Origin of the sequence: Amycolatopsis sp. NPDC004625 (assembly GCF_040609695.1) — a bacterium.
Classification (GTDB): Bacteria; Actinomycetota; Actinomycetes; order Mycobacteriales; family Pseudonocardiaceae; genus Amycolatopsis.
Genome location: NZ_JBEXKX010000039.1, coordinates 56,670 through 97,394 on the forward strand (window position 1 = coordinate 56,670; position 40,725 = coordinate 97,394).

The following is a 40,725-nucleotide window of genomic DNA, read 5'->3' on the forward strand; positions in this document are numbered from 1 at the left end:
GTCGCTAATTTACCACCCCCCCGGGCCCCCCCACCACCACCCCCCCCCCTCCCCCCCCGTTTTTTTTTTTTTATGCTTTAATAAACCCCGCCTTACCACTCACGACGAGCCAGGGGAGGCCGCGGCCGGGTGGATGGCCACGGTCGCGGCCTTCACCGACAGCGTCACCGCCGAGCCGGGCTCCAGCGCGAGCTCGGCGACGGCGGCCGGGGTGAGGTCGGCGGTCAGGCCGTGGGCCCAGCCGTCGCCCTCGGCCCGGAGGCGGATCACCGGCCCGTGCGGTTCCAGGGCCGCGACGACGGCGTCGGCGGTGTTGCGCGGGCTGCCGCGGTGCTCGCCGTCGTGCGGGTAGACGGCGACGGCGTTCGGCGGGAACACCGCCACCGCCGGCTCCCCCGGCACCACGTCGTCCGCCGGGAGACCGCTGACCACCGCGCCGGACGCCGTCCGCAGCCCTTCGGCGACGGCGGTCCCGGCGACGAGGTTGAGGCCGGCGATCCGCGCGGTGAACGCGGTCCGCGGAGCTGAAAGGACCTCCCGGGTCGGGCCGCGTTCGACGATGCGGCCGTCGTTCAGCACAGCGACGTGGTCGGCGAGCGCGAGCGCGTCCAGCGGGTCGTGGGTGACGAGCAGGGTCGTCGGCCCGGTCTTCAGCACCCGCCGCAGCAGGCCGCGGATCGCCGGCGCCGCGTCGACGTCGAGGGCGGCGAACGGCTCGTCGAGCAGCAGCAGGTCCGGTTCGGCGGCCAGCGCCCTGGCGATCGCGACGCGCTGGGCCTGCCCACCGGACAGCTGCCCCGGCCGCCGGCCGGCCAGCGGGACGGCGTCCACCTCGGCCAGCCAGTAGAAGGCGCGCTCGCGCGCGGCGCGGCGGCCGGCGCCGGTCGAGCGCGGCGAGAAGGCGACGTTGTCCGCCGCCGAAAGGTGCGGGAAGAGCAGCGCGTCCTGGGAGAGCAGCCCGATCCCGCGGCGGTGCGGCGGCACACCGGCCAGCGCGCGGCCGGCCACGGTGATCTCCGCCGACGCCGGCGTGATCAGCCCGGCGAGGCAGCCGAGCACCGTCGACTTGCCCGAGCCGTTCGGGCCGAGCAGCGCAAGCACGTGCCCGGACGGCACGTCGAGGTCGACGTCCAGGGAGAACGAGCCGCGCACGGCGCTGATCCGGGCGGTCAGGCTCACCGCAAGCCGCCTTCCCACGAGCGCGGCCGTGCGACGGCGATCACCACGACCGCCACCACGATGAGCAGCAGGGACAGCGCGACGGCGCTGTCGATGTCCACTTCGGCCTGCGTGTAGACCTCGAGCGGCAGGGTGCGGGTGACGTCTTCGAGGCTGCCGGCGAAGGTGATCGTCGCCCCGAATTCGCCGAGCGCCCGGGCGAAGCTCAGCACGACGCCGGAGCCGAGGGCGGGCAGCAACAGCGGGAGCGTGACCCGGCGGAAGACGGTCCACGGGCGCGCGCCGAGCGTCGCGGCGACCTGTTCGTAGCGGTCGCCGGACCCGCGCAGCGCGCCTTCGAGGCTGACGACGAGGAACGGCATCGCGACGAACGTCTGCGCGATGACCACCGCGGTCGTGGTGAACGGGACGGACTCCCCGGTCAGCGTCGTGATCAGCATGCCGAGGAAGCCCTTGCGGCCGAGCAGGTACAGCAGGGCGAGCCCGCCGACGACCGGTGGCAGCACCAGCGGCAGCAGCACGATCGAGCGCAGCAGCCGGACGCCCCGGAACCGGGCCCTGGCCAGCACGACGGCCAGCGGCACACCGAGCAGCACGCAGGTCACGGTGGACAGGGCCGCCGTGAGCAGCGACAGCCGCAGCGCGTGCCACGACGACGGCGTGGCGACCAGCGACGGCAGCCGCGTCAGGTCCGAGCGCACCAGCAGCCCGACGACCGGGAGGACGACGAGCGCCAGCGCGAGGGTGGCCGGGACGGCGAGCACCCACGGAACGCGCGAACGGCCGGCCGGGACGGATCCCGGCCGGCCGTCGGCGGACCGCTTACTGCGCAGGGCCGAACCCGACCTTGGTCAGCTCGTTCTTGCCCTCGGTGCCGAGGACGAATTCGTCGAACTGCTTGGCCAGGTCGCCCTGGCCGCCCTTGACCACGGCGATCGGGTAGCTGTTGATCGCCTGGGCCGCCTCGGGGAAGTCGACCTTGTCGACCTTGCCCGCGGCCGAGGTGGCGTCGGTGACGTAGACCAGGCCCGCGTCGGCGTCGCCGGAGGCGACCTTGTTCAGGACCTGCTTGACGTCGCTCTCCTCGCTCTTCGGCTTGAGCGTGACGCCGGTGGCCGTCTCGACCTTCTTCGTCGCCGAACCGCACGGCACCTGCGGGGCGCAGGTGATCACGGTCAGGCCCGCCTTGTTCAGGTCCGCGAAGGACTTGATGCCCTTGGGGTTGCCGGGCGCGACGGCGATGGCGAGCTTGTTGGTCGCGAAGACGGTCGGCTGGCCGTCGATCACGCCACCCTGGACCGCCTTGTCCATGTTGGCCTGGTCGGCCGAGGCGAAGACGTCGGCCTTCGCGCCGTTGGTCAGCTGCTGGACCAGGGTGGACGACCCCGCGAAGCTGAACTTCACGGTGGTGCCGGCGTGCTGGGCCTCGAACTGCTTGCCGAGCGCGGTGAACGACTCGGTGAGCGACGCGGCGGCGAACACGGTCAGCGTGCCGCCGCCCGCGTTGCCGGACCCCTTGGGCGCGGGCGCGGAGGCGGACGACCCGCCGGTCTGCGTGCTGGGCTCGTCCGAGCTGCTGCACGCGCCCGCGAACAGGGCGACGGCAGCCACGGCGAGAGCGAGCTTCTTCATCTACTTCCTTCCGGTGTCTCCACCACAACGGTGGTCGCCTTGACCACTGCAACCGCGAGCACCCCTGGGCGCAGGCCCAGCTCGCGGACGGCTTCCGTACTCATCAGGGACACCACGCGGTGCGCCCCGCACTGCAGTTCCACCTGCGCCATCACCTTGTCGGCGACGACCTCGGTGACCAGCCCGACGAACCTGTTGCGGGCGGACCGGCCGACCGCGGACGGGTCTTCGGGGGCGGCGGCCTGGGCCCGGGCGAACCCGGCGAGCTGGGCGCCGTCGACGACCTTGCGGCCGGCGGCGTCGTCGGTCGCGGTCAGCTGCCCCGCGCGCACCCACCTCCGGACGGTGTCGTCGCTGACCCCGAGCAGGCGCGCGGCCTCGGACAACCGAAATTGCGGCATGGCGCAGACATTATCTCCGCAGTTGAGGAAAAGCTACGCGGGGCGCGAATTGTCCATGACTTCGGCGCGCAACTCTTCGAGCATGACATTCTGATAACGCTCGATCACTTTTCGCTCGGCCGGGGAGAACTGCGCGAGCAGGTCGCGGAGGGTCCCGAAGGCAGACTCGAAGAGCGGCGCGAAGCGCTCCGCCGCCCCCGGCACCACCTCGACGAGGACCTTGCGGCGGTCGTGCGGGTCACGCACCCGGCGGACCAGCCCGACCTTCTCCAGCCGGTCGACGACCCCGGTGACGGCACCGGTCGACAGGCCCGTCAGCTCGGCGATCCGGCCCGCGGTCAACGGTCCGCCCGATTGGATGACCAGGTCGAACGTCTTGTGGTCGGTGCCGGACAGGCCCATCCGCTCGGCGATCCTGGCGTGCCGCAGGACGGTGAACGTGCTGCCCGCGCGGCCCAGTTCCGCGAACCGGAAGAGCTCCTCTTCCGTGACCGGGTAAGTCTTTTCCGTCACAAGCCCTCGTTAGTTCGGCGGCTGAACCACTCACTGCGCAAAGTATCCTAGAGAAGAAGCCGCTTCGCCCGTTCCGGAGCTACCCTGTGCGTAATGACGGCAGTGGATCTCGGGTTTCCTCGCGTCCCCGGCACACGAGGGTCATCTCGCGCGCCCCGGCCCGGGAACCCACACCTCATCGACACCTTCGGCCGGGTGGCCACCGATCTGCGGGTTTCCCTGACGGATCGGTGCAACCTGCGCTGCACCTACTGCATGCCCGCCGAGGGCCTCGACTGGATGCCCGGCGAGCAGGTGCTGACCGACGACGAGCTGGTCCGGCTGATGCGGATCGCCGTCGAGCAGCTCGGCGTCACCGACATCCGGCTCACCGGCGGGGAACCGCTGCTGCGGCCGGGCCTCGAAGACCTGGTCGCGCGGATCACGGCGCTGTCGCCGCGGCCGCGGTTGTCCATGACCACCAACGGGATCGGGCTGGCCCGGCGGGCCGAGGGTCTCGCCGGGGCGGGGCTGGACCGGATCAACGTGTCGCTCGACACGATCGACCCGGAGCTGTTCAAGACGATCACCCGGCGCGACCGGCTCTCGCACGTGCTCGCGGGCCTCGCGGCGGCGCGGGACGCCGGGATGGCGCCGGTGAAGGTCAACGCCGTGCTGATCCGCGGGCTCAACGAGACCGAAGCCGTGCCGCTGCTGAAGTTCTGCCTCGACGAGGGCTACCACCTGCGGTTCATCGAGCAGATGCCGCTGGACGCCCAGCACGGCTGGAACCGCGGCGAGATGATCACCGCGGCCGAGATCCTCTCGATGCTGAGCACGTCGTTCGAGCTGACGCCGCCCACGGAGTCGCGTGGCGGCGCGCCGGCCGAGCGCTGGCTGGTCGACGGCGGCCCCGGCGACGTCGGCGTGATCGCGTCGGTGACCCGGCCGTTCTGCTCGGCCTGCGAGCGCACGCGGCTGACCGCGGACGGCGCGGTGCGTTCCTGCCTGTTCAGCAACGACGAGACGGACCTCCGCTCCCTCGTGCGCGCGGGCGGGCGCGATGAGGAGGTGGCGGACGCCTGGCGGGCGACGATGTGGGGCAAGCTCGCCGGCCACGAGATCAACGACGCCGGGTTCGCGCAGCCGATCCGGCCGATGAGCGCGATCGGCGGTTGAGATGGGTCCGGTGACCATCGTGGTGCGGTACTTCGCGGCGGCCCGGGCGGCCGCGGGGCTGGAAGAGGAGAAGGTGCACCTGCCGGCGGGGGCCACGGTGGCCGACGCGGTGGCCGAGCTGCGCCGCCGGCACCCGGAGGACCTGCCGCGGGTCCTCGACGCGGTCAGCTACCTCCTCGACGGCATCGCGGTCCGCGACCCGAGCCGTTCCCTGACGGACGGCTCGGAGCTGGACGTCCTCCCCCCGTTCGCCGGCGGCTGACCCACCCGGCCACCTCGCGCCCCCGGACAGCCGACTCGCGTACCTGGCGGGTCGGCTCGCGTTCCTGGCGGGTCGGCTCGCGCACCTGGCGGGTCGGCTCGCGCACCTGGCGGGTCGGCTCGCGTACCCAGAGGGTCGGTTCGCGTACCTGGCGGGTCGGCTCGCGCACCTGGCGGGTCGGCTCGCGTACCCAGAGGGTCGGTTCGCGTACCTGGCGGGTCGGCTCGCGTACCTGGCGGGTCGGCTCGCGTACCTGGCGGGTCGGCTCGCTGCGGATGCCTTGCGGGCTGACTGGCTGGGTGCGTGGGGCCGTCCGGCGTAACGGCGTTCAGTTCGTCCTTGCTGTATCCCGGCGACCGCTCGGGTACGGCGGCCGACCGCTCGGCGACGTGCGTTCCGGGCCCTCGGCGTGGCTCCGCACCGATTCCGGGTGTTCGCGGGAAGCTGATTCCCGGCGGCCACCACCCGTCCGGTGACCTGTTTCACCTGGTCCGGCGGCCACTTCGGTGCCGGCGAGCGAGGACGGCCGCCGGCGGCGCTCCGGGCGTGGCCGCAAACCCCACGAACAGGTGGGGCTGCTGTGACTCCAGTGACATCTGGGGCAGGATTGTCAAGTCTGGCGCGGTGTGGGCGGTGGCCATAAGATGCGCGCTTCAATCGCGATCCGGACGTCACGAATGGTCCATTCGCTACGCGAAACACGTGATGCAAGCCTCACGATCCGTGTTTTATCTCGGGCAGGAAACGGGCAGATAACGGCCAGCTGACCTGCACAAACACCTGTATCGACCCGGGTTGCGTGTCGTTACTGTGACGTAGGTCACGCCCCGAATAATTTCCGATCACGGCCATCGTTACGTACCGTCGCTTTTCGGTTGGCCCCGACCGACCGCGCAAGACCGGGAATCCGTAGCGCCTAGCCCTGTCCGACGGATCCCCGGACCCATACCCCGAGCGAAAGCATTTCCGGACAGGGACGAGGGGACGAAGACGACGCGCCGTGCGTCGGACTCGCCTGCCGGCCTGAGACGGCCGGCGCCAGGACCCCGATCCTGACCCTCACCACCGGGTCGTAGGCGCTGGAAAACCGAGATGCATTCAAATGTCTTACCGAGGCAAGCACCGCAAGATGTCCGCTGCCACCCGCACCGTCGCTCGCGTCGCCATCGCGGGCATCGCGGTCGGCGCGCCCATCGCGATCGCCGCGACCCCCGCGTCGGCGACCAACTGGGACGCCATCGCGCAGTGTGAGAGCAGCGGCAACTGGAACACCAACACCGGCAACGGCTACTACGGCGGCCTGCAGTTCACGCAGAGCACGTGGAAGGCCTACGGCGGTTCCGGCAGCGCAGCGAACGCTTCCCGCGACGAGCAGATCGCCGTGGCCGAGCGCGTCCTGCAGGGCCAGGGCATCGGCGCGTGGCCGGTCTGTGGCAAGAAGGGCGGCAGTGGTTCGTCGGCCCCGAAGGCCACCCACAAGACCACCACGAAGCAGTCGACCCCGAAGAAGAGCACGACCGCCCCGAAGAAGGCGGCCCCGGTGACTCCGGCTCCGGCGGCGGCGACCGGCGTGGCGAGCTCCAACCCGGCCGGTGACTACACCGTCGTGGCGGGCGACACGCTGTCCAAGATCGCCAAGCAGTTCAACGTCCAGGGCGGCTACCAGAAGCTGCAGGACCTGAACGCGAAGTACATCCCGAACGCGGACCTGATCCTCGTCGGCCAGAAGATCGCCACCAAGTGACGATCACGCAGTGATGCGCGAGTCCGGCCTCGAGCCGTGACCTGAAAGGGCTCCCACCGCCGATCCCCCGGGCGGTGGGAGCCCTTCACGCTTTCCACGGCGGCCTCCGGACGTCCGAGGCCGCGTGCCGGGTCAGGGCGAGTTGACCCACTCGTCCGTGCCGTCGGTGAAGTGCTGGTGCTTCCACACCGGCAGCCGCGCCTTGACCTCGTCCACCAGCTCCGAGCACGCCGAGAACGCCTGGCCGCGGTGCTCCGCCGCCACGGCGCACGCCAAGGCCACGTCGCCGATCGTGAGCGCGCCCAGGCGGTGGCTCACCGCCACCGCGCGCACCCCCGTCCAACGCGCCGAAAGGTCCGCCACCACCTCCGCGATCACCTGGCTCGCGCTCGGGTGGCCCTCGTACGTCAGGTCGCGGACGCCCTTGCCGCCGTCGTGGTCACGGACCACCCCCGAGAAGGTCACCACCGCGCCCGCCGCGTCGTCCTCGACCAGGCGCGCGTGCTCCTCCACCGACAGCGGCTCCTCGGTCACCACCGCCCGCGCGACCCGCACCTGAGGCGCCGTGCTCGCGACCCGCGGGTGGTCGCCGCCCGCCAGCTGGTCCACCGCGTGCTCCAGGATGCCCTCCAGCACGCCCAGGCCGTCCCTGACGCCGCCGCTGGAGCCCGGGAGGTTCACCACCAGGGTCCGCCCCGCCACGCCCGCCACACCGCGCGACAGCACCGCCGTCGGCACCTTCGGCAGGCCCGCCGCGCGGATCGCGTCCGCCACGCCCGGCAGCTCGTGGTCGAGCGCCGCGCGGGTGACGTCCGGGGTGCGGTCGGTCGGCGAGATCCCGGTGCCGCCCGTGGTGAGCACCACCGCGACGCCGTCGGCCAGCGCCGCCCGCAGCGCCACGCCCACCGGGTCGCCGTCCTCGACCACGACCGGAGGCGGCACGTCGTAGCCGCGGTCCGCCAGCCAGGCGGTGATCACCGGGCCCGTCTTGTCCTCGTAGACGCCCTTCGCGGCGCGGTTGGACGCCACGATCACGCGCGCGCTGCGCTTCACGGCCGCTCCCACGTTCCGGTCTTGCCGCCGTCCTTGCGGAGCAGGCGGACCTCGTCCAGGGTCGCCGCCGGGTCGACGGCCTTGATCATGTCGTGCAGCGTCAGCCCGGCGACCGCCACCGCGGTCAGCGCCTCCATCTCGACGCCGGTGACGTCGGTGGTCTTCGCCGTCGCGCGGATGCCGACCTCGGCCTCGCCGAGGGTGAACTCGACCTTGACCCCGGAGAGGGCGATCTGGTGGCACAGCGGGATCAGCTCGGGCACCCGCTTGGCGCCCATGATCCCGGCGATCCGGGCGGTGGCGAGGGCGTCGCCCTTGGGCAGGCCGTCGGTGGCCAGCAGCCGGAGCACCTCGGCGGTGGTCCGCACGGTGCCGGCGGCGAGCGCGGTCCGCGCGGTGGCGGTCTTGCCGGAGACGTCGACCATCCGGGCGGCGCCGGTTTCGTCGACGTGGCTGAGTTCACTCACGCCCCGAGGCTACTTCCACGATCGGGTACGACCGGGGCGGCCCGCCCGCCGGGCGGCCCGCCGCCGGAAGCATCCGGAGCGCCGGCTCAGTGCTCCGCGAGCACCGCCTTCCGGACCGCCTCCGCGACCGCCGGTGCCACCGCGCTGTCGAACACGCTCGGCACGATGAACGACGCGTTCAGCTTCCCGTTGTCCACCACGTCCGCGATCGCGTCCGCCGCGGCCAGGAGCATCGAGTCGTCGATGTTGTGCGCGTGGGCGTCCAGCAGCCCGCGGAACACGCCCGGGAACGCCAGGACGTTGTTGATCTGGTTCGGGAAGTCGCTGCGGCCGGTCGCCACCACCGCCGCGTGCTTCTGGGCCTCCAGCGGGTCGATCTCCGGGTCCGGGTTCGCCAGGGCGAAGACGACCGCGTCGGACTTCATGGTCGCCACCTGCTCGGCGCCGAACAGGTTGGGCGCCGACACGCCGATGAACACGTCCGCGCCCGCCAGTGCCTCGTGCAGGGTGCCGCTGACCTGGTCCTTGTTCGTGTGCGACGCGATCCACGCCAGGTTGTCGTCGAGGTTGCCGCGGGCCGGGTGGACGATCCCGTCGATGTCCGCCGCCACGATGTCGCCCGGGTTCTTCTGCAGCAGGAGGCGGATGATCGCCGAGCCCGCCGCGCCGACGCCGCTGATCACGATCTTGCAGTCCTCGATGCTCTTGCCGACCACGCGCAGCGCGTTGCGCAGGGCCGCGACCACCACGATCGCCGTGCCGTGCTGGTCGTCGTGGAACACCGGGATGTCCAACTGCTCGCGCAGGCGCTTCTCGATCTCGAAACAGCGGGGGGCCGCGATGTCCTCGAGGTTGATGCCCGCGTACACCGGGGCCAGCGCCTTGGCGATCATGATGATCTCTTCGGTGTCCTGGGTGTCCAGGCAGACCGGCCACGCGTCGACGTCGGCGAACTTCTTGAACAGCGCCGCCTTGCCCTCCATCACCGGCAGCGCCGCGGCCGGGCCGATGTTGCCCAGGCCGAGCACCGCGGAACCGTCCGTCAGCACCGCGACCGTGTTGCGCTTGATGGTCAGCCGGCGGGCGTCCTCGGGGTTGGCGGCGATCGCCTGGCAGACGCGGGCGACGCCCGGGGTGTACGCGCGGGAGAGGTCGTCACGGTTGCGGAGCGCGACCTTCGGGGTGACCTCGATCTTGCCGCCGAGGTGGATCAGGAACGTCCGGTCGGAGACCTTGCGGACCCGGACGCCGGGCAGCGAGTCCAGCGTCTGCGTGATGTCGTTCGCGTGGTTCTCCGACAGCGCGTTGGCGCTGATGTCGACCACGATCGAGTCGGAGTGGGACTCGACGACGTCGAACGCGGTCAACACGCCGCCGACGCGCCCGACGGCCGTCGTCAGGTCACCGGCCGCGGTGGACGAGGCCGGGGCCTCGACCCGGACGGTGATCGAATATCCGGGACCGGGAACCGGCATGGCACTTACCCCCGCATGGGAAAGGTGGCTGGGACGGGAGGGAACCTACTCCCGTGACCGCCCTCACGAGGGGCCGATACCGGTACTGACCAGTAACTCTGCTGCCGCGACCGGTCAGCGGTTGATCTCGGTCTCCGGGTGCACGTAGGGCACCGTGTCGAGGGGGAAGGTGATGTCGCCGAACGGCGACAGCGCGCCCTGGCGGTCGGACGCGAGCTCGGTCACGGGGTGCTCGCCGGCCTCGCCCGGCCAGGTCGGGTCGACGCCCTTGTGCTTCTTCTCACCCTTGGCCACAACGTCCTCCACAGCCGGTCTCAACGCTTCGAAGGACAGTCTGCCTCAGCCTGCGCGGCCCGGCGCAACCGCCCGGTACCCTGGTCTTCTATGCCCGCGACCTCCTTGGCGGACTGGCTGCGTGCGGAGTCCGACGACGCACTCGCCGAGCTGCTCCGCACGCGGCGCGACCTGTCCACGCCCCCGCCGTCCGACAGCACCGTGCTGGCCACCAGGGCCGGCACGCCGGGCTCGGTCGCGCGCGCCTGCGAGGACCTCGACACCGTCACCATCGCCGTGCTCGAAGCGTGCCTGCTGGCCGGCGCCGACCGCGACCCGGTGCCGGTCGAAGACGTCGCGAAGCTGGTCGGGGCCGACATCGCCGGGCAGCTCGCCTGCCTGCGCGCGCGGGCGCTGGCCTGGGGCCCGGACGACGCGCTGCGCGTGCCGCCCGCCGCCCGTGAGGCGCTCGGGCCGTTCCCGGCCGGGCTGGGCGCGTCCACGCCGTCGCTGGCCGCCGCGGACCTCGAAGCCCGGCTCGGCGAGCTGTCCGAAGACGAGCGGGCCGTGCTCAACGCCCTCGCCGCCGGGCCGCCGATCGGGCGCACGCGCGACGCCGGGCGGGACTTCTCCCTCGAGAAGGCCGAGACGCCGGTGCAGAAGCTGCTCGCCCGCGGCCTGCTGCTGCGGCGTGACGACCAGACCGTCGAACTGCCGCGCGAACTCGGCGTCGCGCTGCGCGGCGGGGTGTTCGCGCCGGGCACGCTGGTCGAGCCCGAACTGCCGCTCCACCCGCACCAGCCGTCCACTCTGGACGAAGCGGCGGCCGGCGAGGCGATGGAGTTCCTGCGCCACACCGAGGCCCTGCTGCGCTCGTGGTCGGCCGCGCCGCCGCCGGTGCTCAAGTCGGGCGGGCTCGGCGTGCGCGAGCTGAAGAAGCTCGCCAAGGACCTGGAGATCGACGAGACCCAGGCGGTCCTGCTGGCCGAGCTGGCCGTGGGCGCCGGGCTCGTCGCGGACAGCGAGACGACCGTGCCCGAGTGGGTGCCGACGACGCTGACCGACTCCTGGCTCGCCTCGCCGACCGCGCAGCGGTGGATGACGCTCGCCCAGGCGTGGCTCGAACTGCCGCGCCTGCCCGGGCTGGCCGGCGGCCGCGACGCCAAGGACAAGCCGATCGCGCCGCTGTCGGAGGAGCTGCGCCGCCCGCTGGCGCCGGTCATGCGGCGGCGGGTCCTCTCGGCGCTGGCCGACCTGCGCCCGGGCGCCGGGGTGAAGAGCGTCGACGAGCTCGTCGCGGTGCTCGCCTGGCGCGCCCCGCGGCGGGGCGGGCGGCTGCGGGACGAGACCGTCCGCTGGACGGTGGCCGAAGCGAGTGCGCTCGGGATCGTCGGGCTCGGCGGCGTCACGACGGCGACGCGGGCCCTGCTCGCCGAAGACCGGCCGGCCGCCGTCGAGGCGATCCTCGACGCATTGCCCGCGCCGGTGGCCCACGTGCTGCTGCAGGCCGACCTGACGGTCGTCGCGCCGGGGCCGCTGGAGCCGGAGCTGGCGGCGGAGATGGCGGCGGTGGCCGACGTCGAGTCGGCGGGGCACGCGACCGTCTACCGGATCACCGAGGGCTCGGTGCGGCGGGCGCTGGACACCGGACGCACGGCCGACGAGCTGCACGCGCTGTTCAAGGCGAAGTCGGCGACACCCGTGCCGCAGGGCCTGAGCTACCTGGTCGACGACGTCGCCCGGCGGCACGGGCGGCTGCGCGGCGGCACGGCGGCGTCCTTCCTGCGGTGCGACGACGAGGCGTTGCTGGCCGAGGTGCTGGCCCACCCGGTCGCGGCCGAGCACGCCCTGCGGCTGATCGCGCCGACGGTCGTGATCAGCCCGGACCCGCTGCACGAGGTCCTGGCGGCGCTGCGCGGGGCCGGCTTCGCGCCCGCGGCGGAGGGCCCGGACGGCCGGGTGGTCGACATCCGGCCCAGCGGCCGCCGGCTGCCGGCGAAGGCGCGGGCGGCCCGCCGCAGCCCGGGCGAGCAGGCGGTGCTGACCGAGGACCAGGCGGCCCGGATCGTCTCCAACCTCCGGGCGGGTGACGCGGCCACGGCCCGGCGCCGCGGTTCGGCGGTCCGCGCGCCGGTCGGCGGCGGCGCGGACACGTCGGCGACGCTGGAGCTGCTGTCGAGGGCCACGCTGGAACGCCGCGAGGTCTGGATCGGGTTCGTGGACGCGAAGGGCACGGCGAGCCAGCGCGTGGTCCGGCCGGTGCGCGTCGGCGGCGGCATGCTCGAAGGCGAGAACAACGAGCGGTATTCGCTGCACCGCATCACGTCTGCTGCGCTGGTGGAGGACTGACGCCGGATTCGGTGAATCCCCGCCGGACCGGGCGGGCGAGTGGTAAGCCTGATCCATGATGCGGGGAACACGCGTGACCGCGCTGGCCGCGGCGATGGTGCTGGGCGGAGCCGGAACCGCCGAGGCGGCCGGGCCGCCGGTCTACTCGAAGTACGCCGTCACCGGGTCCACGCACATCGCGAAGCCGGACGCCGGCCTGGACTTCGGGCCCGGGCGGTTCGACATGTACACCCTGATCGGGCCGTACACCTTCACCGGGACGTTCACGCTGCCGCCGTCGCGGGTCACCCGGTCGGTGCCGGGGGTCGGGCGGGTCAGCGGAACCGTCGCGTTCGGCCCCGGCCACGCCGAGGGCTCGGTCTTCGGCGGCTTCTCCGGCTCGGCGACCTGGCCGGTGGCGATCTCGGACGTCCGCGTCAACGGCGTCCCGTACGACGTCGGCCCGGACTGCGGCACGGCCGAGCCGGTGACGACCGAACTCATGTCCGACGACTTCGCCGGCGGTAACGGCGGCCGGCTCGAATCGACCTACGAGATCGGTGCCTTCGAGAACTGCGGCGCGGCGACGCCGCTGATCAACGGGTTCGTGCCGGGCCCGGGCAACACGCTGACCCTCGACCTCACGGCCGGCTAGAGGGCGCGCAGGCCGGCCAGGACGCGTTCCATGAACTCGCGGGACGACCGGTCGCCGAGGATCAGCTCGGTCTGGTGGATCAGCACCAGGCCGATGTCGGCCATGTCGCCGACCAGCACCTTGACCACGCCCAGGGGCAGCCGCAGGTGCGCGGCGATCTCCGCGACGGACCGGGTGTCCAGGCACAGGTCGCAGATCCGGCGGTGCTCGACCGAGCGGACCCCGCGGTAGCGGCGCCCGTCGTCGGACGTCGAGACCAGCGCCTCCAGCGCCAGGTTGTGGTCGGACCGGGTGCGGCCACCGGTGCGGGTGTACGGGCGGACCCGCGAGTTCACCACGGGCACCGGGCTCGCGACGCGGGCACGCTCGTTCCACGGCGGCTCTTCCCACGCCTCCGGCTGCGGGATCCAGCGGGTTTCCGGGTCCGGCGGCGGCGTCCAGTCGGCCGGCGGCGGAGCCCACGCGGGCGGCGGCGCGGCGTGCGAACGCGGGGCGGGCGGGCGGGGCGCGAGGGGACGCGGGGCCGGGGGCCGCGGCGGCGCGGGCGGGCGCGCACCCCGCGGCGGGGTCCACGCCGGCTCCAGCGGCGGCGGTTCCGGCTGGTGGTTGTCCTCGTCCTGCCACTCCGGCTCGACGGGGTCGTAGCCGTCGTCGGCGTACTCGCGCGCGGCCGTGCCCGGGTAGTCCGCGGGCTCCGGACGGGCGTAGCCGTATTCGCGCGCGGCCGCGTCCGGGTAACCCGAAGGCTCCGGACGGGCGTAGCCGTATTCGCGTGACGCCGCGTCCGAGTAGCCCGAAGGCTCCGGACGGGCGTAGCCGTTCTCGCCGTGCCCCGCCGGACGGCGGCCCGGGTAGCCCTCGGGTTCGGGCCGGCCGGAGTACCCCGTGGCCTCGGGAGCGGCGTACTCGTCGCCCTCGTCGGCGGACGAGCCCCACTCGCGGGTGTCCTCGTCGGTGTACCCCTGCGCATCCGGCTTCGGCCGCGACGGCTTGCGCTTGGGCATGATCGTCGACAGCGTCGACATGTCGAACTTGCTGGGCGAATCGAAACCCTCGCGCTCGGTGCCGCGGTGCAGTGCGTCCCAGCCGCTGGAGTCAGGATCGTCGAATCCCGAAATCCTCATCTCGTCCTACCCACGCACGCCGCCCTGGAGCTGCGCGCGCAACTCGGGGGTGATCTGCTGGCCGACCCGCTCGACGAGCAGGGTCATCTCGTAGGCGACCGTGCCGATGTCGCACGTCGGCGCGGCCAGCACCGCCAGCGACGAGCCATCCGAAACCGACATCAGGAACAGGTAGCCGCGCTCCATCTCGACCACGGTCTGGTTGACACCACCCGCTTCGAAGCAGCGCGCGGCCCCCGCCGTCAGGCTGATCAGCCCGGAGGCGACCGCCGACAGCTGCTCGGCACGTTCCTGGGGCAGCCCTTCCGACGGCGCCAGGAGCAGCCCGTCCGCGGACACCAGAACGGCGTGCGCGGCACCGGGTACCCGGCGCACGAAGTCCGTGATGAGCCAGCCGAATGTGCCCTGGCCGGAAGCCGTCACTACTGCTCCTCCTTGCTCGTGCGGCGCCGCGCGCCGCACCCCGGAGCGCCCGGCACGGCCGGTCGGCGACGCCACGGTAGAGCGTATTCGCACCACCGGCGGTGTCGAGCCCGCCACCCGCAGGCCGCTGCGCACCCTACGTGTGCGGGCGGCCGTGTTCCGCGCCGACCCGGCCCGCGACGCGCCTCCGCACGTCACTCCACGGCGTCGCCCCTGATCCGCGCCGACGCACTGTCGGTGCAGGTCAGACCCCGTGACAGCGCCCCGGATGGGTGACGCTGCCCCGGATGGCCCTGGGCAATACCGGCCGGATCTTCCTTTGGACGGGGGTAGCACTCCCCGAAGTGGGTGAAGCACGCGGAGTTCACTCCAACGGCCGCATCCGGATCGGGGCGTCATGGGCTAGCCCGCGCGCAACGCCGTATCGTGCGCGATCGCGTGCTGGACGACCGAGATCAGCACCTGCTTCGCGGACTCGCGCTCCCGCGCGTCGCACGCCATGATCGGGACCGACGGCGCGATGGTCAGCGCGTGCCGGACGTCCTCGATCTGGTGGTGCAGCAGCCGGTCGAAGCAGTTGATGGCCACGACGTAGGGCAGCTTCCGGTTCTCGAAGAAGTCGATCGAGGGGAACGCGTCGGCGAGCCGCCGCGTGTCCACCAGCACGACCGCCCCGATGGCACCGACCGCGAGGTCGTCCCACATGAACCAGAACCGGTGCTGACCGGGGGTGCCGAACACGTACAGCACCAGGTCCGAGTCCAGCGAGATGCGCCCGAAGTCCATCGCCACGGTCGTGGTGGTCTTGTTGGGCGTGGCCGAGGTGTCGTCGTGTCCGACGCTCGCCTCGGTCATCATGGCCTCGGTGGTCAGCGGGTCGATCTCGGAGATCGCCCCGACCATTGTTGTCTTCCCCGAACCGAACCCGCCGGCGACCACGATCTTGGCCGACGAGGTCGGACCCGTCACCTGCGGCGCGTTCGCGTCGGAGTCAAATTCTCCGAAGCCCACTGAGCACCCTTTCCATGAACTCGATACTCGGGCGGTCGCCCACGGTCGGGCTGCTGGAGTGCACCAGCACCAGCCCGAGGCCCGCCACGTCACCAATCAACACCCGCACCACGCCCAGCGGCAGGCGCAGCAGCGCCGCCACTTCGGCCACCGACCGGGTGTCGAGGCACAGGTCGCAGATCGACCGGTGCTCGGGCACCCGGACCCGGTCGAGCATCCGGCCCTGTTCGCTCGTCGAAATCAACGCCTCGATCGCGAGATCGAGGGTCGCCTTCGTCCGGCCCCGGGTCCGGAAGTACGGCCGGACCAGGCCGGACGTCTCCATCTCCGTCGGCGCCGGGGCGTCGACGTACTCCTGGTGGGCCTGCTGCGGCAGAGCCGCCGCGAACTCACCGGAGTCCGGGCCCGCGCCGAAGTCACGCTCGGTCGTGTACGCCGCGAAGTCGCGCGCGTCGTACAGCGGCCCGCTCGACCCGCCGAACAGCTCCGCCCCCGGCCCGCCGAGCAGGCGGTCACGGTACTCCGTGCCGCCGGCCTGGATCGGCCGGAGCGGTTCCTGCCCGGCGTTGGAGTCGGTCAGCCAGTTCGGCGGCTCCCGGACGGGGTCGCTGTCGGAAGCCTGCACCCGCCGCGCCCGCCATTCCCGGTCGACGCGTTCCCGGAACGACTGCCAGTCCTCCCGGCTGTCGTCCGCCTGCTCGGACCACCCACCGGAGAAGTCGTCACCGAGCCGGCCATCACCCCTCAAGCGCCCGTCGTCCACGGCTCTCTCCTCGGTTCCCAGGTCCTCAGCGGCGGACGGCCGCGCCCTGCAGTTGCGCCCGCATCTCCGGAGTCAGCTGCTGGCCGACCCGCTCCACCAGCAGGGTCATCTCGTAGACGACCAGGCCGATGTCACTCTCCGGCGACCCCAGGACCGCCAGGCACGAACCGTCGGAAACCGACATGAGGAAGAGGAAACCGTTGGCCATCTCGACCACGGTCTGCGCCACCGTGCCGCCTTCGAACACCTTGGCCGCGCCGCGCGCGAGGCTGGTCAGCCCCGACGCCACCGCCGCCAGCTGGTCGGCCCGGTCCTTCGGCAGGCCACGCGAAGCCGCCAGGAGCAGGCCGTCGGCCGACACCACGACCGCGTGGGCCGCGCCGGGCACCCGGTGCACGAAATCCGTGATCAGCCAAGCGAAGCTGCCGGCATTGTTCGCCTTGGCATGCGCTTGGCCGTTCGGCTGCGCGGAGCCACCCGGCTGCATTGCACCCGCCCGTGTCACTTTCACTCCTCACTGCTGTCTGTGGTGTTGCCACGCCCCGGAACCCTGCTGCTTTCCAGCTGTTCTTCGCCCGGGAGTTCCTTCAACGCATGCCGTCCCGAGGTGTAGCCCCGCTGGAAGCTTGCCATCCGGCTCCGCGCCGCGGACGCCGAGCGGGTGATCGCACCCGTTCCGGGCATGCCCGCGGTGTTGTCCGCGAAGCTGTTCTGCGGCGGAGCGTCGACCGAAGGACTGCTGATCGAGCCCGGCACCAGGTACTGGTTCGGGACGCGCTTGGGCAACCCGGCCGGGGTGATCTCCTCGTTCTTGGACTCCAGCAGCGACTGCGCCGCCTGCCAGCCGTCGTCGGAGGCGCTGTGCCAGCCGTCGTCGGGCGGGAGGAGCGGGTGCCGGGTCGCGGCGGTCGGCTGCAGCTCGTCCCGGGGCGCCTCGGCGACCGGCGCGGCCGGCACGGGCGACGCGGCCGGCACCCGCGGCTCGTCGGAGCCGGTGAGCGGCGGCAGGTTCGGGTCGTCGACCTCGCTCTGCGAGGCCACCGGGTCGGCCGCCGAGTCGTCGCCTTCACTGAACCAGCGTGACAGCACCGACTGGTAGATCGGCAACCGCCGGGTGGGTACGTCGTCTTCCAGCGCCGACGAACCGACGTCGGCGACGGGCGCCGGCGGCGGGGGCGGCTCCTCCGGCGGGACGAACTTCGGCTCCCGCTTGGGCAGCACCAGCGGCGCGAACTGCGTGTCACCGGCCCGCGAGCTGGCCCCGTCGCCGTTCGACGACGGCGTCAGCGGCGCCAGGTCCTCGGCGGTCGGCCAGGCCGGCGTCTCCGGCTTCGGCAGGTCCGGCGACAGGAACGGGCCCGCCGCGCGGCCGCCGCTGACCAGGTCGTCCAGGCTGATCGGCTGGTCGAGCGGCACCAGGCCGCCCTGGTTGGCCACCGGTTCGTGCACCGGCGGCGGGGGCGGCGGTGCCGATGGCGGCACCGGGGGCCGGTCGAACGTCTGCGTCTGGTCGAAGTCGGAACGGGCGGCCGGGATCGGGATGCTCGGCATCGACATCGACGTCTCGGAGCGGTTCGCCGGCGGCGGCGTCTGCTGCCGCTGCATGCCCGGGCGGAGCTGGGTGAGCAGCTCGGCCGGGACGACGACCCGGGCGATCACGCCGCCTTCGATGTCCTCGTTCTCGCGCAGCCGGACCTCGATGCCGTGGCGCTTGGCCAGCCGCGAAACCACGTACAGACCCATTCGCCGGGTCACCGACACGTCCAGGTCCGGCGGGTCGGCCAGGCGCGAGTTGACCTCGGCCAGCCGCTCCTCGCTCATGCCGACACCGTGGTCGGTGACCTGGATGGCCAGCGCCTTGCGGCGGGTCACCACGGCCCGGACGATGACCTTCGTCTCCGGCTCGGAGAAGTAGGTCGCGTTGTCCAGCAGTTCGGCGAGGACGTGCACGAGGTCGTGGATCGCCAGGCCCTGGACCGCGACGTCGGGCACGATGCCGACCTCGATCCGGGCGTACTGCTCGATCTCCGACACCGCGGCGCCGATGACGTCGGCGGCGGGCACCGGCTTGGGCACCGACTTCGCCAGGCCGGCGCCGGAGAGCACCAGCAGGGACTCACCGTTGCGCCGCAGCCGCGTCGCGAGGTGGTCGAGCTCGAACAGGCTGGCCAAGTGGTCCGGGTCCTGCTCGTCGGCCTCGAGCCGGTCGATGACGCCGAGCTGGCGTTCCACCAGCCGCTGCGACCGGCGGGACAGGTTCACGAAGATGCCGTTGACGTTCTCACGCAGGAGGGCCTGCTCGGCGGCCATCTTCACGGCCTGTTCGTGGACGATGTCGAACGACCGCGCGACCTCGCCGATCTCGTCGCGGGAGGTGACGGGCACCGGCTGGACGGCCTTCTTGGAGGCGCCGACCGGGTCCGGGTCGTCGAGGATCGCCTGCACGGTTTCGGGCAGCCGGGTGTAGGCGACGTCCAGCGCGCTCTTCCGCAGCACCCGCAGCGGGCGCAGCATCAGGCGGGCGACCACGAGCATCAGCGCGATCGCGGCGGCCAGCGCGGCGAGCACGCCGGCACCGCCGAGCCAGGCCGAGTTGACCGCCGCCGTGGCGAGGTCGTCGGCACGGGTCTTCAGCTGGGCCAGCAGGTTCGACTCGACCGCGTGCAGCTTGTCGGCCGACACGGTGCTGTCCTTGCCGAGCGCGGTGGTGTCGATGCTCGGCGGGTCGTTCTGCTGGGCCAGCGAGAACGCGTTGGTCTGGATCCGGCGGCGGTCGTCGACCTCCGGGCCGGAGTAGGTGTCGTTGTAGAGCTGGCGCTGGTCGTCGTCGGCGTTCGCGAGGAACGCGGCGACGGAGGCGTCCGCGCTGGACGCCGACGCGTGCGTCTGGTCCAGGAGGTCGCCCGGGAAGCTGCCGCGGAACGCCGCGATCTGCAGCTGGGCGTCGGCGCGGGTGGTGAACTCCTTGGCCTCGCTGATCGCCTGCGTGCTCGTGCCGAGGCGCAGCACGTCCCGGTCGGTGACCGCGGTGGTCACCTCGCGGCCGAGCTCGATGAGCGAGTCGAGGACACCCGAGTAGGCCGTCAGCACCGTGATGTCGGGGAGGCCGTTCTGGGCGTTGAACGCCGCTCGCAGCGGGCGCAGGGCGTCGAGGCGCTGCAGACCGCGCGTGTAGCGGTCCTTGGTCGCCTGGTCGTCGTACTGGAGGCTGCCCGCCGCGTTGCGCAGGTCCGAAACCTCGCGGTCGACCTTGGCGATCTGCGCGTCGAGGCCGGTCTGCAGCAGCTGGTTGCTCGACGCGATCCGCGCGACGGCGAGCGAGCGCTCGTTCTGCAGCTCGTGCACCACTGTGGTGACCTTGACGGCGAACGCGACCTGGTCGGCGGTCCGCTGGAACTCGGCCGCCTGCCGGGCGTCGTCGACCACGCGCAGCGCCCCCAGCGCGAGCGCGGTCAGCGTCGGGATGATCAGGACGGCGGCCAGCTTGGAGCGCAGCCGCCAGTCGCGCATGCCGGAGAAGAACCCGGCCTTCCTGCCCGGACTCTCACCGGTTGACTGCGCAGGGGCCCCTCCCACCCCCGCGGTGTCTTCGTTCGGCACCGCCGCACCACCATCATCGTTCGTGCTCGTGAAGCCCTGGTCGGTCCAGCGCCCGCCAGGGCGCATCGCGTTCTCCTCAGTCACTCGTCTGCACGCTCCCGGCGCTCCGGCGCTCCGGTCGATCGGAAGGAGCCCAGCGCCAGACGCTACCCGTACGGGTGAAAAGATCGTCTCCAGTGTCGGCACTGGGCGTTCCTGAACCCCGTCCAGCCGGACGGAATCGGTTCAGCTCGAGCATCACGGTCGGGTCCCTGCGCTGGTATTGCATCGTCTGTTGGTCCGGCCTAGCCCACCGGCGCGGCGGCTGTGGCCGGCCGGGCAGTAGCCAGTGCGGGGAAGTTTCTCTCAGGAAAAGCACAGCCTGTGCTGGTAAACCGAAGGTCGGTTGGCTCGGCCATCCAGGCACTCTCTCTCACTACATCGGAGGTTGTTACCTCCCCGCAGGTGCAGAGGGTAGCGAACGCCCGGGGAAGATGTAACCCTCCCGACTCGACCCGCTCGATGTTGCACAGCGTTCGCTCAGTCGACACACAGCTGGTCATCGCCGATTCAGAACCTGCCCCCTACGCTGGGTGAAGCGTTACGGCGAGTGGAGCAGTGGGTCTAGACCAGAGGCCGCGAGAGTGACGTGCGCCACTCTATCCGGTAGTGATTCCACCCATTGTGAGCAAGCTGTCACGTTCTCTACAGTGGCCCGCGTGGTTCCGAGAATGAGTCACGCACTCCCACCGGAATCGGTTCCCCAACCGTCATCTTTCTTCAAGGAGCAGGCCTTGCTTGGAAACGCCATGAGCAGTGGCCGGGTTCGCACTCGCCGCGCCGCGCTCGGGCTCGCCCTCACCGTCGCAGCCGCCACGGCCCTCACCGGCTGCAGTGCGCTCGGCTCGGACAGCTCGAACGCCTCGTCGAACGGGGGCGGCCTGGAGAAGTCGAAGATCAAGGTCTCCATCATGCCGACCACCGACCTCGGCCCCTTCTGGCTGGCGCTGGACGGCGGCTACTTCAAGGCCGAAGGTCTCGAGGTGGAGCAGGTCGTCGCCAAGAGCGGCCAGGAGTCGATGCAGAAAGCGATCTCCGGCGAGGTCGACGTCGCCCTCTCGACGTACACGCCGTTCTTCGTCGCCAAGGGCAAGGGCGAGGACCTGCAGCTGGTCGCCGACGGCACGTCGGTGAACGCGAAGAGCAACGCCATCGTCACGGTGCCGACCTCGAACGTGAAGACGGTCAACGACCTGGCCGGCAAGCGGATCGCGATCACGGCCAAGAACACCGCGTCGGACATCCTCACCAAGTCGGTCATGAAGGACCACGGCGTCGACTTCAGCACGGTCCAGTGGACCCTGGTCCCGCTGCCGAACATGGCGGCGGCGCTGAAGGACAACCAGGTCGACGCGGCCTACATGCCGGAGCCGATGCTCTCGCAGGCGGCGAAGACGGTCGGGGCGACGCCGGTGATCGACATCAACACCGGCGCGAGCCAGGACTTCCCGCTGACCGGCTACGGCTCGACGAGCAAGTGGGTGCAGGCGAACCCGAAGACCCTCGCCGCCTTCCAGCGCGCGATGAAGAAGGCGACCGCCGACGCGATCAACGACCGGTCGAAGGTCGAACCGCTGCTGGTCAAGTACGCGAAGATCGACGAGGACACGGCCAAGCTGCTCACCCTGCCCGGTTACGGCTCCACCCTGGACGCCCGGCGCCTGCAGCGCGTGCCCGACCTGCTGCTGCAGATGGGGGTCATCACCAGCAAGATCGACGCCGCGCCGATGATCGCCCCGCAGGCGACCAGCTGACGTTGACGTGAAAAAACTGCTTCGCGGCCTGGCCGGTCTGGTCGGCTTCCTCCTGCTCTGGGAGGTCGTCGTCCAGGTCGGCCTGGTCAGCAGGACGTTCACCCCGCCGCCGAGCGTCGTCCTGGTCACCGTCTGGGACCTGCTGGGTGACCCCGAGTTCGTCCGCGACATCGTCGCCACCATGCTGGCCTGGCTGATCGCCATCGTGATCGCGATCGTCGTCGGCGTTCCCGCCGGGCTGCTGCTCGGCAGCGTCCCGGCGCTGCGCTCGGCCACCGCCGCGATCGTGGAGTTCCTCCGGCCGATCCCGATCACCGCGCTGGTTCCGCTGGTGCTGCTGGTGATCGGCTCGGGTCCCGAGGCGAAGATCACCCTCGCCGTCTACGCGTCGCTGTGGCCGATCATGTTCAACACGATCTACGGCATGGGCGAGATCGACCCGGTGCTGATGGAGACCGCCCGCGCGTGCGGGACCAGCCGGTTCCGCATCCTGACGTCGGTCGCGCTGCCGCAGACGGCGCCGTTCGTCTTCACCGGCATCCGGCTGTCGGCGACCATCTCGCTGATCGCCGTCGTCAGCGTCGAGTTCCTGGCCGGCTCCCAGCTCGGGCTCGGCAGCTTCATCATCGTCGCCAGCACCGGTTCGACCCGGTTCGACCTGGTCCTGGCCGGTACCGTGGTCGCGGGCACGCTGGGGTACCTGATCAACGAGGGGCTCGAACAGCTCGGGCGGCGGTTGTTCCGCTGGAGCACGGTGGACCGGGAGGCGATCGCATGACCGCGGTGACCCTGTCCGGCCGGGTCGGCAGGCGGGCCGCGCGCGGCGCCGCCACCGTCGTCCGCAACTGGCTGCTGTTCGCGATCCTGGTCGTGGTCTGGGAGTTCGCCGCCCGCGCGGGCGGCAGCAAGTACTTCCCGCCGCCGACGGAGATCGCGACGGCCGCGGCGAAACTGTGGTTCACCGGGCCCGCGTCGCACCTGTTCCTCACCGACGCGGTGTTCGACAACGTGTTCCCCAGCCTCGGCCGGACGCTCGGCGGGTGGGGCCTGGCCTCGGTCGTCGGCATCCTGCTCGGCGTGCTGATCGGCCGGTCCGACACGGCGATGGACTACGTCGGCCCGCTGTTCGCGTTCTTCCGCTCGATCCCGCCGCCCACGCTGATCCCGGTGTTCGCGGTGCTGTTCGGGCTGAGCTCGGGCATGCAGATCGGCTCGATCATCTTCGGGGCGGTGTGGCCGGTGCTGCTCAACAGCGTCGACGGCGTCCGCTCGGTCGACCGGGTGAAGGTGGAGACGGCCCGTTCGTTCCGCACGCCCCAGCGGTACTGGGTCGGCATGGTGGTGCTGCCGGCGGCGGCACCGAAGATCTTCGCCGGGATGCGGGTGAGCCTGTCGATCTCGCTGCTGCTGATGGTCGTGTCCGAACTGGTCGGCGCCTACAACGGCATCGGCCGGTCGCTGCTGAACGCCCAGCAGGACTTCGACTTCCCGATCATGTGGTCGTGGCTGGTGCTGCTGGGCATCCTCGGCTACGTCTTCAACACGATCTTCCTGGCCGCGGAACGGCGGGTACTGGCCTGGCAGCCCACCCGTCTCGGCCGCGACTGACGCTCGAAAGGCCTCTCCCCCATGTCAACCATGCTCGAAGTCTCCGGCCTCAGCCACACCTACGGCAGCGGCGCGAAGGCGCACACGGCGGTGAAGGAACTGACGTTCACCGTCGAGGCCGGGCAGCTGGCCAGCATCGTCGGCCCGTCCGGCTGCGGGAAGTCGACGCTGCTGCGCTGCATCGCCGGCCTGACCCCGTCGACCGAGGGCACGGTGAGCCTGCACGGCGACCGCGTCAACGGCGTGCCGGACGACCTCGCCGTCGTGTTCCAGGACTACAGCCGTTCGCTGTTCCCGTGGCTTTCGGTGCAGAAGAACGTCGAGTTCCCGTTGCGGTGGCGGCCGATTTCGCGGGCCGAGCGGCGGTCGCGGGCTGCGGAGGCCCTCGAGCAGGTCGGCCTGTCCGGGGTCGGCGGCAAGTTCCCGTGGCAGCTGTCCGGCGGCATGCAGCAGCGGGTGTCGATCGCCCGCGCGCTGGCCAGCCGCCCGGCGCTGCTGCTGATGGACGAGCCGTTCGCCTCGGTCGACGCCCAGACGCGGTTCGAGCTGGAGGACCTGACCCGGCGCGTGCAGCGCGAGCAGGGCAGCACGATCCTGGTGGTCACGCACGACATCGACGAGAGCGTCTACCTGTCCGACCGGGTGCTGGTGCTGTCGAAGTCGCCGGCGTCGATCGTGGCGGACCTGCCGGTCGGCCTGCCCGCCGCACGCGACCAGATCACGACGCGCGAGTCGGCGGAGTTCGTGACGCTGCGCGGCGAAGTGGCCCGGCTGCTGCACGGCGGCACCCCGGAGGAGGCCGCCACGGCCGCCTCCGACGCCGCCGAGTGGGACCTGGCCGAGCACGCCTCGGACGACGTCCGGGAAGCCAAAACCCGCAGTTAGCCCCCTGCCGCAGCTTGTCGTGAGTGGTAAGGCGGGTTCTAACCCGCCTTACCACTCACGAGGCGTCAGTACAGGGAGCGGGTCGAGTCGGCGACGCGGACGTGCACCAGTGTGGGCCGCGGGTCGGCCAATGCCTTGGTGAGGCCGGGGACCAGGTCGGCGGGCTCGGTGATCGTCACGCCGTGGCAGCCCATGCTCTCCGCCAAAGCCTCGAACCCGATGCCGCCCAGTTCGGTGCCCGGCAGCTTTTCGCCGCCGATCGCGTCGCCGAGGATGCGGACCGCCGCGTACTCGGAGTTGTCCATGATCACGAACGTGACCGGCAGTTCCTGGCGCGCCGCCGTCCAGAGCGCCTGGATGCCGTACATGCTCGAGCCGTCGCCGATGACGCCGACGACCTTGCGGTCCGGCCGGGCGAGCGCGGCGCCGACCACGCCGGGGATGCCGTAGCCGAGCGTGCCGCTCGCCATCGTCAGGAAACCGGTGTCGGTGGCCGTGATCGGCAGGTGGTCGTGCAGGGCCCCGCGGTGGCTGGGCGCTTCCTCGACCACGACGGCGTTGTCCGGCAACAGGTCCGCGAGCGTCGAATAGACGAGCTCGCCGGTGAGCTTCTCGCCGCTGGGCTGGGCGGGCCGCTTCCGCGGAGCCGGCGCGGGCCGGCTGCTGCGCTCGACGACGTTGAGCAGCGCCCGGATGCCCAGCTTCGGCGTGGCACGGATGCCGGTGCCTTCGAAGGCGCGCGCGAGCACCTGTTCGTCGTCGCTGACGATGAACAGCGGCGGCAGCGGGGTTTCCCCGCGCCCGCGGTCGACGTGGTAGGTGAAGGCGGGCGCCCCGAGCACGACGACGAGGTCGTGGCGGGCCAGCGCGTCGGCGACGGCTCCGCGTTCGGGGTCGAGGAACCCTTGGAACAGCGGGTGGTCTTCGGGGAACGAGCACCGGAAGGACATCGGCGCAACCCAGACGGCGGCGTTGAGCCGTTCGGCGAGCGCCACGGTTTCGGCGACGGCCCCGTCCTGGTCGACCGCACCCCCGACGACGATCGCCGGCCGCTCGGCGGCTTCCAGCGCGGCGTTGAGCTCGTCGATGGCCTCGGGATCGGGCGCGAAGCCGCGGATCCGCGGCCGCGAGACGACGGGCCGTTCGGTGGTGGCGGACCAGTCGTCGGCGGGAACGGAAACGAAAACCGGCCCGGGCGGCCCCTGCGTGGCGACGTGGTAGGCCCGGGCGAGCGCGGCCGGGACGTCCTCGGCGGAGGCGGGCTCGACGGACCACTTCACGTACGGCTTGGGGAATTCCGGCGCATCCATGGCCCCGAGGAAGGGTTCGTGCGGGATGAGCGACCGGATCTGCTGCCCGGCGACGACGATCATCGGCGTCCGGTTCCGGTAGGCGGTGAAGAGGCTCCCGAGCCCGTGCCCGACCCCGCCGGCGGAGTGCAGGTTGACGAGAACCGCCCGGCGGGTGGCCTGGGCGTAGGCATCGGCCATCGCGACGACGGCGGATTCCTGCAGGCCCAGGACGTAGTCGAAGTCGTCGGGCCAGTCGGTGAGGAACGGCACCTCGGTGGTGCCGGGGTTGCCGAACACCGTGGTGAGGCCGAGTTCGCGGAGGAGTTCGCGGGTGGCGTCCAGCACCGTGCGCTTGATCATGCGGACAGGTTAACGCTTAGTCTTGCGAAGGAAAGCCCCCCAAGCGGAGGCTTTGACGGCGAGGGTGCCGCCGGTGCGGTCCTTGGTGTCGCGGATCCGCGACACCGGCCCGAGGTTCACCTCGACGCAGTTCTCTTCGCTGCCGCTGTAGCTGGACTTACGCCACATCACGCCTCCAAGTCGGCAATCACCTCCCCGAGGAGCGCGCAGGATTCCTGCTCGCTCAGGGCCAGTGCCGCCATCACCCGCTGGGCCGCCCGGTAATCGGCCACCTGCTGCTCATCGTAGAGGTAGGCGCTGCCGCGGTACTGCTCCACGAAGACGATCGGGGGCAGGTCGGTGTAGTCGAAGATGACGAAAGAACCGTTGAGACCGGGGTGGAACTCTTCGGAATCGGGCAGAACCCGCAGGCTGATGTTCCGCCGAGCGGCCAGCTCGGCGAGGTGCCTCAGCTGCGGAAGCATGATCTCGGGGCCGCCGAGGCGCTGCCGGATCACCGGTTCGGCAAGGAAAACGGTGTAGGGAGAGGGATTGCGGCCAGTCAAAACCTCCTGCCGCAGCAGGCGGACCTTCAGCCTCAGCCGCAGCTCCTCCTCCGCCCGCCGCCGACCGCCGGTGCCCAGGATCGCCCAGGCGTATTCCGGGGTCTGCAGCAATCCCGGCATGAGCAGCGGCTCCCAGGCGAAGATCGCCGAGGCCGTGCGCTCGTACTCGATGAAGGCCGAGAGCCGCGGCGAGATGCCGGGAATGCTGTGCTCGAGCCAGTTGGGCTCGCGAGCGTTGCTCGCCAGCTCCAGCAACCGCTTGCGCTCCACCGGATCCACCCGCAGTGCCCCGAGCAGCAGTGCGACCTGTTCGGTCGTGGGCACGCGAGTTCCGCTCTCCCAGTGCGAGAGGCTCTGCGCCGCCACCTTCGCCATCCGCGCAAGCTCGCGCACGCCCAGCTTCCGCGCCTCCCTCGCCGTCCGGAGGCCGAAGCCCAGTGCGCGGGACCTCGGTGTTGCTACCAGTGTTGCCATGCACACATTGTGTCATCGGCTACCGACAGAACCGGGAAACCGGGGCCGTAGCGGATCCGCTACGGCCCCCGTCGTCACACCATCAGCCGATCAGGCCCGAAAGGCCGGTTCCCTTGAACGAACCCCAGCCCGTGACCTGGTCGTACCCGGTCCCCGCGCTGAATCCCGTCGTCCCGTGCAGGGTGTTGTTGCCCGTCGTCACGTCGTGGAAGCCCGTCCCGTACGACGTCCCGTTCCCGATCGAATAGAACTTCGGGTTCAGGTTGCCCAGCGCACCGCCGTGGACCTGGTTCTGCAGCGTCGCGAACGCCGCCCACAGCGGGGCCGCGCCGGACGTTCCGCCCACCGTTCCCCAGCTTCCCGCGCTGTAGATGTAGTACCCCGACGTCGGGGACGCGTCCGCCGAGACGTCCGGCACCTTGCGGTACGTCGTGCTCTGCGAGGACTGCCACGACGGGGCCGTGAACACCGTCGAGATGCCGCCGCCCGTCGAACCGCCGCTGTTGCCGTCGTTCCACGTCGACTCGCTGCTGTAGCCGTTGGACGACGTCACGTTCAGCTTCGTGCCGCCGACACCCGTCACGTTCGGGCTCGAGGCCGGGAAGTCCACGCCCCGGGCCGCCGAGCCCGTCTGGCGGTAGCAGTCGGTCGTGCCGTCGTCGCCGGCCGCCGCGAAGTACGAAATACCCTCCGCCGTGCCCGTCGCGACCGCGCTGCTGACGCTCTTCGCCGCGCTCGAACCTTCGGCCGCTTCGCAGGCGCCCCAGGAGATCGAGACGACGTTGACCTTCGCGTCCGAGGCGATCTTCTGGTACATCGCCAGTTCGCCCGCACTCGAGTTCGGTGCCTCGTACACGTAGTCGTTGGCCGCGGCGGCCAGGGCGTGGACCACCTCGATGTCGAGCTCGACCTCGATCTGGCCGTCGCCCGGCGCCGAGTCGTAGTTCGCGCCGCTGACGCCGACCGTCGTCACCGAACCCGCCGAGAGGCCGTACGTGCTGTCGTACTTGGTGATGTTGGACTTCTGGTACCCGTCGAACTCGACGAACCCGACGTTCACGCCGCGGCCGGTCGCCGACAGGCCGCTGGTGCCGTACGCGGTCTTGAGCACCGGCGGTGTCACCGACTTGACGACGTTCGGCTGCGCGAGCGGCTTCGACGAATGCGTGCGGACCGCGTGGTCGTCGAGGCCGACGACGTTGCCCACGACGTCCGACACGCTCGCCGGCACCGCCGGGGCGGCGTCGTTGGCGAAGAAGTCCCGCCCGGACACCTTGTCGTGGTAGGTCCCGATCCGGGTGCGGAACGCCGATTCGAGACGCGCCGCCGAGCCGGTGAACGTGACCACCTGCCGGTTGCCGGAAACCTCGATCCCGGTGGCGCCCGCCTTCCCGAGGAATGAGACGGCCTTGTCGACGTCGGCCTGGTTCGGACCGAACTCGGCATTGAACTGGGCCGGGGTCAGGAAGTGGTGGTATTGCGGCGAAGCGGGGTTCTGGACGTCGGCGAGGAACCTTTCCAGCGCCTGCTGGTTGTGCAGTTTCAGGGAGAGCGCCGCGGTGATCGGCCGGTCGGCCGCGACGTCGCCGGTGCGGTCGCTGTTGATCAGCGGCGCGGCGTTGTCGGCCAGCGTGACCAGCGGTTCCGGCGCCGCGGCGGCCGGGACGGCCACGGCGAGGCCGAGCAACGCAGGCAGCGGCACAGCGGCCGCGACGAGCTTGCGCAAGCGCATGGGGGATTTCCTCTCGGCGGTGGGGACCGGGCCTGCGCGGAATCCTCGCCGCAGGTTGCCGAGAAGCATAAGAAGACGCGATCACGCCGAGAACCTACTTTTGGCTGAGCTTCGGCGGATCCCATTTTCATTTTTCGAACTGTTTACCTTTTACTGATCATTCGATTATCGTCGGAGAATGCCGGAGATCGTCGATGCGGTCCACGATCTCCTGCGCGTCCGCGCTGCCGGAGAACCGGCCGGCGGCCGCCGACAGCGGGTGCAGCCGCTGGCGCACCCGCGGCGACCGCAGCGCGCCGGCCAGCTCGACCGCCTCCTCGGCGACCGTGGCGGCGACGTCGAGATCGCCGTCCAGCGCGTGCACGGTGGCCAGCCAGATCAGCGTCAGCGAGCGGCTGCGCATCATGCCGCGCGGGTACCCCTCGATCGCCGCGGTGAGCGCGGGGATGCCGTCGCGGCCGTGGCGGACATCGACCACCTGGGCCAGCTCCCCGTGCACCGTCCCGACCATCGCCGCCATGTCCGTCGGCCCGAAGAACGCCGCCCACGGCGACGGCTCGCGATCCGACGCCTCCGCGAACTCCTCGCGGGCCCGGCGCAGGTAGGTCAGCGCGCCGGTGACGTCGGCCTTCATGGCGTGCCCCCACGCCTGGTTGGCCGACAGGATCGCCTGGGCGAGCTTGGAGTGGGCCTGCAGCGCCGCCTCCCGGCCCCGCGCGAACTCCACCAGCGCCGCGTCGACGGCGCCGTAGTGCAGGTGCAGCCGTCCGACGCGGTACCGGATGTTGGCCTGCAGGTCGTCGTTCCCGGCCTCGACGGCCAGCTCCAGCGCCCGCGCGAACGCCTCCAGCGCGGCGGCCGGGCGGTCCTGGTCGAAGTTCGTCCAGCCGGCCAGGTTGAACAGGTCGGCGACGGCGGTGTAGAGCCGCGCCTGGACCACGGCCTTCGTCACGCCGTCCAGCAGGGCCACGGCGGCGGGCAGCCGCGACTCCACGGCCGCCCGGCACGAGCCACCGCCGTAGCGGTAGTCCAGCGCCCTGAGCTCGGCGACGACGTCCTCGAGCCGGCGCACGTCGGCCAGGCCCACCCGGGTGCCCTGCCGTTCGTCCCGTCCTCCACTGCCGGTCATGGCAGCCCTCCGTCCGTAGAGAGCTGCCGATCGGGCAGCCCTGCTCATTCCCCGCCAGGCCAGGCCGGAGCCCGCTCCTTCGAGGGACTGGCACCGGGCAGCACCCCGGTGGCGGTCAGCACCACACCCGTGGCGGTTTCCGCGATCTTGACGACGGCCAGCAGCCCGGTCAGGGCCAGTGATCCGCCGAGCCCCAGTTTCGCGAATTCGTCTTCGGAGGTTTCGGTTCCGCGTTGACGCGGTATCGTGCCGGTCACGATTCCGCCTTCCGGCTTGCCGCGGAGACGCTCGGGCGATACCCGCGAGGAATCAGCCGCTCCCAGGCGTGAGAAATCCGCCGGATGGCCGAACTCCTGACTTCCTGCTGTCCCCGCAACGAGTTCTCGAACTGAATACGCGCGCACACGGCGCCGCCTCCTGCACTGCAGATCGATTGCTGAAGATCGCCCGGATCACGAAATGCGGGACCACCGTAGCCAGCCGATCGCCCGAAAATCAGCCACCAACCAGGTCATACCTGGAACTGCCTGTGCAGCCGCACGCGCAGTTCCGCACCGCCGCTCTGCACACGACGGATGCAATTTCAACGCGCGGCTGCAAGCACGCGAAAACATCGGCGGAAATCGTTTTACTCCGCCGATGTTGCGGGACATCCCGGCTTCGATCAGGATTTGACGAGTTCGACCCAGGTGCGCACCACACCGGCGTCGACCGGCGCCTGCCAGCCGCCCGGGCGCACCGCGCTGCCGACGTGGAAGCCGCGCACCCCGCCCGCGCGCAGGAGGTGGACCTGCTGGGCGCGCAGGCCGCCGCCCACGAGCAGTTCCGGCCCGCTCTCACGCTGCGCGAGCCGCTGCAGCACGGAAAGCCCGCTGCCCACGCCGTTCGGGTGGCCGGCGGCGAGCACGGTGTCGCAGCCGAGGGACGCCAGCTGGTCGTACGCGCGCACCGGGTCGCGGGTGCGGTCGATGGCGCGGTGGAACGTCCAGGGCAGGCCGTCGACCTCCTTGATCAGCGCTTCGCAGGCGTCGAGGTCGATCTCGCTGTCGACGTTGAGGAAGCCGAAGACGAACTCGCGGGCCCCGGCGTCGATCAGCCGGGCGGTGTCCGCGCGCAGCCCTTCGAGGTCGCCGACGGCGAAGGAACCGTTGTCCCGCAGCATGACCCGCACCGGGAGGTCGGTCGCCGAGAGCACGTCACGCAGGGTCTCCACCGACGGCGTCAGGCCGTCCTGCGCCATGTCCGCAACCAGTTCGAGGCGGTCGGCCCCGCCCGCCTGCGCGCCTTCGGCGTCCGCCGCGTCCAGCGCGATCACTTCCAGCAGGGGCGTCTTCGAGCTCATGCCTCAATCCGTTTCACTGGTTCCGGGTGTCGTCTCCCCTCGCATGACGCCCTCGCCGGAAGCCGCCTTGAAGGCTCGTCATCCGCTCGCGCACCGCTTCCGGGGAAAGAGAGAGTATCGGCCGCTGCTCCGGCACCGCTCCCGGGCCAGCCGCGGAATCCAGCGGCTGCAGGAACGGCCAGGTGTCCTCGGCGCCGTCCTCCTGCTCCAGCTCGGCCGGCGTGGGCCATTCGTACGAAGGCTCGACAGCGGGCGGCGGAGCGACCGGAGTCAGCCGCGGTTCGGTGTCTTCGTCGTCGGGCCGGGGTGCGACGGCCACCGGCGGCGGCGGCGGAGGTGGTGGTGGAGGCGGCGGAAGGGGCGGCGGCGCGGGCGCAGGTGACGGCCGGCGCATCGGCGGCTGCGGGGTGAGCGCGTGCCGCGGCAGTGGCCCGGCCGGGCGCGGCTGCTCGGCGACCGGACGCGGCTCGGCCGGCTTCCGCGGCTGCTCGGGTGCGGCGGAGGCGTCGAACCAGCGGGACAGGACGTCGCGGTAGGCGGGCATCCGCTCGGTCGGGGCGTCGAGGTCCAGGTGGGCCTCGGCGTCCACGGTCGGCCACTCCGGCGCGTGGTCGCGGGCCACCACCGGCGCGCGGCGCGGCGGGCCGGCCTCGATCGACGGCGGCGTCAGCTCTTCCGGCTCCGGCTCGGGTTCGGGCTCCGGCGGCGTCAGCGGCGCGAGCGGCGCCAGCAGTTCGGGTTCCGCGGCGGCGGCCGGCTCGGCGGGCGGGGGCGGCGCGGGCATCGGCGGCAGCTCGACGATCAGCGCCGCGGGCACCAGCACCGTCGCGACCAGCCCGGATTCCGGCCCCGCGCTCAGGCTGACGTCGATGTGGTGGCGGGTGGCCAGCGTCGCGACGACGAACAGGCCCATCCGGCGCGACACCTCGACGTCGACGTCCGGCGGGTGCGCCAGCCGGACGTTGGTGCGGTCGATCTCGGCCTGGGGCATGCCGGCGCCGTGGTCGATGATCTCGATCTGCCAGTCACCGTCGTGGGTTTCGGCGCTCGCCACGGTGACCGTCTCGCCGCCGGAGTAACGCGTCGCGTTCTCCAGCAGCTCCGAAACGACGTGCACGAGGTCGTTGACGGCCTCGCCGCGGACCGCGACCTGCGGCGCCGGGCCGAGTTCGATGCGCTGGTAGTGCTCGACCTCCGACAGCGCGGCGCCGATGATCTCGTCGGCCGCGACCGAGCCGGCGTCCTCGCGCGCCGAGTCGTGACCCGACAGGACCAGCAGGTTCTCGCTGTTGCGCCGCATCCGCGTGGCGAGGTGGTCGAGTTCGAACAGCCCGGCGAGGGTGTCCGGGTCCTGCTCGTCGGCCTCCATCCGGTCGAGCACCGACAGCTGCCGTTCGACGAGGTCCTGGCTGCGCTGCGAGAGGTTGACGAACATCGCGTTGACGTTCTCGCGCAGCATCGCCTGTTCACCGGCGAGCCGGACCGCCTCGCCGTGCACCGCGTCGAACGCGCGCGCCACCTGGCCGAGCTCTTCGCGGGTGAACACGGGCACGGGCGCGACGGCGAGCCGTTTACGCAGGTTCTCCGGGGCGGGTTCGGGGTCGGTGAGCAGGTTCTGCACGGCCGCGGGCAGCCGGTGCTCGGCGACTTCCAGGGCCGTCCGGCGCAGGATCCGCAAGGGGCGCAACAGGGACCGCGCGATGACCACCGACAGCACGCCGGCGACGAGCAGGACGCCGAGCACCACGCCGCCGTCCCAGAGCGCGGCCGTGCGGGCCTGGGCCGCCAGGGCGTCCGTGCGTTCCTGCAACTGGACCAGCAGCGCCTGCTGCACCTGGTGGGCGAGGTTCACCGTGTGCGTCGCCGAGGTGTCCCACTGGTTCGGGTCGAGGCCCGAGAGGTTCTGGCCGTTTTCGGTGCGGGTGAGCGCGGATTCGACCATGTCGTTGCCGATGTCGACGACCAGGCCGATCACCGTGTCGTCGTACATCCGTTGCTGGTCGGGCGTCGCGAAGGTGCGGTAGTCGCTGCGCGCGGCGGCCAGCTCGGCTTCGGCGCCGAGCAGCTCGCGCGTGCGGTCGCGGTTGAGGGTGCCTTCGGCGAGCGCTTCGGCCATCACCGCGCGCTTGACCGACATCTGGTCCTTGATCCGGGCCAGTGCGTTGCCGGCCAGCCGCATCCGCGCGAGCTCCGGGTCGGAGACGTCGGCGGCGGCGGAGTCGCTGATGTCGAGCAGGCCGGAGATGAGCTCACTGTAGGAACGCAGCACGGCGTCGGCGGGGAACGCCGAGTGCTCCGCGGAAAACCGCAGGCCACCGAGCACGCGCAGCCGGTCGTCGGTCTGCTGCAGGCTTTCCGCGGCCTTCGCGTCGAGCCGCGGCCTGCTTTCGGCCAGCGTCCGCTCGAAGGCGCCGATGGCCTGGTCGACGCGGTTGCGCTGAGCCGTGAGGTCCGCGGTGTCGCCCTGCCGGTTCTGCGCGACGAACCGGACGGTGAGGTCGCGCTCGCGCTGCAGCTCGTGCAACGCTTCGGCAACCGTGCTGTCGACCCGGCCGCGGGTGGCGAACTCGGCGAGCTGCCGCGCGTCTCTCAGGTCGGAACTGATCCGCAGGCCGACCAGCGCGATGACGGCCAGCGCCGGGATGAGGAGGACGGCGAAGAGCTTCGTGCCGAGGCGCCAGTTCCGCAACCGCCAGCGGCCACCCGCCGGACGCGGATCCGCCGCGTCGCCGCCCTTGCGGGGACGCTTGTCGCGACGGGTCACCTGGTTTCCTTTTCCGCCGCGGGCGGGAACCCGCGGATCGAACGACACACGAACCTACTGAACGGTAGCCCGCCCCATGGAGATCCGAAAGCCGCGCTGGCACGATACGGCCCTGCCCGCGATCGTATGGGGCGCGGACCATACGATCCAGCACGAGAACCAGATTCTCGCGGTAGGTGAAGGGTCATGAACAGACGCGGACGGCTGATTCCGCTGGTAGCGGCGCTCCTGGCGACCGCGGGCTGCAGCGTGTTCTCGTCCGGCTCCGCCGCCGCCCCGCCGCCACTGGAACGGACCACCCTGCGCGTCGGTGTGGGCAACGCCATCGACACGGCCCCGCTGCGGATCGCCGTCGCGGCCGGGAAGTTCGGGTCGGCGGGGCTGACCGTGCGGCTCGTCGAGCTCGGTGCCGACGACGGGCTCGCGAAGCTGACCGCCGGCGACCTCGACGTCACCTTCGCCTCCGACATCGCGATGTTCCGCGCCGCGGCCGGCGGGACGGCGTTGCAGCTGCAGGGCGAGGCCTACACCTCCGGCCCGAACACGATGGCCCTGGTCACGCTGCCCGACTCCGACTACACCGTGCCGACGGCGAAGCGGGCGCCCAAGATCGCGGTGAACATGCTCGAGGACGTCGGCTCGCTCGTCGCGCGTTCGGTACTGGGCACCGCGGGCGTCGACGAGAACAAGATCAAGTTCCAGGCGGTGCCGTTCGACCGGATGCCGCAGGCGCTGCAGGCGGGCGACGCCGACGCCGCGCTGATGATCGAGCCGTACATCACCCGCGCCGAGAAGGACCTCGGCGCGCACATCCTCGCCGACGGCGGCCGCGGCTCGACGCTCGACTTCCCGCTGTCCGGCTACGCGGCGGCCAAGCCGTTCGCGCAGGCCAACCCCCGGACGCTCTCGGCGTTCCGCACCGCGCTCGGCGCGGCGCAGCAGAACGCGACGGACCCGGCGGTCGTGCGCGACGCGCTGCCGAAGTTCTCCGACATCGACACGACGACGGCCGCGCTGATCTCGCTCGGCTCGTACCCGGCGTCGCTCAACGGCATCCGGCTGCAGCGCGTCGCCGACCTGATGCACAACTCGGGCCTGCTGGACAACCGGCTCGACGTCCAGGGCCTGCTCCCCGACAAAGCCGGATATTAGCTACCGCCAAACTTGCACTTGGTCTACTTTCGCACTCAGTCTACTTGAGGAGTGCGCGATGACCGACGTCCTGATCGCCGGAGCCGGCCCCACGGGCCTGCTGCTGGCCGCCGAACTCGCCCTGGGCGGCGCTTCCGTGACCGTGCTCGAACGCCGGACCGGGCCGGGCCTGCCGCGGCCGGTGGGGCTGCAGCCCCGGACCGCCGAGCTCCTGGATCTGCGCGGCCTGGGGCCGGCCGAGCAGCTGATCGACGGGCCTAGTGGGCACTTCGCCGGGTTGCCCGTCCCGCTCGACCACGGCGTCTGGCAGACACACCACCCGCGCGTGCTCAACCGGTCCCAGGACGACGTCGAGGCGATGCTGGCCGCGCGCGCCGTCGAGCAGGGGGCCGTGCTGCGCCGCGGACACGAGGTCGGCTCGGTCGACGTCGACGCGGACGGCGTCACGGTCGACGGGCTGCGGGCGCGCTGGCTGGTGGCCTGCGACGGCGCGCACAGCACCGTCCGGCGGCTGCTCGGGGTGCCGTTCCCCGGCCGCACCGAGACCTACGTCGCCACGCTCGCGCACATCCGGCTCGCCGCCGCGTCCGAGCTGGTCCCGGGCCGCGCCACGCACTTCAGCCAGGTCACCCGGCAGGTCGAGGGGTACTGGGCGATGCTCACGCCGCTCGACGGCGGCGGCCACCGGTTCGTCTTCGGCACCACGGCGAAGCAGCCGGGCCGCGACGCACCGGTGTCGGACACCGAAGTGACCGAAGCACTGACAGCCCTCTACGGCGCTGAGACGCGCCTGGGCGAGGTGTACGGCGCTTCGCGGTTCAACGACGCAACGCGGCAGCTGGCGCAGTACCGGCACGGCCGGGTCCTGTTCGCCGGCGACGCCGCGCACATCCACCCGCCGCTCGGCGGGCAGGGGCTCAACCTGGGTGTCCAGGACGCGATGAACCTCGGCTGGAAGCTGGCCGCGACGGTCCGCGGCACCGCGCCGGCCGGGCTGCTGGACACCTACCACGCCGAACGGCACCCGGCCGCCGAGCGCGTGCTGCGCCACACCGCGGCGCAGCGCGTGTTCACGGCGCCGGGACGCAGCGAGAACGTCGAGGCGCTGCGCGAGATCGTCGTCGACCTCATGCGGCTGCCCGACGGGAACCGCTACTTCAGCGGGCTGGTGTCCGGCCTCGGCCTGGCTTACCCGGGCGCCTGCCGCGTCCCCGACCTCGACCTGACGACGTCGGCCGGGCCCACGCGGCTTTCGGCGTTGCTGCCCGGCGGCCGCGGGCTGCTGCTCGACCTCGGCGACCACGCGACGCCGCCCGGCTTCACCGGCCAGGTCGACGTCGTGCGCGCGGCCACGGCCGACGCCGGGTACCGCGGCCGGCTGCTGCTGGTCCGGCCGGACGGGTACGCCGTCGAGCCGGGCGAGCTGACCAGGTGGTTCGGCTAGATGTTCTCGCCCGCCTTGATCAGGCAGACCGTGCGGGAGGGCGGGCCGGCGTAGCTGAGCACCTTGTCGGCGCCCTCGCACTTGTCGTCCCGGCCGAAGCCGGAGAGGATTTCGACGCGCTCCTGCGCCGCCGGGTCGGCGCAGGAGACCCTGCCGATCGCGCTTTCGTCGTCGACGTCGCGCAGGCAGTCGCCGGCCTTGACGTTCAGGGCCAGGCAGAGCGTGTCACCGCTGCCGGACCCGAGCCGGAACCGCACGTAGTCGCCGGAGGCGCAGGAGATGGCCCCGCGGTAGTTGTTCTCGACCTTGTACATCGCGTTGTTCGCCGTGCAGCCGACGCGGTGGTAGGCGAGCTTGCCGGCGCCTTCGCGCGTCAGGTACAGGCAGTCGCCGTCCGACGGCGGGCCGCTGCGCTCGGCCGCGGCGATGCCCAGCGCGCCCAGTGCCCCCAGGCCCAGTGCCGCGACCACGCACGCGATCAGCGTGATCCGCACCTTCACGGTGAACCAGTGCGGGATCGGGCGGTACCCGGCCACCGGCGGCATCGGCGGTGGCGGCGGCGCGTGGTCCGGCGACCGGAACGGGTTGTCGTCGAACGGTGGTGTGGTCAACGTGCCCTCCAGTGATCCCCTCGGCACCTCGGCCCACCGGCGGACCGCGACGGGAGCGGACCGGAGCGAGGCACGTATAACAGTAGTTGTGACTGATGGCCCGCTGATCGTCCAGTCCGACAAGACCGTGCTCCTGGAGGTCGACCACCCCCAGGCCGATGACGCGCGCATCGCGATCGCGCCGTTCGCGGAGCTGGAACGGGCGCCGGAGCACGTGCACACCTACCGGATCACGCCGCTGGCCTTGTGGAACGCGCGCGCCGCGGGCCACGACGCCGAGCAGGTCGTCGACGCGCTGACGACGTACTCGCGCTTCCCGGTGCCGCAGCCGCTGCTGATCGACGTCGTCGACGTGATGGGCCGGTTCGGGCGGCTGCAGATCGCCAACCACCCGGCGCACGGGCTGGTGATGTCGACCACCGACCGCGCGGTGCTGACCGAGGTCGCCCGGAACAAGAAGATCAGCCCGATGCTCGGCGCGAAGATCGACGACGACACGGTCATCGTGCACCCGTCGGAGCGCGGACGGCTGAAGCAGGCGCTGCTGAAGGTCGGCTGGCCGGCCGAGGACCTGGCCGGGTACGTCGACGGCGAAGCGCACCCGATCGCCCTGGACGAGACGGACTGGCAGCTGCGCGACTACCAGCGCCAGGCGGCGGAGGCGTTCTGGGCGGGCGGTTCCGGCGTCGTCGTGCTGCCCTGCGGGGCGGGCAAGACGATGGTCGGCGCGGCCGCGATGGCCAAGGCCGAGGCGACCACACTGATCCTGGTGACGAACACGGTCGCCGGCCGGCAGTGGAAGCGCGAGCTGATCGCCCGGACGTCGCTGACCGAGGAGGAGATCGGCGAGTACTCCGGGGAGAAGAAGGAGATCCGGCCGGTCACCATCGCCACCTACCAGGTGGTCACCCGCAAGACCAAGGGCGAGTACCGGCACCTGGAGCTGTTCGACTCCCGCGACTGGGGCCTGGTCGTCTACGACGAGGTCCACCTGCTGCCGGCACCGGTGTTCCGGATGACGGCGGACCTGCAGTCGCGACGCCGCCTCGGCCTGACCGCGACGCTGGTCCGCGAGGACGGCCGCGAGGGCGACGTGTTCTCGCTGATCGGGCCGAAGCGCTACGACGTCCCGTGGCGGGACATCGAGGCCCAGGGCTGGATCGCGCCGGCGGAGTGCACCGAGGTCCGCGTCACGCTGACCGACGCGGAGCGCCTCGAGTACGCGACGGCCGAGGCCGACGAGCGGTACAAGCTGGCGGCGACGGCGATGACGAAGACACCGGTGATCAAGTCGATCGTGGCCAAGCACGCGGGCGAGCCGACCCTGGTGATCGGCGCGTACCTCGACCAGCTGGAGATGCTGGGCGACGAGCTCGACGCCCCGGTGATCCAGGGCGCAACCCGCAACAAGGAGCGCGAGGAGCTGTTCGACCGCTTCCGCCGCGGCGAGATCCGGACGCTCGTGGTGTCGAAGGTGGCGAACTTTTCGATCGACCTGCCCGAGGCGTCGGTGGCGATCCAGATCTCGGGCACGTTCGGGTCGCGGCAGGAGGAGGCCCAGCGGCTGGGCCGGCTGTTGCGCCCCAAGGGCGACGGGCGGCAGGCGCACTTCTACTCGATCGTCTCGCGCGACACGGTCGACACGGAGTACGCGGCGCACCGGCAGCGGTTCCTGGCCGAGCAGGGGTACGCGTACCACATCGTGGACGCGGACGACCTCCTGCGGCCGCTGTGACCGGGCTGCTCGACGACCTCGCCACCGCCTGCGCCGCGGCCCGCGGCCTGCTCGACCGGGTCGGGCCCGGGCAGTGGACGGCGCCCACGCCGTGCGACGAGTGGGACGTGCGGGCGCTGACCGGCCACCTCGTCGGCATGGACCTGCTGCTCACCGCGATGTTCACGGACGCACCGGCGCCCTCGGGCGATCCCCTCGGCGCGGACCCGGCGGCGGCGTACCGCCGCTCGTCCGCCGCCCTGCGGGAGGCGGCCGCGTTGCCGGGGGTGCTGGACCGCGAGCAGACGACACCGGTCGGCACCACGACGGGTCTCGAGCGGCTGCGGTGGCGGGTCGCGGACCTGCTCACGCACTGCTGGGACCTGGCGCAGGCAACCGGTGCGGCGGCGGACCTGCCGGACGACGTCGTCGAGCGGGCGTTGGCTTTTGCGCAGGCCCAGCTGCCTGCCCAGCACCGCGGGAGCCGGTTCGCCCCGCCGCGGCCGGTGGCTCTCGGTGCCCCCGCGCTCGACCGGCTGGCGGCGTTCACCGGGCGCACGGTGCCCCCTTCGGCCTAGCGGATCGTCACAGGAGCAACTTCCGCAACTTTGCTTTCACTTGAGGCGCTGACCTGCGGTTTTCCGGATTCACTCGAACGGATGAGCGGCCGGAACGCTGGAAATTGTCAGACCCTCGAACTACTGTTCGACATGCACCAGCCGAACACAAGTTCGAGGGGACGTCCATGACGATCGCACCGCTCCGCCCCGGTACGCCCGCACCGCCGGTCCAGACCCTGCCACCGGGGTCCTGGCACGGCCGGCTGTGGGTGTCCGACCTGCCGCTGACGCGGCCCGAGCGCTACCTCGGCTGCGTGGCCGAGTTCGAGCGGTCGGGGCTGTGGCCGGTGCTGATCCCCCACGACCAGCGTTTCGCGGCGAACGGCGAGGACTGGATCGACGACCGAGGCCGCCTCGCCCCGGCCGGCCACCGGGTGGCAGCGGCGGACCCGGCCGGAGCCCTGTCCCGCTGGTGGGACGGCTCCTGCTGCGACGGCGCCTGCCTGCGGCCGTTCGGCGCCCGGTTCCCGGGCCTGGCCAAGCGCAGCCCCCGCCGGTCGGACCCGCTGGCGGAGGCGGGCAACACGGGTTCGATCCTGGCCAACCGCGCGCCCCACCGTCTGGGCCTGGTCCAGACCGAGCGCCCGGCGGACATCCCGGCCCTGCTGGGCTGGACGGGCATGATCAAGTGCACGGACCAGGTGGCCGAGCTGTCGGCGGTGCTCCGAAGCTGGGAGGAGCGCTTCGGAGCAACCTTGGTGGTGCTGGGGTTCGACGCAATCGAGCTGTCGGTGGCGGCACCACCACGAAACCAGGCTCGGGCGTTGACGGTGGCAGCGGAGCACCGGGCATTTTGCCTGCCGACGTTCGCCGGGCAGCCGGGCAACCTGCGGGAGTACGCATCGGGGTTGGTGCAGTCACGGGTGTGGCGATTTTCCTGGGCTTGAGGTGGATTCGCCCGCCCGCGCTGGCCGGCTGAGGAAGCAGAGGTCGCGGGTGGGCCGCGCCCCGGCGATCGCGAGCCCGAGCCGAGCCCCGACAGCGGCAGGTGCCGCCCCAGCGGCAAACGGCACCCCAACGGCAAGCGCCACCCCAGCGGCAACAACCAACCCCCGGCAAGCGCCACCCAGCCCTCCCAACCAAGCTGGGTGGTCATCCCGTCGCCTGAGGCCGTCAAATCACTTTGAGCCAGGCCCGCAACCCCCAGCGCAACGCAGGACAAAGAACCCAACCTTGCGGGCCTGGCTCAAAGTGATAGG

At 71.6% G+C, this 40,725-nt stretch carries 38 protein-coding genes and 1 pseudogene; 14 read left to right on the top strand and 25 right to left on the bottom strand.

Annotated features, from left to right (window positions below; genetic code table 11):
• Positions 1–99: 99 nt before the first annotated feature.
• Genes ABZW17_RS34310 through ABZW17_RS34330 form a run of 5 tightly spaced genes read right to left on the bottom strand, consistent with a single transcriptional unit; the run spans position 100 to position 3,725 of the window.
• The gene (locus ABZW17_RS34310; RefSeq protein ID WP_354823444.1) at positions 100–1,179 is read right to left on the bottom strand and encodes an ATP-binding cassette domain-containing protein; all 1,080 of its coding nucleotides are present in this window, start codon (positions 1,177–1,179) and stop codon (positions 100–102) included.
• The gene (locus tag ABZW17_RS34315) at positions 1,176–1,943 is read right to left on the bottom strand and encodes an ABC transporter permease (protein WP_354823446.1); all 768 of its coding nucleotides are present in this window, start codon (positions 1,941–1,943) and stop codon (positions 1,176–1,178) included. Before ABZW17_RS34315 ends, ABZW17_RS34310 begins: the two co-directional genes overlap by 4 nt.
• A gap of 58 nt (positions 1,944–2,001) precedes the next feature.
• Complete coding sequence (gene modA / locus ABZW17_RS34320) at positions 2,002–2,811, bottom strand: molybdate ABC transporter substrate-binding protein (RefSeq protein ID WP_354823448.1); 810 nt, start codon at positions 2,809–2,811, stop codon at positions 2,002–2,004.
• Positions 2,808–3,212 (bottom strand): TOBE domain-containing protein, encoded by a 405-nt coding sequence (locus ABZW17_RS34325; RefSeq protein WP_354823450.1) that lies wholly within the window; start codon positions 3,210–3,212, stop codon positions 2,808–2,810. Before ABZW17_RS34325 ends, modA begins: the two co-directional genes overlap by 4 nt.
• A gap of 33 nt (positions 3,213–3,245) precedes the next feature.
• Entirely contained in the window at positions 3,246–3,725 is a 480-nt protein-coding gene (locus ABZW17_RS34330; protein WP_354823452.1) for a MarR family transcriptional regulator, read from the bottom strand.
• Between the two features lie 93 nt (positions 3,726–3,818).
• Between ABZW17_RS34330 and moaA the strand changes: the two genes are divergently transcribed.
• A complete protein-coding gene (gene moaA, locus ABZW17_RS34335) occupies positions 3,819–4,883 on the top strand; it encodes a GTP 3',8-cyclase MoaA (RefSeq protein WP_354823454.1) in 1,065 nt (354 codons plus the stop codon).
• A 1-nt stretch (position 4,884) separates the two neighbouring features.
• On the top strand, positions 4,885–5,145 hold the full coding sequence (locus tag ABZW17_RS34340; RefSeq protein WP_354823456.1) for a MoaD/ThiS family protein: 261 nt from the start codon (positions 4,885–4,887) through the stop codon (positions 5,143–5,145).
• On the opposite strand, the pseudogene ABZW17_RS34345 reads toward ABZW17_RS34340, so the two are convergent.
• Positions 5,048–5,446: pseudogene (locus ABZW17_RS34345) on the bottom strand (hypothetical protein); the annotation flags it as partial. The gene ABZW17_RS34340 and the pseudogene ABZW17_RS34345 sit on opposite strands and share 98 nt — an antisense overlap.
• A gap of 801 nt (positions 5,447–6,247) precedes the next feature.
• Between ABZW17_RS34345 and ABZW17_RS34350 the strand changes: the two are divergent.
• The gene (locus tag ABZW17_RS34350; RefSeq protein ID WP_354823458.1) at positions 6,248–6,889 is read left to right on the top strand and encodes a transglycosylase family protein; all 642 of its coding nucleotides are present in this window, start codon (positions 6,248–6,250) and stop codon (positions 6,887–6,889) included.
• Positions 6,890–7,021: 132 nt separating this feature from the next.
• Here the strand turns inward: ABZW17_RS34350 and ABZW17_RS34355 are convergent, their stop codons facing one another.
• The 4 genes from ABZW17_RS34355 to ABZW17_RS34370 all read right to left on the bottom strand — a co-directional run bounded on the left by ABZW17_RS34355 (position 7,022) and on the right by ABZW17_RS34370 (position 10,178).
• Positions 7,022–7,942: a molybdenum cofactor biosynthesis protein MoaE gene (locus ABZW17_RS34355; RefSeq protein WP_354823460.1), complete on the bottom strand. Its 921-nt coding sequence runs from the start codon at positions 7,940–7,942 to the stop codon at positions 7,022–7,024.
• Positions 7,939–8,409, bottom strand: coding sequence for a cyclic pyranopterin monophosphate synthase MoaC (gene moaC, locus ABZW17_RS34360; protein WP_086852742.1), 471 nt, complete (start codon positions 8,407–8,409; stop codon positions 7,939–7,941). The genes ABZW17_RS34355 and moaC overlap by 4 nt, the downstream gene beginning before the upstream one ends.
• An 86-nt stretch (positions 8,410–8,495) precedes the next feature.
• Positions 8,496–9,884: an NAD-dependent malic enzyme gene (locus ABZW17_RS34365; RefSeq protein WP_354823462.1), complete on the bottom strand. Its 1,389-nt coding sequence runs from the start codon at positions 9,882–9,884 to the stop codon at positions 8,496–8,498.
• Between the two features lie 114 nt (positions 9,885–9,998).
• Positions 9,999–10,178 (bottom strand): hypothetical protein, encoded by a 180-nt coding sequence (locus tag ABZW17_RS34370; protein ID WP_176174556.1) that lies wholly within the window; start codon positions 10,176–10,178, stop codon positions 9,999–10,001.
• Between the two features lie 90 nt (positions 10,179–10,268).
• Between ABZW17_RS34370 and ABZW17_RS34375 the strand changes: the two genes are divergently transcribed.
• The gene (locus tag ABZW17_RS34375) at positions 10,269–12,506 is read left to right on the top strand and encodes a helicase-associated domain-containing protein (protein WP_354823464.1); all 2,238 of its coding nucleotides are present in this window, start codon (positions 10,269–10,271) and stop codon (positions 12,504–12,506) included.
• 73 nt (positions 12,507–12,579) lie between these two features.
• Entirely contained in the window at positions 12,580–13,140 is a 561-nt protein-coding gene (locus ABZW17_RS34380; protein WP_354823466.1) for a hypothetical protein, read from the top strand.
• Here ABZW17_RS34380 and ABZW17_RS34385 read toward each other — a convergent pair.
• The 6 genes from ABZW17_RS34385 to ABZW17_RS34410 form a co-directional block, all read right to left on the bottom strand.
• Positions 13,137–14,264: a DUF742 domain-containing protein gene (locus ABZW17_RS34385; protein ID WP_354823468.1), complete on the bottom strand. Its 1,128-nt coding sequence runs from the start codon at positions 14,262–14,264 to the stop codon at positions 13,137–13,139. The two genes, ABZW17_RS34380 and ABZW17_RS34385, sit on opposite strands and share 4 nt — an antisense overlap.
• 6 nt (positions 14,265–14,270) lie before the next feature.
• Positions 14,271–14,687, bottom strand: coding sequence for a roadblock/LC7 domain-containing protein (locus ABZW17_RS34390; protein ID WP_003085368.1), 417 nt, complete (start codon positions 14,685–14,687; stop codon positions 14,271–14,273).
• Positions 14,688–15,089: 402 nt separating this feature from the next.
• Positions 15,090–15,698, bottom strand: a complete 609-nt coding sequence (locus tag ABZW17_RS34395; RefSeq protein ID WP_020641704.1) for an ATP/GTP-binding protein — start codon at positions 15,696–15,698, stop codon at positions 15,090–15,092.
• Positions 15,679–16,461, bottom strand: coding sequence for a DUF742 domain-containing protein (locus ABZW17_RS34400; RefSeq protein ID WP_354823470.1), 783 nt, complete (start codon positions 16,459–16,461; stop codon positions 15,679–15,681). The genes ABZW17_RS34395 and ABZW17_RS34400 overlap by 20 nt, the downstream gene beginning before the upstream one ends.
• Positions 16,462–16,486: 25 nt before the next feature.
• Positions 16,487–16,948, bottom strand: coding sequence for a roadblock/LC7 domain-containing protein (locus ABZW17_RS34405; protein ID WP_003085376.1), 462 nt, complete (start codon positions 16,946–16,948; stop codon positions 16,487–16,489).
• A gap of 20 nt (positions 16,949–16,968) precedes the next feature.
• Entirely contained in the window at positions 16,969–20,127 is a 3,159-nt protein-coding gene (locus ABZW17_RS34410) for a nitrate- and nitrite sensing domain-containing protein (RefSeq protein ID WP_354823472.1), read from the bottom strand.
• Positions 20,128–20,849: 722 nt separating this feature from the next.
• On the opposite strand from ABZW17_RS34410, the gene ABZW17_RS34415 reads away from it, so the two are divergent.
• Genes ABZW17_RS34415 through ABZW17_RS34430 form a run of 4 tightly spaced genes read left to right on the top strand, consistent with a single transcriptional unit; the run spans position 20,850 to position 24,347 of the window.
• Positions 20,850–21,854, top strand: coding sequence for an ABC transporter substrate-binding protein (locus tag ABZW17_RS34415; RefSeq protein ID WP_354823474.1), 1,005 nt, complete (start codon positions 20,850–20,852; stop codon positions 21,852–21,854).
• A 7-nt stretch (positions 21,855–21,861) separates the two neighbouring features.
• Positions 21,862–22,632, top strand: a complete 771-nt coding sequence (locus tag ABZW17_RS34420; RefSeq protein WP_354823476.1) for an ABC transporter permease — start codon at positions 21,862–21,864, stop codon at positions 22,630–22,632.
• Positions 22,629–23,462, top strand: a complete 834-nt coding sequence (locus ABZW17_RS34425; RefSeq protein WP_354823478.1) for an ABC transporter permease — start codon at positions 22,629–22,631, stop codon at positions 23,460–23,462. The genes ABZW17_RS34420 and ABZW17_RS34425 overlap by 4 nt, the downstream gene beginning before the upstream one ends.
• Positions 23,463–23,483: 21 nt before the next feature.
• Entirely contained in the window at positions 23,484–24,347 is an 864-nt protein-coding gene (locus ABZW17_RS34430) for an ABC transporter ATP-binding protein (protein ID WP_354823480.1), read from the top strand.
• A gap of 65 nt (positions 24,348–24,412) precedes the next feature.
• Here ABZW17_RS34430 and mdlC read toward each other — a convergent pair whose 3' ends face one another.
• The 8 genes from mdlC to ABZW17_RS34470 all read right to left on the bottom strand — a co-directional run bounded on the left by mdlC (position 24,413) and on the right by ABZW17_RS34470 (position 33,985).
• On the bottom strand, positions 24,413–25,999 hold the full coding sequence (mdlC, locus tag ABZW17_RS34435) for a benzoylformate decarboxylase (RefSeq protein WP_354823482.1): 1,587 nt from the start codon (positions 25,997–25,999) through the stop codon (positions 24,413–24,415).
• A gap of 9 nt (positions 26,000–26,008) precedes the next feature.
• Positions 26,009–26,170: a DUF397 domain-containing protein gene (locus ABZW17_RS34440; RefSeq protein ID WP_354823484.1), complete on the bottom strand. Its 162-nt coding sequence runs from the start codon at positions 26,168–26,170 to the stop codon at positions 26,009–26,011.
• Positions 26,167–27,018, bottom strand: coding sequence for a helix-turn-helix transcriptional regulator (locus tag ABZW17_RS34445; RefSeq protein WP_354823486.1), 852 nt, complete (start codon positions 27,016–27,018; stop codon positions 26,167–26,169). The genes ABZW17_RS34440 and ABZW17_RS34445 overlap by 4 nt, the downstream gene beginning before the upstream one ends.
• An 82-nt stretch (positions 27,019–27,100) precedes the next feature.
• Complete coding sequence (locus ABZW17_RS34450) at positions 27,101–28,750, bottom strand: S53 family peptidase (RefSeq protein WP_354823488.1); 1,650 nt, start codon at positions 28,748–28,750, stop codon at positions 27,101–27,103.
• A gap of 157 nt (positions 28,751–28,907) precedes the next feature.
• Positions 28,908–29,879, bottom strand: a complete 972-nt coding sequence (locus tag ABZW17_RS34455) for a hypothetical protein (protein WP_354823490.1) — start codon at positions 29,877–29,879, stop codon at positions 28,908–28,910.
• A 44-nt stretch (positions 29,880–29,923) separates the two neighbouring features.
• On the bottom strand, positions 29,924–30,136 hold the full coding sequence (locus ABZW17_RS34460; protein WP_003085407.1) for a hypothetical protein: 213 nt from the start codon (positions 30,134–30,136) through the stop codon (positions 29,924–29,926).
• Positions 30,137–30,543: 407 nt separating this feature from the next.
• Positions 30,544–31,221: a copper homeostasis protein CutC gene (locus tag ABZW17_RS34465; protein WP_354823492.1), complete on the bottom strand. Its 678-nt coding sequence runs from the start codon at positions 31,219–31,221 to the stop codon at positions 30,544–30,546.
• A 13-nt stretch (positions 31,222–31,234) separates the two neighbouring features.
• Positions 31,235–33,985, bottom strand: coding sequence for a nitrate- and nitrite sensing domain-containing protein (locus tag ABZW17_RS34470; RefSeq protein WP_354823494.1), 2,751 nt, complete (start codon positions 33,983–33,985; stop codon positions 31,235–31,237).
• Positions 33,986–34,171: 186 nt separating this feature from the next.
• On the opposite strand from ABZW17_RS34470, the gene ABZW17_RS34475 reads away from it, so the two are divergent.
• Both ABZW17_RS34475 and ABZW17_RS34480 read left to right on the top strand, forming a co-directional pair.
• Positions 34,172–35,137: an ABC transporter substrate-binding protein gene (locus ABZW17_RS34475; RefSeq protein WP_354823496.1), complete on the top strand. Its 966-nt coding sequence runs from the start codon at positions 34,172–34,174 to the stop codon at positions 35,135–35,137.
• 58 nt (positions 35,138–35,195) lie between these two features.
• Positions 35,196–36,581 (top strand): FAD-dependent oxidoreductase, encoded by a 1,386-nt coding sequence (locus ABZW17_RS34480; RefSeq protein WP_354823498.1) that lies wholly within the window; start codon positions 35,196–35,198, stop codon positions 36,579–36,581.
• Here the strand turns inward: ABZW17_RS34480 and ABZW17_RS34485 are convergent.
• A complete protein-coding gene (locus ABZW17_RS34485; RefSeq protein WP_354823500.1) occupies positions 36,578–37,192 on the bottom strand; it encodes a hypothetical protein in 615 nt (204 codons plus the stop codon). The genes ABZW17_RS34480 and ABZW17_RS34485 overlap by 4 nt on opposite strands.
• An 88-nt stretch (positions 37,193–37,280) precedes the next feature.
• Here ABZW17_RS34485 and ABZW17_RS34490 point away from each other — a divergent pair, with 88 nt between their 5' ends.
• The 3 genes from ABZW17_RS34490 (at position 37,281) to ABZW17_RS34500 (ending at position 40,413) form a co-directional block, all read left to right on the top strand.
• Positions 37,281–38,927 carry a DNA repair helicase XPB gene (locus tag ABZW17_RS34490; protein ID WP_354823502.1) on the top strand — a complete coding sequence of 549 codons (1,647 nt, stop codon included), beginning with the start codon at positions 37,281–37,283 and terminating at the stop codon, positions 38,925–38,927.
• The gene (locus ABZW17_RS34495; protein ID WP_354823504.1) at positions 38,924–39,484 is read left to right on the top strand and encodes a TIGR03086 family metal-binding protein; all 561 of its coding nucleotides are present in this window, start codon (positions 38,924–38,926) and stop codon (positions 39,482–39,484) included. Before ABZW17_RS34490 ends, ABZW17_RS34495 begins: the two co-directional genes overlap by 4 nt.
• A gap of 167 nt (positions 39,485–39,651) precedes the next feature.
• Positions 39,652–40,413, top strand: a complete 762-nt coding sequence (locus tag ABZW17_RS34500) for a DUF4253 domain-containing protein (RefSeq protein WP_354823506.1) — start codon at positions 39,652–39,654, stop codon at positions 40,411–40,413.
• Positions 40,414–40,725: the final 312 nt, after the last annotated feature.

Bases quoted from the DNA above. Each gene is read 5' to 3' on its own strand.
- modA (WP_354823448.1), bottom strand. From the start codon at position 2,811: ATGAAGAAGCTCGCTCTCGCCGTGGCTGCCGTCGCCCTGTTCGCGGGC.
- ABZW17_RS34325 (WP_354823450.1), bottom strand. From the start codon at position 3,212: ATGCCGCAATTTCGGTTGTCCGAGGCCGCGCGCCTGCTCGGGGTCAGC.
- moaA (WP_354823454.1), top strand. From the start codon at position 3,819: ATGACGGCAGTGGATCTCGGGTTTCCTCGCGTCCCCGGCACACGAGGG.
- ABZW17_RS34340 (WP_354823456.1), top strand. From the start codon at position 4,885: ATGGGTCCGGTGACCATCGTGGTGCGGTACTTCGCGGCGGCCCGGGCG.
- ABZW17_RS34350 (WP_354823458.1), top strand. From the start codon at position 6,248: ATGTCTTACCGAGGCAAGCACCGCAAGATGTCCGCTGCCACCCGCACC.
- ABZW17_RS34365 (WP_354823462.1), bottom strand. From the start codon at position 9,884: ATGCCGGTTCCCGGTCCCGGATATTCGATCACCGTCCGGGTCGAGGCC.
- ABZW17_RS34375 (WP_354823464.1), top strand. From the start codon at position 10,269: ATGCCCGCGACCTCCTTGGCGGACTGGCTGCGTGCGGAGTCCGACGAC.
- ABZW17_RS34385 (WP_354823468.1), bottom strand. From the start codon at position 14,264: ATGAGGATTTCGGGATTCGACGATCCTGACTCCAGCGGCTGGGACGCA.
- ABZW17_RS34405 (WP_003085376.1), bottom strand. From the start codon at position 16,948: ATGCAGCCGGGTGGCTCCGCGCAGCCGAACGGCCAAGCGCATGCCAAG.
- ABZW17_RS34410 (WP_354823472.1), bottom strand. From the start codon at position 20,127: ATGCGCCCTGGCGGGCGCTGGACCGACCAGGGCTTCACGAGCACGAAC.
- ABZW17_RS34415 (WP_354823474.1), top strand. From the start codon at position 20,850: ATGAGCAGTGGCCGGGTTCGCACTCGCCGCGCCGCGCTCGGGCTCGCC.
- ABZW17_RS34425 (WP_354823478.1), top strand. From the start codon at position 22,629: ATGACCGCGGTGACCCTGTCCGGCCGGGTCGGCAGGCGGGCCGCGCGC.
- ABZW17_RS34430 (WP_354823480.1), top strand. From the start codon at position 23,484: ATGTCAACCATGCTCGAAGTCTCCGGCCTCAGCCACACCTACGGCAGC.
- mdlC (WP_354823482.1), bottom strand. From the start codon at position 25,999: ATGATCAAGCGCACGGTGCTGGACGCCACCCGCGAACTCCTCCGCGAA.
- ABZW17_RS34445 (WP_354823486.1), bottom strand. From the start codon at position 27,018: ATGGCAACACTGGTAGCAACACCGAGGTCCCGCGCACTGGGCTTCGGC.
- ABZW17_RS34450 (WP_354823488.1), bottom strand. From the start codon at position 28,750: ATGCGCTTGCGCAAGCTCGTCGCGGCCGCTGTGCCGCTGCCTGCGTTG.
- ABZW17_RS34455 (WP_354823490.1), bottom strand. From the start codon at position 29,879: ATGACCGGCAGTGGAGGACGGGACGAACGGCAGGGCACCCGGGTGGGC.
- ABZW17_RS34465 (WP_354823492.1), bottom strand. From the start codon at position 31,221: ATGAGCTCGAAGACGCCCCTGCTGGAAGTGATCGCGCTGGACGCGGCG.
- ABZW17_RS34475 (WP_354823496.1), top strand. From the start codon at position 34,172: ATGAACAGACGCGGACGGCTGATTCCGCTGGTAGCGGCGCTCCTGGCG.
- ABZW17_RS34480 (WP_354823498.1), top strand. From the start codon at position 35,196: ATGACCGACGTCCTGATCGCCGGAGCCGGCCCCACGGGCCTGCTGCTG.
- ABZW17_RS34500 (WP_354823506.1), top strand. From the start codon at position 39,652: ATGACGATCGCACCGCTCCGCCCCGGTACGCCCGCACCGCCGGTCCAG.